Annotated in this window: 53 protein-coding genes and 2 pseudogenes (1 of these 55 cut by a window edge); 36 read left to right on the top strand and 19 right to left on the bottom strand. The window is 71.4% G+C overall.

Going from position 1 to position 56,566, the window contains the following annotated elements; genetic code table 11:
• The 3 genes and pseudogenes from ychF to ACWC2B_RS27030 all read left to right on the top strand — a co-directional run.
• On the top strand, positions 1–473 hold the 3' end of the coding sequence (ychF, locus tag ACWC2B_RS27040) for a redox-regulated ATPase YchF (protein ID WP_450720948.1). The gene continues 616 nt to the left of window position 1, outside the view; 473 of the gene's 1,089 nt are visible here — the last part of the coding sequence; its start codon lies beyond the left edge, outside the window; it ends in the stop codon at positions 471–473.
• A 327-nt stretch (positions 474–800) separates the two neighbouring features.
• Complete coding sequence (locus ACWC2B_RS27035) at positions 801–1,085, top strand: hypothetical protein (protein WP_450720946.1); 285 nt, start codon at positions 801–803, stop codon at positions 1,083–1,085.
• Positions 1,067–1,156: pseudogene (locus ACWC2B_RS27030) on the top strand (DNA-binding protein); the annotation flags it as partial. The gene ACWC2B_RS27035 and the pseudogene ACWC2B_RS27030, both read left to right, overlap by 19 nt.
• 149 nt (positions 1,157–1,305) lie before the next feature.
• Here the strand turns inward: ACWC2B_RS27030 and ACWC2B_RS27025 are convergent.
• From ACWC2B_RS27025 to ACWC2B_RS27000, 6 genes are all read right to left on the bottom strand, one after another.
• Entirely contained in the window at positions 1,306–2,694 is a 1,389-nt protein-coding gene (locus tag ACWC2B_RS27025; RefSeq protein WP_450720944.1) for a hypothetical protein, read from the bottom strand.
• Between the two features lie 117 nt (positions 2,695–2,811).
• A complete protein-coding gene (locus ACWC2B_RS27020) occupies positions 2,812–3,180 on the bottom strand; it encodes a hypothetical protein (protein WP_450720942.1) in 369 nt (122 codons plus the stop codon).
• Between the two features lie 285 nt (positions 3,181–3,465).
• Positions 3,466–3,630, bottom strand: a complete 165-nt coding sequence (locus tag ACWC2B_RS27015) for a hypothetical protein (protein ID WP_450720940.1) — start codon at positions 3,628–3,630, stop codon at positions 3,466–3,468.
• 88 nt (positions 3,631–3,718) lie between these two features.
• On the bottom strand, positions 3,719–4,405 hold the full coding sequence (locus ACWC2B_RS27010; protein WP_450720938.1) for a DUF488 family protein, N3 subclade: 687 nt from the start codon (positions 4,403–4,405) through the stop codon (positions 3,719–3,721).
• Between the two features lie 149 nt (positions 4,406–4,554).
• Positions 4,555–4,911: a hypothetical protein gene (locus ACWC2B_RS27005; protein ID WP_450720936.1), complete on the bottom strand. Its 357-nt coding sequence runs from the start codon at positions 4,909–4,911 to the stop codon at positions 4,555–4,557.
• A 40-nt stretch (positions 4,912–4,951) separates the two neighbouring features.
• Positions 4,952–5,818 (bottom strand): AbiJ-related protein, encoded by an 867-nt coding sequence (locus ACWC2B_RS27000; protein WP_450720934.1) that lies wholly within the window; start codon positions 5,816–5,818, stop codon positions 4,952–4,954.
• Between the two features lie 59 nt (positions 5,819–5,877).
• Between ACWC2B_RS27000 and ACWC2B_RS26995 the strand changes: the two genes are divergently transcribed.
• Entirely contained in the window at positions 5,878–6,105 is a 228-nt protein-coding gene (locus ACWC2B_RS26995; protein WP_450720932.1) for a hypothetical protein, read from the top strand.
• A gap of 21 nt (positions 6,106–6,126) precedes the next feature.
• On the opposite strand, the gene ACWC2B_RS26990 is transcribed toward ACWC2B_RS26995, so the two are convergent.
• Positions 6,127–6,534, bottom strand: coding sequence for a PIN domain-containing protein (locus ACWC2B_RS26990; protein ID WP_450720930.1), 408 nt, complete (start codon positions 6,532–6,534; stop codon positions 6,127–6,129).
• Positions 6,531–6,806, bottom strand: coding sequence for a hypothetical protein (locus ACWC2B_RS26985; protein ID WP_450720928.1), 276 nt, complete (start codon positions 6,804–6,806; stop codon positions 6,531–6,533). The genes ACWC2B_RS26990 and ACWC2B_RS26985 overlap by 4 nt, the downstream gene beginning before the upstream one ends.
• A gap of 449 nt (positions 6,807–7,255) precedes the next feature.
• Here ACWC2B_RS26985 and ACWC2B_RS26980 point away from each other — a divergent pair, with 449 nt between their 5' ends.
• The 8 genes and pseudogenes from ACWC2B_RS26980 (at position 7,256) to ACWC2B_RS26945 (ending at position 14,225) form a co-directional block, all read left to right on the top strand.
• Complete coding sequence (locus tag ACWC2B_RS26980; RefSeq protein WP_450720926.1) at positions 7,256–7,540, top strand: hypothetical protein; 285 nt, start codon at positions 7,256–7,258, stop codon at positions 7,538–7,540.
• The gene (locus ACWC2B_RS26975; RefSeq protein WP_450720924.1) at positions 7,522–7,935 is read left to right on the top strand and encodes a DNA-binding protein; all 414 of its coding nucleotides are present in this window, start codon (positions 7,522–7,524) and stop codon (positions 7,933–7,935) included. Before ACWC2B_RS26980 ends, ACWC2B_RS26975 begins: the two co-directional genes overlap by 19 nt.
• A gap of 6 nt (positions 7,936–7,941) precedes the next feature.
• On the top strand, positions 7,942–8,229 hold the full coding sequence (locus ACWC2B_RS26970; protein ID WP_450720922.1) for a DUF234 domain-containing protein: 288 nt from the start codon (positions 7,942–7,944) through the stop codon (positions 8,227–8,229).
• A gap of 522 nt (positions 8,230–8,751) precedes the next feature.
• Positions 8,752–9,663 (top strand): annotated as a pseudogene (locus ACWC2B_RS26965) (zinc-dependent alcohol dehydrogenase); the annotation flags it as partial.
• 120 nt (positions 9,664–9,783) lie between these two features.
• A complete protein-coding gene (locus ACWC2B_RS26960) occupies positions 9,784–10,182 on the top strand; it encodes a 6-pyruvoyl trahydropterin synthase family protein (protein ID WP_450720920.1) in 399 nt (132 codons plus the stop codon).
• Positions 10,183–10,184: 2 nt separating this feature from the next.
• On the top strand, positions 10,185–10,865 hold the full coding sequence (locus tag ACWC2B_RS26955; RefSeq protein WP_450720918.1) for a RibD family protein: 681 nt from the start codon (positions 10,185–10,187) through the stop codon (positions 10,863–10,865).
• 71 nt (positions 10,866–10,936) lie between these two features.
• Positions 10,937–11,293: a trypco2 family protein gene (locus ACWC2B_RS26950; RefSeq protein WP_450720916.1), complete on the top strand. Its 357-nt coding sequence runs from the start codon at positions 10,937–10,939 to the stop codon at positions 11,291–11,293.
• Positions 11,283–14,225, top strand: a complete 2,943-nt coding sequence (locus tag ACWC2B_RS26945) for a trypsin-like peptidase domain-containing protein (protein ID WP_450720914.1) — start codon at positions 11,283–11,285, stop codon at positions 14,223–14,225. The genes ACWC2B_RS26950 and ACWC2B_RS26945 overlap by 11 nt, the downstream gene beginning before the upstream one ends.
• Here the strand turns inward: ACWC2B_RS26945 and ACWC2B_RS26940 are convergent.
• The 6 genes from ACWC2B_RS26940 to sbnB all read right to left on the bottom strand — a co-directional run bounded on the left by ACWC2B_RS26940 (position 14,222) and on the right by sbnB (position 19,661).
• Positions 14,222–14,353, bottom strand: a complete 132-nt coding sequence (locus ACWC2B_RS26940) for a hypothetical protein (RefSeq protein ID WP_450720912.1) — start codon at positions 14,351–14,353, stop codon at positions 14,222–14,224. The genes ACWC2B_RS26945 and ACWC2B_RS26940 overlap by 4 nt on opposite strands.
• A complete protein-coding gene (locus ACWC2B_RS26935) occupies positions 14,334–15,002 on the bottom strand; it encodes a 4'-phosphopantetheinyl transferase family protein (protein WP_450720910.1) in 669 nt (222 codons plus the stop codon). The genes ACWC2B_RS26940 and ACWC2B_RS26935 overlap by 20 nt, the downstream gene beginning before the upstream one ends.
• On the bottom strand, positions 14,999–15,292 hold the full coding sequence (locus tag ACWC2B_RS26930) for an acyl carrier protein (protein ID WP_450720908.1): 294 nt from the start codon (positions 15,290–15,292) through the stop codon (positions 14,999–15,001). The genes ACWC2B_RS26935 and ACWC2B_RS26930 overlap by 4 nt, the downstream gene beginning before the upstream one ends.
• Positions 15,289–17,055 carry a fatty acyl-AMP ligase gene (locus ACWC2B_RS26925; RefSeq protein WP_450720906.1) on the bottom strand — a complete coding sequence of 589 codons (1,767 nt, stop codon included), beginning with the start codon at positions 17,053–17,055 and terminating at the stop codon, positions 15,289–15,291. The genes ACWC2B_RS26930 and ACWC2B_RS26925 overlap by 4 nt, the downstream gene beginning before the upstream one ends.
• 551 nt (positions 17,056–17,606) lie before the next feature.
• Complete coding sequence (sbnA, locus tag ACWC2B_RS26920; RefSeq protein ID WP_450720904.1) at positions 17,607–18,584, bottom strand: 2,3-diaminopropionate biosynthesis protein SbnA; 978 nt, start codon at positions 18,582–18,584, stop codon at positions 17,607–17,609.
• A gap of 15 nt (positions 18,585–18,599) precedes the next feature.
• Positions 18,600–19,661, bottom strand: a complete 1,062-nt coding sequence (sbnB, locus tag ACWC2B_RS26915; RefSeq protein ID WP_450720902.1) for a 2,3-diaminopropionate biosynthesis protein SbnB — start codon at positions 19,659–19,661, stop codon at positions 18,600–18,602.
• 300 nt (positions 19,662–19,961) lie between these two features.
• Between sbnB and ACWC2B_RS26910 the strand changes: the two genes are divergently transcribed.
• Genes ACWC2B_RS26910 through ACWC2B_RS26900 form a run of 3 tightly spaced genes read left to right on the top strand, consistent with a single transcriptional unit; the run spans position 19,962 to position 23,348 of the window.
• Positions 19,962–21,512: a tryptophan halogenase family protein gene (locus tag ACWC2B_RS26910; RefSeq protein WP_450720900.1), complete on the top strand. Its 1,551-nt coding sequence runs from the start codon at positions 19,962–19,964 to the stop codon at positions 21,510–21,512.
• 22 nt (positions 21,513–21,534) lie between these two features.
• The gene (locus ACWC2B_RS26905; RefSeq protein ID WP_450720898.1) at positions 21,535–22,827 is read left to right on the top strand and encodes a cation:proton antiporter; all 1,293 of its coding nucleotides are present in this window, start codon (positions 21,535–21,537) and stop codon (positions 22,825–22,827) included.
• Positions 22,824–23,348 (top strand): flavin reductase family protein, encoded by a 525-nt coding sequence (locus ACWC2B_RS26900; protein WP_450720896.1) that lies wholly within the window; start codon positions 22,824–22,826, stop codon positions 23,346–23,348. Before ACWC2B_RS26905 ends, ACWC2B_RS26900 begins: the two co-directional genes overlap by 4 nt.
• Positions 23,349–23,460: 112 nt before the next feature.
• Here the strand turns inward: ACWC2B_RS26900 and ACWC2B_RS26895 are convergent, their stop codons facing one another.
• The 3 genes from ACWC2B_RS26895 to ACWC2B_RS26885 all read right to left on the bottom strand — a co-directional run bounded on the left by ACWC2B_RS26895 (position 23,461) and on the right by ACWC2B_RS26885 (position 26,571).
• A complete protein-coding gene (locus ACWC2B_RS26895; protein ID WP_450720894.1) occupies positions 23,461–24,471 on the bottom strand; it encodes an ArsR/SmtB family transcription factor in 1,011 nt (336 codons plus the stop codon).
• A 235-nt stretch (positions 24,472–24,706) separates the two neighbouring features.
• Complete coding sequence (locus ACWC2B_RS26890) at positions 24,707–25,318, bottom strand: response regulator transcription factor (protein WP_450720892.1); 612 nt, start codon at positions 25,316–25,318, stop codon at positions 24,707–24,709.
• Positions 25,315–26,571: a sensor histidine kinase gene (locus ACWC2B_RS26885; RefSeq protein ID WP_450720890.1), complete on the bottom strand. Its 1,257-nt coding sequence runs from the start codon at positions 26,569–26,571 to the stop codon at positions 25,315–25,317. Before ACWC2B_RS26885 ends, ACWC2B_RS26890 begins: the two co-directional genes overlap by 4 nt.
• 456 nt (positions 26,572–27,027) lie before the next feature.
• On the opposite strand from ACWC2B_RS26885, the gene ACWC2B_RS26880 reads away from it, so the two are divergent.
• The 3 genes from ACWC2B_RS26880 (at position 27,028) to ACWC2B_RS26870 (ending at position 30,070) form a co-directional block, all read left to right on the top strand.
• Positions 27,028–27,966: an ArsR/SmtB family transcription factor gene (locus ACWC2B_RS26880; protein WP_450720888.1), complete on the top strand. Its 939-nt coding sequence runs from the start codon at positions 27,028–27,030 to the stop codon at positions 27,964–27,966.
• Between the two features lie 186 nt (positions 27,967–28,152).
• A complete protein-coding gene (locus ACWC2B_RS26875) occupies positions 28,153–28,947 on the top strand; it encodes an AfsR/SARP family transcriptional regulator (protein ID WP_450720886.1) in 795 nt (264 codons plus the stop codon).
• Positions 28,948–29,101: 154 nt separating this feature from the next.
• Positions 29,102–30,070, top strand: a complete 969-nt coding sequence (locus ACWC2B_RS26870) for a LysR substrate-binding domain-containing protein (RefSeq protein ID WP_450720884.1) — start codon at positions 29,102–29,104, stop codon at positions 30,068–30,070.
• Between the two features lie 32 nt (positions 30,071–30,102).
• On the opposite strand, the gene ACWC2B_RS26865 is transcribed toward ACWC2B_RS26870, so the two are convergent.
• Both ACWC2B_RS26865 and ACWC2B_RS26860 read right to left on the bottom strand, forming a co-directional pair.
• On the bottom strand, positions 30,103–32,022 hold the full coding sequence (locus ACWC2B_RS26865) for an ABC transporter permease (protein WP_450720882.1): 1,920 nt from the start codon (positions 32,020–32,022) through the stop codon (positions 30,103–30,105).
• A complete protein-coding gene (locus tag ACWC2B_RS26860; protein WP_450720880.1) occupies positions 32,022–32,879 on the bottom strand; it encodes an ABC transporter ATP-binding protein in 858 nt (285 codons plus the stop codon). Before ACWC2B_RS26860 ends, ACWC2B_RS26865 begins: the two co-directional genes overlap by 1 nt.
• Positions 32,880–33,369: 490 nt before the next feature.
• On the opposite strand from ACWC2B_RS26860, the gene ACWC2B_RS26855 reads away from it, so the two are divergent.
• The 18 genes from ACWC2B_RS26855 to ACWC2B_RS26770 form a co-directional block, all read left to right on the top strand.
• Complete coding sequence (locus ACWC2B_RS26855) at positions 33,370–33,630, top strand: acyl carrier protein (protein ID WP_450720878.1); 261 nt, start codon at positions 33,370–33,372, stop codon at positions 33,628–33,630.
• 38 nt (positions 33,631–33,668) lie between these two features.
• A complete protein-coding gene (locus ACWC2B_RS26850) occupies positions 33,669–34,907 on the top strand; it encodes a beta-ketoacyl-[acyl-carrier-protein] synthase family protein (RefSeq protein ID WP_450720876.1) in 1,239 nt (412 codons plus the stop codon).
• The gene (locus ACWC2B_RS26845) at positions 34,904–35,707 is read left to right on the top strand and encodes an alpha/beta fold hydrolase (protein ID WP_450720874.1); all 804 of its coding nucleotides are present in this window, start codon (positions 34,904–34,906) and stop codon (positions 35,705–35,707) included. The genes ACWC2B_RS26850 and ACWC2B_RS26845 overlap by 4 nt, the downstream gene beginning before the upstream one ends.
• Positions 35,704–36,669: a hypothetical protein gene (locus ACWC2B_RS26840; protein ID WP_450720872.1), complete on the top strand. Its 966-nt coding sequence runs from the start codon at positions 35,704–35,706 to the stop codon at positions 36,667–36,669. Before ACWC2B_RS26845 ends, ACWC2B_RS26840 begins: the two co-directional genes overlap by 4 nt.
• Positions 36,666–37,787 carry a beta-ketoacyl synthase N-terminal-like domain-containing protein gene (locus ACWC2B_RS26835; RefSeq protein ID WP_450720870.1) on the top strand — a complete coding sequence of 374 codons (1,122 nt, stop codon included), beginning with the start codon at positions 36,666–36,668 and terminating at the stop codon, positions 37,785–37,787. Before ACWC2B_RS26840 ends, ACWC2B_RS26835 begins: the two co-directional genes overlap by 4 nt.
• Before the next feature lie 13 nt (positions 37,788–37,800).
• Positions 37,801–38,211, top strand: coding sequence for a hypothetical protein (locus ACWC2B_RS26830; protein ID WP_450720868.1), 411 nt, complete (start codon positions 37,801–37,803; stop codon positions 38,209–38,211).
• Positions 38,208–38,705 carry a 3-hydroxyacyl-ACP dehydratase FabZ family protein gene (locus ACWC2B_RS26825; RefSeq protein ID WP_450720866.1) on the top strand — a complete coding sequence of 166 codons (498 nt, stop codon included), beginning with the start codon at positions 38,208–38,210 and terminating at the stop codon, positions 38,703–38,705. Before ACWC2B_RS26830 ends, ACWC2B_RS26825 begins: the two co-directional genes overlap by 4 nt.
• Positions 38,706–38,727: 22 nt before the next feature.
• Entirely contained in the window at positions 38,728–39,474 is a 747-nt protein-coding gene (gene fabG, locus ACWC2B_RS26820; RefSeq protein ID WP_450721049.1) for a 3-oxoacyl-[acyl-carrier-protein] reductase, read from the top strand.
• Complete coding sequence (locus tag ACWC2B_RS26815; RefSeq protein WP_450720864.1) at positions 39,475–40,185, top strand: DsbA family protein; 711 nt, start codon at positions 39,475–39,477, stop codon at positions 40,183–40,185.
• Positions 40,186–40,399: 214 nt separating this feature from the next.
• Complete coding sequence (locus tag ACWC2B_RS26810; protein ID WP_450720862.1) at positions 40,400–41,134, top strand: DUF4097 family beta strand repeat-containing protein; 735 nt, start codon at positions 40,400–40,402, stop codon at positions 41,132–41,134.
• Between the two features lie 154 nt (positions 41,135–41,288).
• Complete coding sequence (locus tag ACWC2B_RS26805) at positions 41,289–42,218, top strand: 3-oxoacyl-[acyl-carrier-protein] synthase III C-terminal domain-containing protein (protein ID WP_450720860.1); 930 nt, start codon at positions 41,289–41,291, stop codon at positions 42,216–42,218.
• Positions 42,219–42,285: 67 nt separating this feature from the next.
• A complete protein-coding gene (locus ACWC2B_RS26800) occupies positions 42,286–43,671 on the top strand; it encodes a preATP grasp domain-containing protein (protein WP_450720858.1) in 1,386 nt (461 codons plus the stop codon).
• Complete coding sequence (locus ACWC2B_RS26795; protein ID WP_450720856.1) at positions 43,668–45,002, top strand: type III PLP-dependent enzyme; 1,335 nt, start codon at positions 43,668–43,670, stop codon at positions 45,000–45,002. The genes ACWC2B_RS26800 and ACWC2B_RS26795 overlap by 4 nt, the downstream gene beginning before the upstream one ends.
• A gap of 38 nt (positions 45,003–45,040) precedes the next feature.
• On the top strand, positions 45,041–45,310 hold the full coding sequence (locus ACWC2B_RS26790) for an acyl carrier protein (RefSeq protein WP_450720854.1): 270 nt from the start codon (positions 45,041–45,043) through the stop codon (positions 45,308–45,310).
• A gap of 2 nt (positions 45,311–45,312) precedes the next feature.
• Positions 45,313–46,188 (top strand): hypothetical protein, encoded by an 876-nt coding sequence (locus ACWC2B_RS26785; RefSeq protein WP_450720852.1) that lies wholly within the window; start codon positions 45,313–45,315, stop codon positions 46,186–46,188.
• Entirely contained in the window at positions 46,185–46,883 is a 699-nt protein-coding gene (locus tag ACWC2B_RS26780; RefSeq protein ID WP_450720850.1) for a hypothetical protein, read from the top strand. The genes ACWC2B_RS26785 and ACWC2B_RS26780 overlap by 4 nt, the downstream gene beginning before the upstream one ends.
• The gene (locus tag ACWC2B_RS26775) at positions 46,880–48,070 is read left to right on the top strand and encodes an acyl-CoA dehydrogenase family protein (RefSeq protein ID WP_450720848.1); all 1,191 of its coding nucleotides are present in this window, start codon (positions 46,880–46,882) and stop codon (positions 48,068–48,070) included. Before ACWC2B_RS26780 ends, ACWC2B_RS26775 begins: the two co-directional genes overlap by 4 nt.
• A 247-nt stretch (positions 48,071–48,317) precedes the next feature.
• Positions 48,318–56,566, top strand: an 8,249-nt coding sequence (locus ACWC2B_RS26770; RefSeq protein WP_450720846.1) for an amino acid adenylation domain-containing protein, incomplete at its 3' end; no start/stop codon positions are given.

The following is a 56,566-nucleotide window of genomic DNA, read 5'->3' as shown; positions in this document are numbered from 1 at the left end:
TCTTCAACGTGGATGAGGACGAACTGGTCGACGAGGACTTCAAGAACGAGCAGCGCGCCCTGGTCGCCCCCGCGGAGGCGATCTTCCTCAACGCGAAGATCGAGTCCGAGCTGATCGAGCTGGACGACGACGAGGCCCTCGAACTCCTCCAGTCCATGGGCCAGGAAGAGCCGGGCCTGGCAACCCTGGGCCGAGTCGGCTTCGACACCCTGGGCCTCCAGACCTACCTGACGGCAGGCCCCAAGGAAACCCGCGCCTGGACCATCCCCAAGGGCGCCACGGCCCCCGAGGCGGCCGGAGTCATCCACACGGACTTCCAGAAGGGCTTCATCAAGGCGGAAGTCATCTCCTTCGACGACCTGATCGATGCGGGCTCAGTAGCGGAGGCGCGGTCGCGCGGGAAGGCGCGGATGGAGGGCAAGGAGTACGTCATGCAGGACGGGGATGTTGTGGAGTTCCGCTTCAATGTGTAGCGGGTGACATAACGCCACGTCGCTGATCTGGCAAACATGCAGGTCAGAGAGGGTCCGACTCTTCGGGGTCGGGCCCTTGGTTTTTTCCCGTGCTGGGATGGTGCTGGGATTGCTGACCCCTCGTCACCTGTCGTCATCCCTGGTCATCCGTACCGTGCTGGGATTGTGCTGGGATGGGACGGGAGCGCCCGTGCTGGGTTTCGGGCAGTGATCTCCCGATGCGACAGGCAGGCGGGTGGGGCTCCGTCTGCACGACTTCTTCACAGCTCCCGGGTCGTGCAGATTCGATCCGTGGCGCTTTTCCTACTCGTTTGACACGCTCGGGGCGTGGGTGAGACGACGTACGGCATCGGGGAAGGCCCGGCGACGCGGGTGAGCCTGTCGCTGCCGGAGGGGGCTGCGGAGGCGATCCGGGCGCGGGTGGGGAAGCCGGGGTTCTCCGCGTTCATCGCCGAGGCGGTCGAGCGTGAGCTGCGTGGGCAGGTCCTGGATGAGTACCTGGCGGACCGCGAGAGCCGTAAGGGGCCGGTCTCCGAGTCGGCTCGTCAGCGGGCGCGACAGGTCTTCGACCTGGTGTTCGCCGAGGAGGGCGAGTGGCCTGCCCCTGGCTGAGTCACGAGGGGACGCTTCTCCTGGGCAGTGAGGGACTCTCGAAGCTGCTCGCCGACGACGAGCAGGTGGTGGTGCGGCAAGCGGGTCCGGCTCGTGGCGGTGTGATTTCCCCTGGCCGGCATTCTGCCTTTCGGCGGTTGGTCAGTGAGTGGCGGTGGAGCTACCAGTATTCGGCGGATCGCCGGTTTCGGTAACCGGCGATCCGCCGCTATTTTGCGGCTCAGTAGGAGCGTGGCCCGTAGGGGCTCCAGTGGCCGAGGAAGGGCTTCAGGTCGTCGCCGCTGGGCTTCGGCGGTGTGGGCAGTTTCGGTGCTGAGGCCGATTTGGTGAGGTGTTGGAGGTGCGCGTCCGCGAACGCGAGCCACGCCTCGATCTCGGTCCGCTCCTGTCCGGGTGGCAGTGATGTGGCGTGGTCGCGTACTGCTGTGACGTATTTGGTCAGGTGGTTGGCCTGGTGCCAGGCGTCTGCCTGTTCTCCGAGGTGATTGACGCGATAAGCGTGGGCGTAGGCGGCGCGGGCTTCCTGCATGGCGGCTTCCCAGCGCTTTTGCTGTACCTCTCTGGCTTGCTGGTCTGCGAGGCGTTTGCGTTCCGCGGCTTCGCCGCGGAGGCCGACCTCTTGCACGATCTCGGCGAGTTGGTCTTCCAGCGGCCGGTCGGGGAGGTCGGTCCATTCGCTGGCGCGGTGCGGGCTGCCGCCACGGAGCATGAAACGCAGGCGGTTGGAGGGGGTGTAGTCGAAGCGGGCGATGCGCATCCATGAGTACTTCTTGGCGTCGGCGAGTTCCTTGGCGGTGGGGATGTGTTCGCTGCGGTCCTGTTCTTGAAGGACGAGGAATCCGACACTTTCGCCTTGGGCGGTGATGGTGAAGTGCGGTGGCGCCTTGCGGCGCCGATGGGGCGGGGGTGCGCCTTGTGTGGTGCCGAGTGCTGCCTTGTGGCCGTGTGCTTCGGTGGCGGTGATAAGGGTGTGGATGATGCGCAGGGCTCGGCCCTGGAGGGGCTTGGTCAGGCCCATGGGCTGCGGCTGCTTTTGGAGGCTTGCCACGACGGCATGGGGTTTGGTGAGTCTGGCCGGCACATGCAGCGGGGTGAGTTCCGCGAGGCGCCAGGCGGGGATGTCGACGAGCTTGATTTCGTAGCCGCGGTGCGTGCGGTATCCGTAGAGCTCTTGTGTGTGGGGGATCTTGCCGGACTTGCGGGCAGCGCTGACCCGTGATGCCCAATTCACTGCGTGCGGGCCGGATTCGATGGGCTTGATGAGACACCCATCGTTCGCGGCCAGTTCTTCGAGTAGCTGGTCCGCGTAGTTCGTACGGGCCTTCGGCACGGTTCTGGGACGTGGCGGTGCCGGCTTTCGGGCGGGACGTTCCGGTGGTCGAGTGCTCCGCTCCACGGGGTGGACGCCGCGTTCGGTGAGATACCGCCGCCCTTTCTCGGTGAGGTGGGCGCTCCAATGTCCGCGGCTTTTGCTGATCTTGATGAGCCCTCGGTTCTGCAGGGCCTGTCCGCTGGTCTTGTATGTGCTGTCTGGCCAGACTCCGTCGGGACACCCCTGGCCCACCCAGCCGAGCACTGCCTGCTGCCGCTCATTGAGGGCCTGGTGCATGTGGTCCCCCTGCGGTTCCTCGCTGTGCTGCCCCGGTGACAATGCCCGCCGCTTCCATATGAATTCCGGACGACCTGAGAGAGCCTTCGATCGGGTGAGACGTGGTGTATGGCGTGTTTACAGCGAGAACAGCTCTTCCTGGTAGTTCTCGATGGTGCCGCGCCGCGGATAGAAGAGGCCGAGCAGCATGAACGTTCTGGGTCGTTTGGCCAGGTTGCCGACGAAGCAGTGGACGACGTGGTCCGGTGCGAACATCCGGGTGAACCAGCGCTCCCGCAGCTTTTCCTCCACTCCCTGTTGCCCGTACTGGCGCAGGTATTTGCGGTAGGACTCGCCCGCCTCCCAGTCCCGGAGGGCCATGTCGTGACCGGTGCAGTCGGAGTCGTCGCAGCGGAAGCGGTAGCGAAACTCCAACGGCACCCACTCCAGCTGGCGCAAGTCCTGGTCGAGGAGATCCATCTGATCGGTCAGGGCGGCCTTGGACACAGGCCAGGGCTCGGCGGGCTCGAGGCGGAAATCGACGGTGTGCGCCGCTGGTCGGAAGAGGCCGAGCGACGTGCCGTGCTTCTCCTGGTCTCGTTTGATGGCGCAGAGCGATGGGGCGATCAGCGGGCGGAGGATCGAATAGCGTTCGCGCCATCCGTCGCTCGTGCCGATCCTGTCGATGACCTTGAGGGTGCCCGGGTTCGGGCGCAGGCTCTCGGGCCGGCGATCCTGGTGATGGCGGCGTACGTCGACCTCGATGATCGCGTACTTGGCGAACTGGCTCTCCTAGCTCAGGAGCCGGAAGGGCACCGGGAAGAGGCGGACATGCTCGGGAGTGCCGCGGTCGAGGCGTATGCCGGCGACGCAGCTGGTCTCGCGGTACTTCGTGGACAGTTCCGGATACGTCTTGACCGTGATCAGTATTCGTGCGCGCTCCCACGCTCCTGCCATACCCCACCCCCGGTCCGCCGCTTGTGGACCAGAATGGAAGTGAGGTAGCTGGCACGCGCAAGAGTGCCGTCGAGTAGAGGAGTTGAAGTCAGGCCAAGGGGCTGACAGGTAGTGACATGCGCTTGCGCAGGGTCTCCAGGACGACGTGCCGGTGGCAGCGCTGTTGGTCCTTCTCGAAGCACAGCACGGCGACCCGCTCCTGAGCTGCGTGTTCTGCGAGTTCATCAAGGTCGGCCTGGGCCGCGTCGGAGCTCAGCAGGCTGCGGAAGCGTGCGCGGCCCTCGCTGATGCGTCCTTCCCAGAAGGGCGCCCGGTTGTCCTTCGGGTTCCCCAGGGCGCGCAGGTGGGTGTAGGCGATGCCGGCCTCGTTGAGCGCGTGTGTGAGGCGGGTCTTGCTGAATCCGGGCTTGCGGCTGATGGGGGTCAGACGGACGTCGGCGACCGTGCTGATCTGGGCAGAGAGGAGGGAAGCGACGAAGGATTCGATGTCCCGCCCCTCGTATCCGGCGGACCACAGCCCGGGGTCTGCCGTCTGGGCTTGGCGGAACAGGTCGTCGAGGGAGACGTCGAGTGCGGTAGCGAGTGCACCAACGGTGAAGAAACCTGGCTGAATTGGTCCCCCGCCCTCCAGTCGCTTCAGAGTGGCGAGCTGAATGCCCGCCTCTTTCGCAAGGCGTTCCGGAGTCCAGGCGTGTTCCTCACGTAGGGCCTTGACGCGGGCAGCGAGCGTCCGATTCGGGGCGGATGAGGGAAGAGTTAAGGGGCGTTCGGCCATGGACCGGGATCCTAACTTCCGCCGGAATCTCACAGCTAGCTGTCCGCTCGGGCCTGCGCATGTCGTTCGCGTGAGCGGATACCGAAGGTTGAGGTGGCTTCAACCTGGCTGCTCGTGTCCGTGCGCGCTGAGGGTGTTGGCTGCGTAGATCAGCGACTCGGGAAGAGCAGTCGACCGAGGTCTTCGCGGAGCCGCTCTTTGAGTTCAGTGGGTTGGCTGGTGTGCTCATGGGCGATCCGGATGGTGTGGACGCCGCAGCGCGTCCAGTGCCGGTCGCGATCCTCGTCGTCGGCCTTGCGGGTTCGGCCGTAATGGTGTGGTCCGTCGACCTCGATGATGACGGCCCGGCCGTTTCCCAGAACGGTGAAGTCTGGGCTGCGCACGCCGGCATCCCGCAGTTTGGCGGAGGCCAGCGGCAGGATCGCGATGCCGCTTTGGGCGGAGCGCTCGCGTTGGAGGTCTTGGAGGACCTGGTAGACGGTGAGTTCGGCCCGACTTGCGAACACGAGGTCGTCCGCAGTCGGGTATCCCTGGTCGCTTCGCCTTTCACGGCGAGCCTGGTTGGTCGGACTGCTTCCTTGATACCGCCAAGTCCTGCGTGATCTCCGGGAGTGGGCGCAGCGCTGCTTCGACCACGAGGGACTGCACGTCCAAGCGCTCCAGCGGCTTGAGCACGGCTCTTAGCCTTTGCCAAATTGCCTCGGTGATGGCCGACGTGAACTCCGGTACGAGCGCGCGGTCCACGGTGAGGACGGCCTCGTAAGTGGCATCCGTCCAGTTGTCGTTGGGCATCGGATGGAAGTACCCACCGTCGCGGCGCAGGGTGAGTTTCGCCGAGCGGACAAGGTCCCGAGCCAACCCTTCGCCGTCGTCGTCGAGCAGATGGTGGGTCTGTCCGAGGACGAGATCGAGCTTGCTGGCGTCGTCGTCCCTGAGCGGCAATGGGATCGTCGGAGTGACGGCGCTCTCTGGGAACGGCGCATAGACGGGTCGCCCGGACATGAAGTCTCCGGGGCGTAGCGCCCAGCCATCCGCTGCCAGAAGCCGGTTGAGCTCATCGACGCGCCTGGCCGCCTCATCGGCGTCGGGGCGCACCTCGGGATGAACCAGCCGTGCGAGGAATGCCAGCAGCACATCGTCCGGGCCATCGAGGAGCCCAAACCGCGGGTCCTCGAAAACCCAATCGTCCTCCCAGTCGTAGTTGTTGAACCGGTGCTGGATGATGTCGGTGCGGGCGGTCGGGTGGCGCGAGTCGGTTGATGGCAGGGCGTCCAGGTCGTACAGGCTGCCCAGGAAGGCGACTTCGTCCAGGCGTCCCCACCAGCCGCCCTCCGCAGCGCGTAGCAAGTCGAAGACATCGCGCCGTGTCACCGCTGTGATCCTTGCTGGGTTGTCCTGGCCGGAGTGCGTCATGACAACAGCATGGCGTGCCAGCGGTGCGCCTGCCGAGCCTTCGTGGCGGTCGCGGGGCCGTGCCCCCGACGTCGGCGGTCGGCGACTGGACAGGAGCCGAAGGACTGCACCGCTCCTTCGATGAACTGCGCACCAGCTGGCGCCGCAACCCGCACCAGATGCGCGCGCTGTACGTGCTCATGTTCGTTGCGGTGCTTCCCGTGCCGTTTCTGCGCGACCGGATGGCCGCCCTCCGTCGTGACCTGCGCCGCAGGATTGAGAGCGGGTCATGGATGACCCGCAGGTGATCGCGCACACGCGCGACGCCCTCACACGTCCTTGATCTGTACGCGGTCGCCGCACAATTTCGACCAGTCGTCGCGGTCCGAGGTCAGTACCAGGACGGGCGCCGGGGAGCGGAGCGCCATCGCGGCGACGAGGGCGTCGATGGCGTACTTGTGGCCGTGCAGGCCACCGGCGTCGGCCAGCAACTGCACCGCGGTGAGGCTGTCCGCCTGGGTGACGTCCTGGACCTGAAGACGGGAGAGAAGCCAGCGCAGCCGGGCGGTGTCCGTCTTCCCGTAGACGGCCTCCACCACCGTCAGGGCTGACACGAGGACGGGCACGCCTACGCGCCGTGCGGCCTCGATCCGGGTGACCATCTGGCGGTCGTTACGCAGCAGCAGCGACAGTGCCTGGGCGTCCAGAACCAGGGACCTGGCCGCGGGATCCTTCATGCGGCGCTGTCGTTCGACGCGTACGGCGCCGGTGCGTCACCGAACAGTTCGTGCTGCGCGGCCTGGATCTCGGCTTCGCTCAGCGGTTCGTGCTCAGCTTCGTAGGCGGCCACGACCTCGGCGAGGCCGTCCATCGCGAGTTGATGCCGGACCGCCGCGGTCACGTACGCGGACACGCCGCGCTTGCCGGTGCGGGTCCGCAGGGCACCGAGGAGTTCCGAGGGCATCGAGACGGAGATGTTCTCCGTGCCGCCGGGGCGGGGTGACTTCATAGGCGCCAGTCTAGTACAGGAACTATTACATCGGGTGGGATGCTGCGCGGCCCGTATCCGGCGGCGTAGTCTCGGCGCCATTGGATCTTCTTGTACTTTGTCGCGGCTCCCGTGCTGGGATGGTGCTGGGATGCGCCTGCATTTCCGCAGGTCAGAGCCTCGTCGTGGAGTTCCGGTTCAACGTGTAGCCGCTGACCTGTCGCCGCGTCGCTGATCTGGCAGATACGCAGGTCAAGAGGGTCCGACTCTTCGGGGTCGGGCCCTTAGTCTTCTCCCGTGCTGGGATGGTGCTGGGATGGGAAGGGGATGCCCGCGCTGGGTTTCAGGCGCTGTGCCGCCCGGGGCGAAGGGATGGGGCGGATCCGTCTACACGCCCTTTTCGTGACTCTGGGGCTCCGTGAAGATCCCGGGCCGTGGCACTTTTCCTACTGGTTTGACACAATCGGGGTATGGCCGAGACGACGTACAGCATCGGGGAAGGGCCGGCGACGCGGGTGAGCCTGTCGCTGCCGGAGGGGACCGCGGAGGCGATCCGGGCGCGGGTGGGGAAGCGGGAGTTCTCCGCGTTCATCGCCGAGGCGGTCGAGCGTGAGCTGCGTGGGCAGGTTCTGGACGAGTATTTGGCGGATTACGAGAGCCGCAAGGGGCCGGTGTCCGAGCCGGCGCGGCAGCGGGCGCGGCAGGTCTTCGACGAGGTGTTCGCCGAGGAGGGCGAGTGGCCCGCCGCAAGCTGAGTCACGAGGGCACGCTGGTCCTCGACAGTGAGGGACTCTCGAAGCTGCTCGCTGACGACGAGCAGGTGGTGGCTCTGATAGCTGAGGCCCGCTCGCGCGGCATGGAGGTCGTGATCAGTGCGCTCACCATTATCGAGGCCGTGCACGCGCGCACGAATAAGTCCCGCCTGAATTGGGTGCTCTCCGGGCTGCGCGTAGTCGCAGTGGGCGACGAGGAGGCGAGGGCAGCCTCGAAGTTGCTGATGAATGCCGGTTTGCACGGGCACAAGTACGCGATCGATGCGGCTGTCGCCGAGGCGGCGCTGCGACAGCACCGCCCCGTGGTCATGCTGACTTCCGATATCGACGACATGGCCAAGCTCTGCGGCGACCGGGTCCGGCTCGTGGCGGTGTGATTTTCGTTGGGCCGCGCTATCCCGCGCATCGAGCGCGGCCGTGGTGACTTGGCGTTGGAACGCATTGAGCGGTCGTGGACCGTTTGGCGCGGTCGAGTGGGCAAGCCGCTGATCCGAGAGTCTCTGCAGCGTCAGATGCCTAACGACGAGTGGCCTGCGACCGAGGCCATCGGCGGTTGGTGGAACCGTGAGAACAGCCCCGAGATCGATTTCGTCGGGGCAGACCGCGAGCCGGTGGCCCGGCAGGTGCACTTTGTCGGGTCGGTCAAGCGGGCTGGAGACCCAGCCTTTTGACGTCACGAGTACGACGCCTTGGTGCGTGACATGTTGCCCGTGCCTGGCGCTGGCCCGGGTACTCCACTGGTTGCGGCCTCCCGCTACGGGGATGGCGGATGATATGCCTCTTTCCCTCAGCCGGGCCGCCTTCGGAGCCGTCGCCCAACATGCCCAGCCCGCCCCACGATCCGCGACTTCTGGGGCAGGCCGGACCTGGACGTGATCGTCTAGGATCGCGTGAACTCCCCACCCCTGGGGAGTAGCGGCGCCGAATCGGCGTGGGCAACGGCCGTGCGGGCCGGGGTTCTTGGGCCGGACGCCGTTGGGCGGTCCGTGGGCGGGCCACTATGGCAGAGGAACTCCCGCGCCAAGCCACATACGTGCCTTCTGGGTCACCTCACCCGGCCGGGGTGAGATCGTTACCTCCGCCTGCCCGCCTGCCCGCCTGCCCGCCTGCCCGCCAGCCCGCCAGCCCGCCAGCCCGCCAGCCCGCCAGCCCGCCAGCCCGCCAGCCCGCCAGCCCGCCAGCCCGCCAGCCCGCCAGCGCCCAGTGGTGATGGCGTTGTAGTTCGGGCGATCTACTCGGGTGTCAGTCGCGGGACCGAATCGCTGGTCTTTCGCGGGCGGGTTCCCGTCAGTCAGTACGCGGCCATGCGCGCGCCTTTTCAGGAGGGCGACTTTCCCGGGCCCGTCAAGTACGGGTATCTCAACGTCGGCCAGGTGGAGGCCGGGCCGTCGGAGTTGGTTGGGCGGACCGTGTTCAGTCTGTATCCGCATCAGACACGGTTCCGCGTGCCGGTCGGAGCGGTCACACCCGTGCCCGATGCCGTGCCGGCCGAGCGTGCCGTGCTGGCCGGGATCGTCGAGACCGCGCTCAACGCGCTCTGGGACGCGCCACCCCGGATCGGCGACCGGATCTCCGTCGTGGGGGCCGGCCTGGTCGGGTGCTGTGTCGCCGCGCTCGTCGCCCGGTTTCCCGGCGTGAGGGTGCAGCTCGTCGATGTCGACCCGGGGCGGCGAACAGTAGCCGCGGCGCTCGGTGTTCCTTTCGCCAGCCCCGTACAAGCATCAGGCGACCGTGACCTCGTCTTTCATGCCAGTGCCACCCAGGACGGGCTCCGGCGGTCCCTTGAGCTTCTCGCGCCCGAAGGGGCCGTCGTAGATCTGAGTTGGTACGGGGACCAGCAAGTCGCCCTGCCTCTGGGGGAGTTCTTCCATTCCCGGCGGCTTTCCCTGCGCAGCAGCCAGGTCGGCTCCGTCTCGCCCGCGCGGCGCGGGCGATACACCGCCGCCGACCGGCTCGGGCTCGCGCTCGACCTCCTGCGGGACCCGGTCTTCGACGTTCTGATCACCGGCGAGTCCTCTTTCGACGAACTGCCCCGTGTCATGGCCGACATCGCCAACGGCAGGCTGCCGGGGCTCTGTCAGCGCATCCGCTACAGCCCCACTTGACGAACTGCCCGGCGTCATCGCCGACATCGCCACCAGTCGGCTGCCCGGGCTCTGCCGGCGCATCCGCCACAGCCCCCGTTGAAGCCCGGACACCCCTCCCGACCGCCCTTAGGAGACGTCATGTTCAGTGTCACCGTTCGCGACCACCTCATGATCGCCCACAGTTTCCGCGGCGACGTCTTCGGCCCCGCGCAGAAGTTGCACGGAGCGACCTATCTGGTCGACGCGACCTTTCAGCGGCCCGAGTTGGACGGCGACAACCTCGTCATCGACATGGGCCTCGCGGCCGCGGGAGTACGCGAGATCGTCGGCTCGCTCTCCTATCGGAACCTCGACGACGAGCCCGACTTCGCCGGTACCAACACCACCACCGAGTTCCTCGCCAAGGTCATCGCCGATCGCCTCGCCGCCCGCATACGCGACGGCGCGCTGGGCCCCGGCGCCCTCGGCCTGACCGGACTCGGTGTGCGGCTCCACGAATCGCACATCGCTTGGGCCGACTATCACCGCTCCCTCTGACCATGGCCGTCCGTCCGTACGTACTGCTGTCCGCGGCCGTTTCCGTCGACGGCCGCCTCGACGACACCGCCGGCGATCGGCTCCTGCTCTCCAACAGGCGCGATCTGGACCGGGTTGATCGCGAGCGCGCCGACGCCGATGCCATCCTCGTCGGCGCCAACACCCTGCGCAGGGACAACTCCCGTCTGGTGATAGCGAGTTCGGTGCGGCGTGCTCGGCGTCTTGCTGTCGGGAAGTCCGAGCATCCGTTGAAGGTCACGGTCACCGGGACCGCCGATTTGAGTACGGATCTCGTGTTCTGGCGCTGCGGGGGCGAGAAGCTGGTTTTCACCGTGGACGGTGCGCTGGGCCGGGCCCGCCGTGCCCTGGGTGCGTTCGCCGGGGTCGTCAGCACCGGGCCCGTGCTCGACTGGGGTCGCCTTCTCGACGAACTCGGGCGGCGCGGGGTGGAGCGGCTGCTCGTCGAAGGGGGCGGGACCGTGCACACCCAGCTCCTCGCGTTGGACCTGGCCGACGAACTTCATCTCGTCCTCGCTCCCTTGCTCGTGGGGGAGGCCGGGGCGCCCGCGTTCCTGGGCCCGGCGCCGTATCCCGGTGGCTCCACCGCCCGTATGAAACTCCTCGAAGCGCGACCCATCGACGATGTCGTCCTGCTGCGATACGCCCCTAAGGTCCGGTCCTGAGGTGTTCCGGGCCTGAGATTGGCCGAAGTCCCTTGGTGGGACGTGCAGTTGACCCTCCCTAGGTATGCTCGGTGCGCAGAGGGGCCGGGCGGTTTCGGGCGAGGCGGGGGCTGAGGGTGGACGACGCGGTGGAGCTGGCGGACATGATCGCTCAGTTGCGGAGCGAGCTGAGCCGGGCCATGGCGGACGGGGACGGTGAAGGAATCCGGTTCCAGGCGGAGTCGCTCGAACTCGAACTCACCGTCGGGGTCGAACGGAGCCGGGAGCCGGGGGCCAAGGTGCGGTTCTGGGTGTTCGACGTCCAGCATTCCGCGCGCTCCGCGAACACGGCCACCCAGCGGATCAAGCTCACCCTCCAGCCGGTGCGCGCCGACACGCCCGAGCGTCCCGCGCTGATCTCGGGCGCCGAGCTGTTCGATGAGAGCTGAGCCCGCGGCCGACGGGCCCGGGCTCGACCCGCACCGGATCGCCGAGATCATCGTCGAGACCAGCAGCGGCAGAAGGCGCGGTTCCGGGTACCGGATCTTCGCCGGCACGATCCTCACCGCCGCCCACGTCATCGCCGACGCGAGCGTCACCGTCGTACGGTGTGACGCCGACCGGGACGGTGAATGGTCGGCCCCGGCCACCGTGACCTGGGCGGACGCGGACAGCGACCTTGCCGTGCTGAGCGTCGTACCACCGGCGGCGGCCCCCGCGGTCGTCGAGCCGGCCCGGTTCGGGCGCATCCCCGACGACCGGCACGGCGTGATCGACGTGCACGCCCTCGGCTTCCCGCTGTGGAAGCGCCGCAGCCGCTCCGACCGCACGTCCTTCCGCGAACTGCACCAGGCGGACGGGACCGTGGCCGCGCTCTCCAACCTGCGCACCGGCACCCTGGAGATGACCGTCGCACCGGCCGGGGCCGATCCCGACCCGGGTGCGTCGCCGTGGGCCGGCATGTCCGGTGCCGCGGTGTGGGCCGGCAGCCGCATCATCGGGGTGGTCGCCGAACACCACCGCTCGGAGGGCCCGGGCCGGCTCACCGCCGTCCGCCTGGACCACGCGCTGCACAGGCTCGGCCCGGCGGACCGTACGGAGCTCGTGCGGCTGCTCAGGCTGCCCGAACCCCTGCCGCTCGCCCTACCCGGGGAATCACACGGGGGCGTACGGGTCGTCGGCGTCCCCGTCGCGTACGGCATCGAGCTGTTCAAGAACCGGGCCGCCGAACGCGACGCGACAGCACGGCACTTGAGCGATCCCGCCATCCGCATGGTGACCATCACCGGGCCGCGAGGCATCGGCAAGAGCGCGCTCGCCGCGAAGGTCATGGACCTGCTCGACCGCGGCACCTGGCCCGGCACCGTCCAGGGCCCGCTCCCCTCCGGCCTGGTCAACCTCTCCACCCGCACGTCCGGGATCTCCCTGGAGCGCCTCTACTTCGACTGCGCCCGGCTGCTCGGCCCCGAGCGCTTGGCCGAGCTGCGCGAGGTGTGGGCCGCGGGCGGGACGGCGCAGGACCGGCTCGCCGAGCTGCGGGCGGCGATGGGCGAGCGCCTGATCGTCATCCTCATGGACAACCTGGACGACCTGCTCGACGACGACGGCAGCATCGTCGACGAGGAACTGGCGGTCATCCTCGACTGGCTCTTCCGCGCCCGCGCCACGCCGCGACTCCTGGTCACCAGCCAGGTACCGGTGCGCCTCGCGCCCGAACTGCGGCGCTTCGCCGCCCACATCGAACTCTCCGAGGGACTCGGCCCCGCCGAGGCGGCGGCGCTGCTGCGCGAACTCGACCGGGACGGCAGCCTCGGCATCGCGGGCCTGTCCGACGACGAACTGCTGCACGCCGCGGTCCATGTGCACGGCGTGCCGCGCGCGCTGGAACTGCTCGTCGGCGCACTCGCCGACGACACGGCGCTGCTGCCCAGCCTGCAGGAGGTCCTGAAGGACTTCACCCGGCGCCACGACGTCGTCGCCGACCTCGCCCAGGACCGCTACAAACGGCTCGACGAACGGGCGCACGCGGTCCTCGGTGTCCTCGCCGCGCTGCGTACGCCCGTGGAACAGGGGGCGCTCGAAGAGATCCTGGCCGGCCTTGACCAGGACCTGCCCACGGCCCCGGTCCTCACCTCCCTCGTCCGCATGCACCTGGTCTCCGTGGACCGGGTGCACCGCACCTTCGCCCTGCACCCGCTGGACGCGGAGATCGCCTACGGACGCATGCCACAGGACGGACCTCACAGGAGACAGGCAGTGGAGCGACAGATCGCATCCTGGTACGGGCGCCGGGCCCGGCCGCGCGGCACCTGGCGGACGCTGGAGGACATCGAGCCGCAGCGCCGCCGCTTCGACCACCTCGTACGCTCCGAGGACTACGACGATGCCGCGCGGGTGCTGTGCGAGATCAGCGAGTGGCTCGTCTGGCACGGCTCGGTCCTCGCCGCGGTCTCGATGCACCTCGCCGTCGAGGGACGCATCCGCGACGAGCGGGTACGTCTCGCCCATGCCGTCGCTTACGGTCATGCCCGGCTCAGCGCGGGCCCGATGGAGCAGGCGGCCCGGCTGTTCACCGAAGCGGCGGCCCTCGCCGAACGCCTCGGGGACCGGCCCGCGCTCCAGAACGCGCTGTTCGGCCTCGGCGACACCCACCGCCAGCTCGGCGACCAGGGCGCCACGATCGCACCCCTCACCCGCGCCGCCGAGCTGGCCCGCGAACTGGGCGACACCGAACGGGAAGCGCACGCGCTGCTCTCACTGAGCCTCGCGCACAGCTACCTGGGAGACGGCGAAGGCGCACTGACCGGAGCCACCCGCCTGACCGAACTGGCCGCGGCCGGCGGCGACTTGCTCACCATCGCCCGAGCGGGCAACGCCCGGACCATCGCACTCCTCACGCTGGGCCGCTGGCAGGAGACCGCCGACGCGGGCGCGGAGGCCGCCCGCGCCTACCGGGCCGCCGACAGCCAGGAGGCGATCGCGTACGCCCTCAACGCGCGAGGCCTCGCCCTCCTGGCCCTGGACGACCCGGCACAGGCGGCCTCGGCCCTGGAGGAGGCCCGCCACGAGGCCTCGCTGATGGAGAACCCCCGCGCGGAGGGCGTCTGCCTGCTCAACCTGGCATGGGCGTACTGGTGCGACGCCCGCTACGACCGGTCCGCCGCGACGGCGGACCGCGCCTCGGCCGCCCTGGACATCGCGGGTGCCGCCCAGGCCGAAGCGGCCAGGGCCCTGGCGCAGGCGGGCCGGGCGCTGCCCGGTGAGCCGGGGGAAGCGGCCGAAGCCCTGCGCCGCGCGGCGGCCGCGCTTGACGGAAACGTGGAGGTCGTCGCGCCGGGGTGGGTCATGGAGCGGGCCCGGCGGCTGGTGGGCGGAGTCTAGGCGCGCTTCTTCTTCGGTTTCGGCGCGTCGGCCTCCTGCGCCTCGGCGTACTTCAGGGCCTTGCCGTACTCGCTCGGCTCCAGGCTGCCGATCACCAGGCCCGCCTTCTCAAGGCGTTCCAGGCGCATGCAGTACGGATACCGCCGTCAGCAGCAGGTCCGTTGTCGCCAGCCAGCGGCCTTCCAGGCGGGTGGCTTCCGGGTGGTCGGGCAGGATCTCCGCCTGGAACGTGCCGCCGGCGGGGTGCAGGGTCACCCTGAAGTCGTGCGGGCTCCTCGGGCGGATGCCGCCCGCCCGGGCGCCCGGGGACCACGCCTTGAACGCCGCCTCCTTCGCGGAGAAGAGCAGGCGGCCCCAGCAGACCGTTCCGTCCAGTCCCGCGAGGGCGGCCTGTTCCTCCGGCCGGGCCACCAACCTCAGTACGCCCTCCCTCAGCGGGCGGTGCGGTTCGGCGTCTATGCCCAGGGCACGTACGGAGGTGCGCCGGGCCACCACCGCTGCCCGGTAGCCGCGGCAATGGGTCATGCTGCCGACGATCCCCGTCGGCCAGACCGGGGCGCCCGACTCGTCGGGCAGGAGAGCGGCCGGGGCCAGGCCCAATTCCTTCAGGGCCAGGCGGGCGCAGGCCCGCACCGTCGTGAACTCCCTGCGGCGGCCCGCCCCCGCCCTCGCGATCAGCGCCCGTTCCTGCGGGAAGAGGCCCTCCCCGTCCGGGGTGTCTCCGAAGTGCTCCGATGAGCCGGCGGCAGCCGAGCGCGGGAGCAGGCTCTCGATCAAGAGGCGGCCGCCGCGTCCCGCGCGGCCAGCGCCGCCACCACGTCCTGCGCCACCTCCGCCACGCTCGGCCGGTCGAGCAGCACCGATCTGTCGATGGCCACCCCGCAGCGTTCGCTCAGCTCTCCCGTGAGCCACGTGCTGGTCATCGAGTCGATTCCGTAGGCGCTGAGCGGTACCTCGCGGTCGATCAATTCGAGCTCCAACTCCAGTAATTCGCTGAGGAGTTGGGCCAGGTGATCGGCTACTTGGCGCTCGGTCGTCGTCACCGGTACGGCCCCTTGCTCGCTCATGCCGAGTGTCTCCTCTCTTCACGGACGGGTACGCCGGGTGCGCTCGACCACTGGGCCAGCAGCGGCAGGCGGCCCGCCCGTACGTCCTTCGCGCAGTCACGGCGGCGGGTCTTGCCGCTGGTCGTGCGGGGTACCTGATTGCGGGCCACCGCGAAGACACTCACCGGGGCGGGCAGGGCTCTGGCGACCGCGATGCCCGCGGCCCTTACCGCGCGGGCCAGCACCTCCGGGTCCCGCTCGGTCGTCTCGACCACCACCGCGACCCCCGGCGCCGCATCGTCCAGCGGCCACGCCGCGGCCCGCTGGTGCGTGAAGGCCTCGTGCGCGGCGCCGGCCACCGCCTCGATGTCCTGCGGGAAGTAGTTCTCACCGCCCACCACCAGGACGTCCTTCAGCCGCCCGGTGATGAACAGCTCGCCGTCGTCTAGGCAGCCCAGATCCCCCGTGCGTACGTACGTTTCGCCTGCCAGGCGCGCCCCGAACGCCTCCGCCGACTCCGCGTCGCGGCCCCAGTAGCCCTGGCAGTTCCCCGGCGAGGCCACCCAGATCTCGCCCACCGCGCCGGCGGGCAGCACCTGGCGCGTCGCCGGGTCGACGATGCGGAGCCGGACCCCGGGCAGGGGCGTGCCGCAGCCGACCAGTTCGACCGCGCTGTCGGGCGAGGCGGCCGGTATCGCCGTGCCCCGGGCCAGTGCGTCCCGGTCGTAACGGCGGACGGGGGAGTCGTACAGGGGGCGGCCGATCGTCACGCTCAGGGTGCATTCCGCCAGGCCGTACCCCGGCGAGAACACCTCCGTACGGAAGAAGGAGGGGCGGAAGGCGTCCGCGAATCTGCGCAGGGTGTCGGCCCGCACCGGCTCCGCCCCGTTCGCGGCCACCCGCCAGGTGGACAGGTCGACCCGGCGCCGCTCCTGCGCCGGGATCCGCCGCACGCACAGGTCGTACGCGAAGTCCGGCGCGGCGGCGAAGACGTCCTCCTCGGCCTCGATCGCGCGCAGCCACACCATCGGATCCCGCACGAACGTGGTCGGCTCCATCGTGACGGCCGCCGCCCCGGACACGAGCGGCAGGACCACGCCCGTGCACAGCCCCATGTCGTGGAAGAACGGCAGCCAACTCACCACCGTGGTACCGGAGTCGACCTCGCAGCGGTCCCGCAGCGCCACCTGGTTGGCCACTAGGTTGCCGTGCCCGACGATCACTCCCCGGGGGTCGCTCGTCGACCCCGAGGTGTACTGGAGGAGGGCGGTCGCCCGCGCGTCCAGCGCGGAAGGGGCGGGCGGTGCGTCGTCCCCGGTCGGCGACTGCGCGACGGGGATCCGGGCCGGCCCGTCCGCTTCCTCCCGCCGGGACTCCCGCGCCGCCGATACCAGCACGGCGACCGGGTCGCAGTCCCCGCGGATCACCGCGAGCCGGTCGGCGCGGTCGGTCTTCCGCGTGCCGGTGGGCAACGGCAGTACCGGAACCGCGATCCGACCGGCGTACAGGCAGGCCAGGAAGCCGACGGGGAAGTCGAGGCCGGGCAGCGCCGGGACGAGGACCCGGTCGCCGGGGGCGCCTGCCGTCCGCAGCGCGGCGGCCGTGGCACGGACCCGGCCCAGGAGTTCGGCCGCCGTCAATTGCCCGATGCGCTCGCCCCCCGCGCCGAGGGCGGTGAACACGGGCCGGTCCGCGTCCGGGCCCGAGGCGCGGAGCAGCAGGGCCTCCACGACGGTTGCTGGGTACGGAAGTCGGGGCGGGCTCGCATGAGTCAGAAGGTCCACGGTCTCGCTCCTCTCAGTTCACGCGGCTCGGGAGCACGTCCCTGCCGAGCCACTGCTGGAACGCGGGCAGGTTCGGCAGGACCACCGTCGAGCGGGCAAGGACCGCGAGGTGCTGGCCCATCCCCGGCCTCCGCATCAGCTCACTGATCGTGGCGGCGGATCGTCCCTGTCGCGGCGACCCCGTGACGATGGTTCCGGCTGCCGCTGACGGCGAGCTGACGGCCGGTCGGAGCTGGGGGAGGGGGAAGCCTGGGGGAGGGGGAAACGGGAGACGCCGGACCGGCGGGGGATGTCCGGTCCGGCGTCCGTATGTGGGACCCGGTGGCTGAGCGGTGGCTGTGTGCCGTCGGGTGGTAGGGCGGCGGTGCATCCGCCGCCGGGGTCGGTACCGCGTCTGGGGACCGTCGGCCCCGATCCCGGAGGCGGCCGGAATCGGGTGTCCGGTGGACGCGCAACGGCCCCGCCCCCTGCGGGGCAGGTGGGCATGGGCCGCCAACACCATCTGGGTGTATGGAATTTGACAGTGCGTCACGGTTGTTCCGGACCGTGCGTCAGGGCGCCCGGATCGAGTCGTAGTCCAGCGCGTGGGCCCCGTACAGGTCGCTCACCCAGTTGCTCTGGTAGATCGAATCGAGGTAGCGCTCGCCGAGGTCCGGGGAGATCGCCACCGCCGTGCCCGGCCCGCCGTCGCGGTGTTCGGCCAGCCAGGCGACCGCGCCCGAGATGACCGTGCCGGTGGAACCGCCGAACAGGAAACCGCCGGCGGCCAGTTGGTGGGCGATCCGGATCGTGTCGATCTCCGGTACGTGCACCACGTCGTCCACGAACGACGTGTCGAGCAGCTGTGGCCGTACGCCGGAGCCCAGGCCCGGGATCATCCGGGGCGCCGGTGGTCCGCCGAAGGTGACCGAGCCGACGGAGTCGACCGCTACCACGGTGACCGGACGGCCCGAGTCCTTGAAGTACCGGGCGCAGCCCATCAGCGTCCCGGTGGTGCCCGCGCCGACGAACAGGACGTCGAGATCCGGGAAGCGCTCGGCGATGGCCGGGGCCGTACTGCGGTAGTGCGCCTGCCAGTTGCACGGGTTGGCGTACTGGTTGAGCCACAGATGTCGGCTGTCCGACGCGCACAGCTTGCGTACGAAATCGAGCCTGGCGCCGAGGAAGCCGCCCTCGGGGTCGGGCTCGGTGATGGTGTGCACTCGGGCGCCCATCGCTTCCATCAACCGTCTGGTGTTCAGGTTGCAGCGGGTGTCCGTGACGCACAGGAACTGGTAGCTCCTGCTCGCCGCGATCATGCTCAGGGCGACGCCGAGGTTGCCCGACGAGGACTCGACGATGATCGAGTCCTGGGTGAGGCGTCCCTTGCGCTCGGCGTCGGCGATCATCGCCCGCGCCGCCTTCAGCTTGATCGACCCGGCGAAGTTGAAGCCTTCGCACTTCAGGTACAGCGGAGCGGCCAGGACGGACCGCAGGTCCACATAGAGATCCTCCGTGTGGAAGTCCTCCGGGACGGAGATCACCGGCACTTGGGCCCCCTCGCCTCAGGAACGGCCGCTGGTCGCGCCTGCGCGCCCATACCGGTCCACCTCGTGGAAGAAGCCGTCGATGACGTCGAGTTCGCCACGGCCGAGCACCTCGTCGTACACGAACTTGCCGACCGCGAGGTCGAGGACGCCGAGGCCGAACGGCGAGAACACCACCGGGCGGTCGGTGGGGATCTCCACCTTCCCGGCCATCACCTCGGCCAGCGTCCCGTCGATGAACTCCCTTGAACCGGTGAGCTGTTCGGTCAGATGGGGCGAGGTGTCGGCCTTGAGGCAGTGCTCGACGTCGTCGACCACGTTCGCCGAGGCCAGCAGGATCTCGGGGGCCAGGTCGCGCAGCGAGACGTTCAGGACCACCGGGTTGTGCGCGAACCAGGCGGGCTCGTGCACGTGCGGGGCCGCCGCGACGGTCGCGAAGACCACCAGGTCCGAGGAGCGGATCAGTTCCTCGGCGCTGCCGTGCACGGTGATCCGGCCGCTCTCGCCCGCACCTTCCAGGTAGGAGCTGAACCCGCCCGCGTACTCGGCGTTCAGGTCGTGCACGCCCACCTCGTCGAAGGTCCAGCCGGCCCCCGCGAGGTAGGTGTGGATGTGCCGGGCGATGAACCCCGTACCGATGAAGCCGACCCTGCGCGGGCGGTCGCGTCCGCGCGAGAGCCAGTCGGCGCCGAGCGCCGCGGAGGCCGCCGTGCGCGCGGCGCTGATGATCGAGCTCTCCAGGCACGCCAGCGGATAGCCCGTGTCGTGGTCGTTGAGGATCAGCACCGCGGAGGCACGGGGGATTCCCGCGGCCACGTTCTCCGGGAAACTGGAGATCCACTTCAGCCCGTCGACCCGGGTCCGACCGCCGATGGAGGCGGGCAGCGCGATGATCCGGGCGGTGGGGCGGTCCGGAAAGCGCAGGAAATACGACGGTGGGTTGACCGTGTCGCCCTCGCCGTGCACTCGGTATGCGGCCTCCACCAGATCAATGGTGTGCTGCTCATGGCCGGTCAGAATGCGGTGGACCTGCGATCCAGGGATCACGGCGAACGGCGGAACAAGTTCTTCCTTTGTCATCCAAATCTCCATTGCAGCGGACGGGCGGAGCGATTCCCACCCGGTAACCCCGCCCTTCATGCTCCTTGGCGGCGCTGACAGTGGGCTGACGCCCCCGTGGAAGCCCACAGAACCGGCCGAAACGGGCGCCAACTGTCCGGCCGGTCAGCCCCACCTGGGCTTTTCGGCCATCGCTTAAGGATCTGTGCGCCGATTTGACCGCCGCCTAGTGTCATTTCTCGGTGGCGCCACCCAACAAGTTTCAGACAATGGGCCGGAGCCGCTGGCGAAACTCGTGGAGCTACCGAACAGGAGTCACCAGTGCTCAACAAAGTCGTGATCGTGGGTGGCGGAACAGCCGGTTGGATGACGGCCTCGTACCTCAAGGCCGCGTTCGGGGACCGAATAAACGTGACCCTCGTGGAGTCCGGGACCGTCGGCGCGGTCGGCGTCGGCGAGGCCACCTTCAGCGACATCCGGCACTTCTTCGAGTTCCTCGGACTCAAGGAGAAGGACTGGATGCCGGCCTGCAACGCCACGTACAAGCTCGCCGTGCGGTTCGAGAACTGGCGGGAGAAGGGCCACTACTTCTACCACCCCTTCGAGCAGATGCGGTCGGTCAACGGCTTCCCGCTGACCGACTGGTGGCTCCAGCAGGGCCCGACGGACCGGTTCGACAAGGACTGCTTCGTCATGGCCTCGGTAATCGACGCCGGCCTCAGCCCGCGCCGCCTCGACGGCACCCTCATCGACCAGCCCTTCGACGAGGGCGCGGACGAGATGCAGGGCCTGACGATGTCCGAGCACCAGGGGAAGACCCAGTTCCCCTACGCCTACCAGTTCGAGGCCGCGCTGCTCGCCAAGTACCTCACGAAGTACTCGGTGGAACGTGGCGTCAAGCACGTCGTCGACGACGTGAAGCAGGTCAACCTCGACGACCGCGGCTGGATCAGCGGCGTCACCACCGCCGAGCACGGCGACATCAGCGGCGACCTGTACATCGACTGCACCGGATTCCGCGCGCTGCTCATCAACAAGGCGCTGGACGAGCCGTTCATCTCCTACGCGGACACGCTGCCCAACGACAGCGCGGTCGCCCTCCAGGTCCCGATGGACATGGAGAAGCGCGGCATCATGCCCTGCACCACCGCCACCGCCCAGGACGCCGGCTGGATCTGGACGATTCCGCTGATGGGCCGCGTCGGCACCGGCTACGTCTACGCCAAGGACTACCTCTCGCCCGAGGACGCCGAGCGCACCCTGCGCGAGTTCGTCGGGCCCGCGGCGGCCGACGTCAACGCGAACCACATCAAGATGCGGATCGGCCGCAGCCGCAATTCATGGGTCAACAACTGTGTGGCCGTGGGGCTTTCCAGTGGATTCGTCGAGCCGCTCGAATCCACCGGAATCTTCTTCATCCACCACGCCATCGAGCAGATCGCGAAGAACTTCCCGAACGAGGACTGGAACCCCAACCAGCGCGTTCTCTACAACCGTTCCATCGCCCATGTCATGGACGGAATCCGGGAATTCCTGGTCCTGCACTACGTCGCGGCCAAGCGGCAGGACACCCAGTACTGGCGCGACACCAAGACCCGGGCCATTCCCGACTCGCTCGCCGAGCGCCTGGAGATGTGGAAGACCCAGGTTCCCGACTCCGAGAGCATCTTCCCCTATTACCACGGGCTGCCCGCCTACTCGTACATGTGCGTTCTGCTCGGCATGGGCGGAATCGAGATGAAGCCGTCGCCCGCGCTCGCACTGTCCGACCCGGCGGCCGCGGAGCGGGAGTTCGCCGCCATCCGCGAGAAGACGCGGCGCCTGACCGAAACGCTGCCCAAGGCGTACGAATACTTCGCCCAGCACCACTGAGCGGGCGACGGGGGACCGCGAAATGGAAACGCTGAGGCTCCTCGGCGACGCGCCGCGCATCGCCCACGTCCTCGTGGCGCTCGCCGCCATCCTGCTCATCGCCCTGGCGGGCCGGGCCCTCGCCAGGACGCTGCGCCAGCCCGAGGTGATCGGGGAGATCGTGGTGGGGCTGCTCTCAGGGCCCGCCGTGATCGTCCTGTTCGGGCGGGGCACCCTGAACACCCTTCTGCCGGGCCCCGTGTTCGACGTGGTCAAGCTGGTCTCCCAGGCCGGTCTGGTCCTGTTCCTGGTCGGCCTCGCCCACAAGCTGGGGGCCGACGCCGGCGGGCCCCCGCGCCGCGGCACGCTGTGGGTCGCGGCCGGCGCGCTGATACCGCCGCTGCTGACCGGCCTGCTCCTGGCCGGTCTGGTGCTGCTCACCGACGACCACGCGGCCCGCGGCAGCGCCCCGTTGCCCGCCTTCGTCCTGATGGTCGCGGTGTCGATGTCGATCACAGCCGTGCCCGTCATGGCCCGGATCCTGGCGGACCGCGGAATGACGCGATCGGCCGCCGGGCAGACCGCGTTGGCTGCCGCCATCGTCATCGACGCGGTCGGCTGGCTGCTGCTCACCCTCGCCATCAGCCTCGGCAAGGGCAGCTCGGACGGACTGCTGCACGCGGGCCGCGCACTCGTCTTCGGGGTGCTGTGCGCGCTCGCCGTACGGTACGGACTGCGTACCCGAGGGGCCCGTATCGTACGGGTACGGCTGCCGCGCACCTCGGCGGTGGCCCTCGGCGCGGTGGCCCTCGTGGTCGCGATCGCCATGGAACACCTCGGCATGACGGCGATCCTCGGCGCGGCCCTGGTCGGCTTCGCGATCCCCGGGGGTGAACGCCGGCCCTGGGAACGCACGGTGGCCACCGTCTCGCGGGCGGGCGCCGTGCTGGCCCCCGCCTTCTTCGTGGTCACCGGGATCACCGTGCTGACCGGTTCGTACGCCGACACCTCCTGGCAGCTGATCGCCGCGGCCGTCGTGCTCGGCTGCGTCGGCAAGGGGCTCGGCGGCTATCTCGGAGCCCGCCAGGGCGGCCGCACACCACAGACGGCACGCAAGGTCGCCGCCCTGATGAACACCCGCGGCCTGACCGAACTCATCGCCCTGCAGGCCGGGCTGAGCTCGGGGATCCTGACCGGACCCCTGGTGCTTGCCCTGATCGTCATGGCACTCACGACGACGGCCATGACGGGGCCGCTCCTCAACCTCCTCGACCGGAGCGAGCGCCGTCTCACCACCGGGCCGCTCGCCCTAGCGACAGAAAGCAGTGTCCGATGACCGAACGCGCCATGAACGTAGAAGAGGTGGCCGACCCGGCGACGCCCGACCGCTTCCGCGCGATGATGAGCGGTTTCCCCACCGGCGTCGCCGTGGTCACCACCACCGGGCATGACGGGGCGCCGCGGGGCATGACCTGCTCGTCCGTGTGCAGCGTCACGCTCAAGCCGCCGACCCTCCTGGTCTGTCTGCGCGACGGCAGCCCCACTCTCGAAGCGATCCTGGAACGCGGCACCTTCGCGGTGAACCTGCTGCACGAAGAGGCCCAGGAGACGGCCGAGCTGTTCGCCTCCGGCAACCCGGAGCGGTTCCACATGGTGCAGTGGGAGCAGGAGGCCGACGCCGGCGGACCGCACCTGGTGCGGGACGCGCACACCGTGGCCGACTGCGATGTGACCGCCCTTCACCGCACCGGCGACCACTGCACCGTCTTCGGCGCGGCCCGTCTGATCACCCAACGGCACGGCCTGCCCCCGCTGTTGTACGGGCTGCGCCAGTTCCGCCCCTGGTCCCGGCTCTGACCCGCGGATCCGACCGTACGGCGCCAAAAGGTCCGGCCCCCCGAGCGGGAGGCCGGACCTTCCTGTGATCGCGCGCGTAATCGTCCTCGTGGGACCAGCAGTTGACGGGCCGTCAGGATGCGTGCTGGGCGACCTGCTGGGGGATGGCGTCCAGGGCGTGGCGCCACAGTTGCGCGGGCGTGGCCCGCTCGGGCACCCGGTCGCGGGCGGAACGGGTGGGCAGGCCGTCGAGCAGGGCGAGGCCGAGGGGGGTCACCGTGTGCAGCACCGTGTTGCGGATGCGGCGGGTGGTGATCAGGCCGGTCTGGCGCAGCACGGCGGTGTGCTGGCTGGCACCGGCCGCCGAGATGCCGAGCCGGTGCGCGAGCTGGCTGGTGGTGCAGGTGGCGCGCAGCACCCGCAGGGCGGCGGCCCGGGTCTGGCCGACGAGAGCGCCGAGCGACTGGGCGCTGTCGTCGGGCTCGTCCCACAGGCCGGCGGACCGCTGGACGTCCGGCGGCGCGGCGAACGCCAGCACCAGTTCGCCGCCCTCGCTCCGGCGGCCCGTGAGCTGGGCGGGCCGGTGGTGCAGGAACACCGAGGGGGTGAGCGTGAGGCCGCGCCGGTCGAGGTGGATGTCCTCGTCCGGGCCGCCGGGGATCTCCAGGACCTGCGAGCGCCAGGTGATCCGCGGGTGGAGGGTGGCGAGCAGCAGCCCTACGCCGCCCGCCATCACCACCCGGCCGCGCGCCTCGCACTCGGCCTCCAGATACGCCTCCAGGTGGTCCCAGTAGGGGGCGATGGCCGCTTGCCACACCTCCGAGAGTCCGGCCGCCTCGCGGTAGGCCGACAACTGGGCGGCCAGGGCGTCCTGTTGGACCAGGTCGCCGGTGATGCCCTCGGTGCCGTTGTGCTCGATCAGGCGCAGCAGCGCCTCGGGGTCGCTCACCTGGCTGACCCCGCCCGACCGTAACCTCGGCCAGGCGGGCAGCCGGGTGGCGACCTGTTTGCGCCAGCGCGCGTACGCCGGTGTGACGCCCCGGGCGAGCAGCCCGTACGCGAAGGCCGTCTCGATCAGGGGCCCGGCGGTGGTCGTCAGCCGGGTCTTGGCTATATCGGCAGCGGTGAAGTGGATGCGTTGCATAACTGCCCCCGTTGGTAAGCGCGTTCGCGAAAGGAACGGTCGGGCCGACAGCCGCTGGACGTCAGGGGGACGTCGTCGCCGGGCGGGGCCGGCCCCCAACGGGCCGGCTCCGGCGTCCGAGTCGTGACACATGCGGGTCGTACGGCCCGTGCCCTCATGCTTGTCGTGGACGCTGACGCGGAGCTGACAGCGCGGTGGCCGTCGCCCGGTGACGGGCCGGCGGGCGGCCAGCGGGTCACACGAGCCAGTCGGCGTCCCGGGCGATCTTGATGGCGTCCACCCGGTTGCGCGCCTTGAGCTTGGTGACCACGGTCGTCAGATAGTTGCGGACGGTACCGAGGGAGAGTCCGAGGCGGCGGGCCACCTCGGTCGGCTTGAGGCCCTCGGCGGTCAGCTGGAGCACCTCGGTCTCCCGCGCGGTCAGTGGGCTCTCGGTGCTGTTCCAGACGGAGAGCGCCAGCTGGGAGTCGATGACGCGCCGGCCCGCAGCCACATCGCGCACCGCGGCGGCCAGCTCCTGCGGGGGCGCGTCCTTGAGCAGATAGCCGGACACCTGGGCGGTCAGGGCCCGGCGCAGGGTGCCGGGACGGCCGAGGCTGGTGAGGATCAGGACCGCACACTCGGGAAGCCGCTCGCGCAGCCGTGCCGCCGCCGTGAGCCCGTCGGTGCCGGGCAGCCCGACGTCGATGACGGCGACGTCCGGCCGGTGTTCGAGGGCGGCCGCCACGATCCGGTCGCCGTGCTCCAGTTCGCAGACCACCTGGAAGTCGTCCTCCAGGTCGAGCAGCGCCACCAGCGCGCCCCGCACCATGTTCATGTCCTCGGCCAGCAGGATGCGGATCGTCACGACGGCAGTTCCTCTCTCGGGCCTCTCCGGTGTTCGGACGGTCGTGGCGGCGCCTCGCTCGGCGGGTGGGCGGGCGTGGGCGATGCGGCGAGGGCCCGGGCCGTCAGGCGGAAGGTGGGGCCCGGGCCGTTGACGGTGGTGAGCCGGCCGCCGAGCGGCCCGAGCCGGTCCCGCAGGTTGTCGAGACCGCTTCCGCCGTCCGGCGAGAAGTCGCGGTAGGAGGAGTGGACACCGTCGTTCTCCACGGAGAGCCGCACCCACCCCGCCTCCTCGGCCGCCTCGATCGTGCAGGTGTCGGCCCGCGAGTGCCGCAGCACATTGGTGACGGCCTCGCGCAGCACGGCCGCCAGCACGGCGTCCACCGCGGGATCGGTCACGCCGAGCCGCTGGTCGATCCGTACGCGGATGCCGGCCGCCCGCAACAGGGAGTCCGCCGCGCCCAGTTCCTGCTCCAGGGACATGCGGCGCATGCCGTGCGAGACGGCACGCATGTCGGCGAGCGACTGCCGGGCGATGGCGAGCACCTCCCCGACCTCGTCCAGCGCGCGCCGTGGCCGTGTCGGGATGAGCCGGTGGACCAGCTCGCTCTTGATCGTGATCGCCGAGAGGCTGTAGCCGAGCAGGTCGTGCAGGTCACGAGCGAAGCGCAGCCGCTCCTGGGTGACGGCGAGACCCGCGAGTCGGCCCCGGGTGCGGTGCAGCACCAGGATGAGCTCCGTCATGCGGGACAGGCCGTACACGACGAGCCCGGTGAGCAGCGTCGACTGGCCGAGGGACACCGTCTCGCGCACGGCGAGCCCGTCGAGGGCCGGCGGGATCAGCACCGAGAGTCCGACGGCGCCGTAGGCCGGCCACGCCCAGCGGGCGGGCAGGAGCAGCAGCAGCGAGCCGGCCAGGAACCCGGCCATGCCGGCCCAGCGGTGCTGGAACGACACGATCGGCACATAGGTGAGCAGGGCCTGCGCGGTCAGGGTGACGGCCCGCTGCCACGGGGGCGCGCGGCGGGCCCGGGGGCTCGAATGCCTCAGCTGGATGAGGAAGACCAGGCCCAGACAGCCCAGCGAGACGGCCAGCCGCGGCGGATCCGGCTGCGCGCCCTGGAGGTTGGTCACCATGACGCTCAGCTGGCCGAGCAGCACGACCGTGAGGATGAGCCGCGCGAGCCGGGGTGCGGGCAGATAACGCGTGTCGAGTGCGGCGGCCTCGGCGCCCGGCGCCTCCTGAAGCGGTTCCCTCTCCTCGTGACGTGGCATCTCCTCTGCCCGCTCAATCCCTTTCGATCTCGCCCGGTGCGCCACCGTAACCACTGCGTCGTCGACCGGAGTTTAAGCGCTTGCCCCGAACTGTGCGGTGCCACAAGGGAATTGGGTGTGCAGTGGTATGGCCGAGCCGCCGTCGACGGGCAGCTCGCGGTGCTGGTCCGGGGTATGAGTTCTTCACAGTCGCGCCGTGAGAAGCAGAGATCGCAAACGGCCCGGAACGCGCTTACTCTGACCAGAGCGGTCCGGGCGCGGCGCGAGCCCACCGGGCGGCCGAGGCCGGTCAGCCTTGCGTCAGCGGATGGCCGGAACCTGAGGTTTTCGGTGCGCGCGAGCAGGGCGGACGGCCGGACACGCCCCGTCCGGGCGCGACCACGGCCGGACACACCGGCGTTGGCCGGTTCCGAACCGGCCGGTCCAGCACGTCACGCGACAGACGGGGGCGACGCTGTGCAACGCATCCACTTCTCCGCGGCCGACCTGGCCGGCACCCGCCTCACGGCCGGCGCGGGTCCGCTGGTCGAGACGGCGTTCGCGGCCGGCCTGCTCGGCCGCGGCGTCCAGGCGCCCTATCTGAGCTGGCAGCGACAGCTGGCCAAACGGCTGCCGCTGCCACCGGTGAGTTCCCGCGGCGGGCGCGGCGCCGAGGCGAACGACCGGGCCGGTTACGCGCTGCGCTTCGGCGGGGCGCCCGACCTACCGCAACTGCCCTTCACCGCACGCCAGTTGCGCTGGCCGCCGGGTATCGACCTGTTCGATGTGTGGCGCGCCGCCGTCGCGCCGTACTGGGACAACATGCAGGCCTATCTGGAGGCCGAGTGCGAGGCGCGGGTGCGCACCGTGATGGCCGGCGGGGTCGAGCAGCTCATGGCCACCCTGCACCCCCGGATCACCTGGACCTCGCCTGTCCTGGAGATCCCCGACGGCCCCGACGAGGACGTGGTGCTCGGCGGTACGGGCCTGGTGGTCGCGCCCTCGGTGTTCCTCAACCACCGCCCGGCCCAGCTCATCCACTCGCCCGACGGCGGAGACCGGCGCACCCTGGTGGTGGCCGCGCCCCCGCAGCCGCACGAGGCCGCCGCGCTGTGGGCGGTACCCGAGGACACCGCCGAGGCGCTCGGGGCGCTGGTCGGCCAGACCCGGGCGGCCGCCCTGCGGGTGCTGCGCGGCGCCTGCACCACCTCGGAACTCGCGGACCGGCTCGGGATCTCGGCCGCGGGCGCGAGCCAGCACACCGCGGTGCTGCGCCGCACCGGCCTCATCACCAGCCGGCGCATCCGCAACTCGATGCTGCACACGCTCACCCCGCTCGGCCTCGCACTGCTGGAGGGGAGACCCGCGTTCGTGCCCGTGCGGGAGACGCGTACGAGGTCATTGAGTGTCCGGTGAACAATACGGACGAGCCCCGGGGCCGATCGCGCGGTAAACGCGGGACCGGGCCGCGGCGGCGACGGTCGAGGATCGAAGCCAAGCCATACTGATGGCGCTTCCTTTCCCACCGAGATGGTATTTCCCCCGGCGGAATCCTCCTGGGCATCATGTGCCGAGTCCGCGAGATGACATGGGGGTCCTGCTATGGAAATCAACGTTCTTGGTCCGCTTTACCTCGCGCACGGAAGCAAGCGGTACACGATGGCCTCGAAGCGGGCCGGGGTGGTGCTCACCATGCTTGCCCTCTCTCCGGGCATACCGGTCAGTTCCGACCGAATGGTCGACGAGCTGTGGGGTGAGCAGCCGATGGCCAACGCGCGCAACGCACTTCAAGCCAATGTGAGAAGGCTGCGCAAAATGTTGCAGTCGGTGACCGGCACCACCGACCCGCTGCGCACCGTCAGCAGCGGATATCTGCTCGACGTGCCGGTGGCGAGCGTGGACGCGCACCGTTTCCTCGAACTCGCCGACAACGGCGCCGCTCTGGTCGACAGCGACCCGCACCGGGCCATCGTCACGCTGGAGTCGGCGCTCGGGCTGTGGCGTGGGCCCGCGCTGCTCGACGCCCGCGACGGCATGCGCTGCCGGGTCCAGGCCGATCACCTCGAAGAGCGCCGCATCACCGCCTACGAGGACCTGACGGCGGCCAAGCTCTCGGTGGACGCGGCCCGGGTGCCGGTCTCGGAACTGCGGCAACTCGCCGTCGAGCACAGCGGGCGCGAGCGGCTGAGTGAACTGCTCATGCTCGCGCTCTACCGGGACGGCCGGCAGGCCGAGGCCCTGGAGATCTTCCACGGCGCGCGCCGCCGTCTCGCGGTGGATCTGGGGCTCGAACCCGGACGCGCGCTGCACCGGGCCTATGAGGCGATTCTCCGCCAGGACGAAACGCTCGGCGAGCCGCGCTGTGTGCTCGCGCATGCCCTTCCCGCGGCCGGCTGACCGATTTCGACTGCATTCCCCCGATGCCGTCCGGCGGCCCCCGTTCTCGCCGGGCATTGATGTGGACTGAACCTGTGCGTCCTGTTAGCGTGCGACGGGTCCGGGCCTTCTGCCGGATGGACGTCCGCGGGTATCGGTCGCGAACGGGGGATAAGTGAACGTCGAGTTACGTCATGCCAGGATCGTGATGGCCATCGACTGTGCCGGAAGCATATCCAAGGCAGCGGTGGAATTGAACCTTCCGCAATCGAGCCTCACCGCACAATTGCACCGTATTGAAAGAGCCGTGGGCGGCGAACTATTCGTGCGGAGCCGCTCGGGTGTAATCCCGACCTCGCGCGGGGAGCGGCTGCTGCCGCTGCTCGCCGACCTCGTGCACCGGGCCGACCTGGTGATCGCCGAGGCCGGCGCGTACTCCTCCGAGGTGTTCCGCTTCGGCAACGCCGAGTGGACCCCGCCGTCGCTGCGCACGGTGCTCCAGGAGGCGCTGCCCGTCGGCGAGGTGCGCAGCGAGACCCTCGCGCCGGCCGCCGCCGTGGCCGCCGTACGGGGCGGGGCCCTGAACGCGGCCCTGGTGCCCAGCATGGCGCTGATAGCCCCGGCCGACGTGCTGGAGCCGGCCCTGGCCAAGACGGTCATCGTGCGCGAGCCGGTCTGGCTCGCCGTGCCGCGCGGCCACCCGTTCGCCGACCGGACCGGGGTGAGCGTCGCCGACCTCGCCGGTCTCACCTGGGTGCGGTATGCGCGTGACCACTGGTTCCACCCCATCGAGAAGCACCTCTTCGCCAAGTTCGACCACACCGACCCCGAGGTGCTCCACTACGTGGACAGCCACCACGAGGCGATGAACTGGGTGCGGGACGCGGGCGCGGTGGCCCTGACCACGCCGACCGGGGCGACCAAGGAGGTCGCGCTGGTGCCGGTGAGCGGCACGGCGAGCACCGAGATGCTGCTCGTGTGGCGCAGCGACTCGCTGGCCCGCAGCACCCTGCGCAGCCTGGTGGACACCGTACGGCGCTACTACTGCGAATACGCCCGCACGATGGGCCGCTACTGGGCATGGATCGCCCAACACCCGGAGTCCTTCGCCGAGTTGAGACCCTTCCTGCCGGGCACCGCCTGACGGGTGCCCGGCTCCGGGCGCGGCTGCTCCGCTCACGGCATGGCCAGCACCTCGGCGGGCCGGGAGCGCAGGGCCACGCGGGTGGGCAGCACGGTGGCCAGGAGGGTCAGCACCCCGACCCCGGCCACGATCGCCAGATAGACCACGACCCCGCCCCCCGGCAGCCACGAGCCGTCGAGGGCGTGGCTGAAGGGCACCAGGGTCGCCAGTGCCACGAACGATCCGAGCACGATGCCCATCACCGCGACCAGCAGCGCCTCGACCGTCACCATGCGCAGGACCTGCCCCGATGTGGCGCCGACCAGGCGTTGCAGCGCGAACTCCCGCCGTCGTTCGGACGCGGCCACCACCAGGGTGTTGACCAGGGAGATCACCGCGTATCCGATGATGGTCCCGGCCAGCAGGTAGTTGATCCACGCGCTGGTGGCCTCGCCGCCGCCGCTGAGCTGGAGGTAGATCAGCGCGGTGGCCAGACCCGTGGCGAGGACCACCGGGGTCACCGCGCCGGCCGTGCGGATCCTGCGGGCACGGGCGTTGTCCGACGCCAACTCCCCGGCCAGGCCCGGCAGAAGGCGCAGCGGAAGCCGCAGCACGGCCAGCAGTACCCGGGTCGGGCCGGGGGCGATCAGTGCCACGCCGCCGGTCCACAGCATGGCGGCGGGGCCCGCGGTGCTGGAGGCCACCGAGCCGTCCATCACCGTGGCGGTGACGAACGCCAGGGCCGTGGCGAGGCCGAAGCAGAGCAGCGCGCACACCAGGCGGGGCGCGCTCAGCCAGCGGGTGGGCAGCGCGGACTCGCTGAGGGCCGCCGTCGGCGGGGCGAGCGCCGCCCGGCGCGAGGCGATGAACGCGGCGGCGACGGCCGCGCAGAACGCCGTTCCCGCGGCGGTGCCCAGCGGGATCCAGCCGGCCCGGTAGACGATCTGGGAGTCCACCACACCGGCCTTCACCAGCTGATGGAGCATCAACTCGCCCGCGGCGCGCCCCGGTAGCAGCGCGAGCAGGGTCGCGATGACGCCGACGATCAGCGTCTCACCCACCACCATGCGCCGGATCTGGCCGGGCAGCGCGCCGATCGCCCTCAGCAGGGCCATCTCCCGCATCCGCTGCTGGATGAGGACGGCGAGGGTGGAGCCCACCACGAAGACCGCGACCATGGCGGCGATCCCGCCGAAGACGGCGGACATCGAGATCAGCGGGGACGCGCCGCCCTCGGAGTCGGGGAACTCCACGGTGCCCCGGTCCTCACCGGTCACCGCGGTGGCGTCGAGACCCCGCAGCACGGGCGCGAGCCTCGCCCGCAACTCGCCGTCGGACACGCCGGGCTGGGCCAGGACGGTGATGGCGTCGACCTTGCCGGGGGTGCCGCGCAGCTGCTGGGCCCGCGCGTCCGTGAAGTACAGGGCGGCGCCGGTGCCGGACGAGGTACCCACCACGCCGCTCACCCGTACGGAGACGGGCGTGCCGGACACCGTCAGGCGCAGCCGGTCGCCCGGCCGTACGCCGAGCCGGCCGGCGAGGCGGGCGTCCACGGCCGCCTCGCCGGCCGCGCGCGGCTCGGTGCCCTCGGCGAGCGGGGCGCCGGCGAGCACCGCGGAGGACCAGCCGTGCCCGGTGAGGCCGTCGTCGGCGCTCGCACCCCGGTCGGGGGCGAGAGCCGGGAACGACACGTCGCCCAGCGCCTGCCGGACGCCGGGCACGGCGGCGATCCTGGAGGTGAGCGAGACGTCGAGACGGTCGTAGGCGAGGACCAGATCACCGTCGGTGGACTGGCCGCGGGCGACCACGACGGGCGCTGCGGCGTAGCGCTGGGGCGGCACGTCGGCGCGTACGCCGGTTTCCATGAGGCCGCCGCACGCGGCGAGGATCAGGGCGCCGAAGAACAGCGCGACGAAGGAGGCGAGGAAACCTCCCTTGCGGAACCGGAGGGTCTGCAGGGTCTGACGGAACATCACAGGGCTCCCTTGAAGGAGGAGCGGGTTCCGGGCAGGTCGCCCCAGGCGCCGAGGTGGGTCATGCGCTCGGCGATCGTGTCGGCCGAAGCGCCGTACAGCTCGCCGACCACCAGGCCGTCGGCGAGGAAGACCACGCGGTCCGCGTGGGAGGCGGCCACGGGGTCGTGGGTGACGACGATCGCGGTCTGTCCGCCGTCGCGTACCGCCGCCCGCAGCAGGTGCAGCACTTCGAGCGCGGTACGGGTGTCCAGGGCGCCGGTGGGTTCGTCGCCGAAGATGACGGCCGGATCGGTGATCAGGGCGCGGGCGATGGCCACGCGTTGCTGCTGACCTCCGGACAGCTCGCCCGGCCGGTGCTTCAGCCGGTCGGCGAGGCCCACCCGCTCCAGCGCGTGGGCGACCGCGCCGGGTGCGGGCCTGCGGCCGGCGAGGCGCAGCGGCAGGGTCACGTTGTCCTCGACGGTGAGGGCGGGCAGGAGGTTGAAGGCCTGGAAGATGAAGCCGATGCGTTCGCGGCGGAGCTTGGTCAGGGCGCGCTCGCTCAGCCCCGACAGGTCGAGCCCGTCGAGGCTGACCGCGCCCGACGTCGGCCGGTCGAGCCCGGCGGCGCACTGGAGCAGGGTCGTCTTGCCGGAGCCGGAGGGGCCCATCACCGCGGTGAAGGTCCCGCGGCGAAAGCGAACGGAGACTCCGTCGAGGGCGGTGGTGCGGGCGCGTTCCGTGCCGTAGGTGCGGCGGACGTCGCTCAGCACGACGACATCGTCCGGGCTGTGAGGGCCGTCCGGGCCCTGCCGGCCGTGCGGGTCCGTGCCGGGACCCGTGCGGGCTCCTGTTCCGGATCCTGTGCGGTTCATCAGATCGACTCCCTGGTCGGGTGCGTACGGCCGGTCGTCGGGGCTGCGGACGCTGTTCCGCAGGGACGCCCGTGGGGCGGCAACTCGGCGTTTGGGTACGGGAGTTGAGGCACTCCCTGGGCCTGTCGTGCGGCGATCACCGTCGCGTGCTCGACCACACTGACGCGGTCCTTCATGAACAGGTTGAGGGGTGCGGGGAAGATTCCACTTTCGGGTGAGGCGGGCGCCCACGATGGCGGCGTTCCGCCGGGGGGACCAGGTGTTTCAGTCTGCGCTGAACAACGCGGGTCAGCCGTCCGGCGGTGGGGATGCCTGGGTGCGCCGAGCCTGCCTTTCGCGCGGTTCCTCGCGCCCCCAACCCTCTTTCGGCCTCGGGATCCCCTGATGGAGAGGGGAGTCAGGGGGGCGTCAGGGAGGCGTCAGCGCGGGTGAGAAGACTGCTCCGCATCCACCCGGTACCCCAACCACCGCATCTCACATGGGAGGCGCAATGCCCAGCACGGTAGCCATCAGCGACGAACAGCGTGCTCAGATCCGGGAGATCGTCTGCGAGATCCTGGAGATCGAGCCCGCCGAGGTCACGGACACGAGCCTCTTCAAGGAGGACCACAACGCCGACTCGCTCGGGGCGATCGAGATCCTCTCGTCCCTTGAGCGCACCTTCCAGATAGAGATCGACCAGGCCGAGCTCGTGCGGATGGTGAACATGGACGGCGTCGTCGCCGTGGTCCGCGAGGGCCTGTCCCAGTAGGTCCGGCCCGCTCGGATGCCGACAGAGAGGAGACACCGGTGAGCGTTGAGCGCCGGCAGCCACACCGGGTCGTCGTGACGGGCCTGGGCACGGTCACCAGCATCGGCACCGGGCCGGCCGAATTCCTGGCCGGGCTCAGGACCGGTCGGAGCGGCGTCAAGCCGATCACCTCGTTCGACACGACCGGATACGCGCACGCCAACGGCTGCGAGATCGAGGGTTTCGACGCCGCGCGGTGGATCGAGCGCATCGATCCGGCTGAGCTCGGCCGGGCCAGCCAGTTCTGTGTCGCGGCGGCCCGGATGGCCGTCGGCGACGCGCACATGGAACTGGCCGCGCTGCGCGAGCGCCGCGTCCTGGTCTCCGTCGGCACCACCGACGGGGAGTCTCACGACCTCGACGTTCTGATGGAGCGTCAAGTATGGGACGGGCCGGATCAGTTGGATTCGGTCACCGCGCGGCGGTCCACCGCCGGGATGCTGTCCAGCAGCATCGTGCGGGAGCTGCAGCTGTCCGACGTGGAGGCGGTCACGATTCCGACCGCCTGCGCCGCGGGCAATTACGCCATCGGCTCCGGCTTCGACGCGATCCGCTCGGGCGAGGTGGACATCGCGCTGGCCGGCGGGGCGGACGCGGTGTGCCGCAAGACGTTCACCGGGTTCTACCGCCTGGGCACCATCGCACCCGAGGTGTGCCAGCCCTTCGACGTGGACCGCAAGGGCATCCTCACGGGCGAGGGGGCGGGCATCCTGTTCATGGAGAGCCTGGAGTCCGCCCTCGCGCGCGGCGCCCGCATCTACGCCGAGGTGCTCGGCTACGGCCTCAACTGCGACGCACACCACCCGGTCGCACCCGACCAGGACAGCCTCGCCGCCTGTATCGAACTCGCCCACCGCAACGCCGGAGTGAAGCCCGAGGACATCGACTTCATCTCGGCACACGGCACCGGAACCAAGGCCAACGACGTCACCGAGGCCGGAGCCATCCGGCAGGTGTTCGCCGAGCCGCCGCCCACCATCTCCATCAAGTCCATGCTGGGCCACACCATGGGCGCCGCCAGCGCGCTCGCCTCGGCGGCCTGTGCCCTGGCCATCACCGAGGGCTTCATCCCGCCGACCATCAATCACCACGAGACCGACCCCGAGTGTGCGCTCGACCCCGTACCCAACGAGGCACGCCCGGCCGATGTGCGCATCGTGCAGAACAACGCGCTGGCCTTCGCCGGGAACAACGCGGTGGTGATCCTCGGCAAGTACGAGGGACAGCCCGCCGCATGAGCCCGCTCACCGCGCGGCTGCGCAGGCCCGCCGCATCCGACGAGCCGCTCAAGGTCCTGCTGCTGCACGGCCTCGGCGGCAAGCCCTCGGTGTGGGACCCGTTCGCGGCCCGCGCGCATCCGCACCTCGAACTGTGGGACGCGGCCCTGCCCTGGCGGGCCATGAACGGCGGCGACGGCTGGGGCGCGCTGCCCGAGCCCGGCCGTTGTCTGCTCGACCTGGTGGACGACCGCTACGACGCGGTCGTGGCCCACTCCTACGCCGCCAACCTGGTCACCGAGGCCCTGGCGGCCGGGCGGCTCGCGCCCCGCCGCACCGTACTGATCAGCCCGTTCTACCGGCCGGATCCCCAGGACTTCGACTGGTCGGTGATCTCCTACTACCTCAACGACTTCCACCGCGTCTTCGAGGAGGCGCTCGCGGTCGGCGAGACCGCCCGGTTCGCGAAGGCGCACCGGGACTGGATGGCGCGCCGGCTGCGCGACCAGATCGGCCCGTACGGCTGGATGCGGTTCTTCGAGTCGTATCTGCGCACTCCCTTCCTCGACCTCGGAGCCGTCCGCACCCCCCTGCTCGTGCTGTCCGGCGAGCAGGACATCGCGGCCCGGGCCGAGGACGGGCGAGCGCTCGCCGCAGCCGTCCATGGCGCCCGGTTCGAACTCCTCGAAGGCTGCGGCCACTTCCCGATGGTGGAGGCGGCCGACCGCGTCACCCGCCTGGTGTGCGACTTCCTCGCCACCGGCCCCAGCCCGGCGCGGCACGTCGCCGCCGCCCCCGTTTCACTACTGGAGAAGCCATGAGCGTCAGCCCCGCCGCGACGGACGGCACCACCCGCGTGGAGATACGGCCCCGCTACGAAGGGTCCAACATCTGCACCTGGATCGGTTTCAAGCACGTCAACTACATGGTGGAAGAGGCCGTCTACGACCACCTGCGCCAGCGCGGGTACCCGGCAGGGCAGCTGTACGAGCGGTACGGGCTCGGCGTGGACATCACCGACATCGACACCAAGATCCTCACCGCGTTCCACATCGACGACGTGGCGACGGCCGCTGTGACCCCGGCCCCGGACAAGGGCGACGGGCTGCGGTTCGTCGTCGAGATGACGGTGCGGCGCGGCGAGGCGACCGAGAAGGCCGTCGTGTCCAAGGTCGCCGTGCAATTCCGCTTCGACCCGCGCGGCCACGAGGCCGAGCAGCCGCCCGCGGCCCTGGAAGCAGCGGTCGTGGACCGCCTCGGCGAGGGGGCCGAGCCCATCGCGCTGCGGCCGGGCGCCGACCCCCTGGAGCAGCTGACCGAGGGCCGCAACGCGTTCGGCTGGGCCTGGCGGATGCCGTACTTCTACTGCCACTTCACCGAGCGCGTACAGATGTCGGGCTACCTGCGGCAGATGGAGGAGGTCGTCGACCTCTTCCTCGCCGACCGGGGCGTCTCCATCAAGACCCTGCTCGACGAGCAGGACTGGATCCCGGTCGTCCCGCACTCGCGGATCACCGTCCTGGACGAGGCCCGCATGGAGGAGACGCTCTACACCGTCTTCACCGTCGAGAAGGTCTTCAAGCGCTTCACCTACACCGCCCGCATGGACACCTACGTCCTGCGCGACGGCGTCCTGGTGCCGACCACCACCGGCCGCATCACCCACGGCTGGGCCGTGATCGAGAACCGCCGCGACTGGAGTCTGGTCGACTTCGACGACCGGCTGCTCAACGCCCTCAACGGCAAGCCGGGGCAGACGACCGCCCGCGGGACCACCGCATGAGCGGCGCCGCCACCCTTGAGGACGCGGGCCCCGACACCCGGCCCGCGCCCTCGGGCGACCTCGTCTTCTCCGCCTGGTCCGCGGTCTCGCCCTACGGCACCGGCCGGGCCGCCTACCGCGCCGGGCTCGCCGCCGCCGAGAGCGCCCTGAGCGCGCTCGACGCGGACGAACACCCCGGGCCCTACCAACAGGGCGCCCTCGTACCGGACTTCAGCGCCGCGGGCGCCCTCGGCAAGAAGGGCACCCGCACCATGGACCGGCTCACCGCGCTCGCCGTCAGCGCGTACGGGCAGCTGCTCCAGGAGTGCGGCCCGGACGTGGTGGAGCGGCCCGAGCGACTCGCCCTGGTGCTCGGCACCGGCCACGGCAGCGTCCAGAGCATCATGGACTTCACCCGGGACTCGCTGACCGGCGAGCGCCCCTACCTCGTGGACCCGGCGCGTTTCCCCAACACGGTGATGAACCGGATGGCCGGCCAGAGCGCCATCTGGCACGGCATCAAGGGCCCCAACACCACCGTCGCGGGCGGCTGGCTGACCGGCCTGCTCGCCCTCGGCTACGCCGCCCGGCTCCACCGGGGCGGCCACTGCGACCGCGTCCTGTGCGGGGCTGCCGAGGAATACTCGGTGCAGCGGTCCTGGCTGGAGTGGCACGCCGCCGAGGGCGAGGCTCGTCCGCCGCTCGGTGAGGGCGGTGTGGTCTGGCTCCTGGAGCCGGCCGTGAGCGCGTCGGCCGCGGGCCGCACCCCGCTCGCCCGGCTGCTCGGCACCCGCTTCCGCGCCTATCACCGCCCCGACCAGGCGGCCGACGCCCTCACCGCGTGCGTACGCGCGGTCCTTGAGGACGCCGGGGCCGACGCCGCGAGCGTGCGCGCCGTCGCCCCGCTCGGCACCGACGGGGAGGAGGACGCCGTCCTGCGTGCTCTGCCCGCGGGCGCCGCACCCCGCTGGATCCGGTGCAGGCCACTGCTCGGTGACACCTCCGCGGCGGCGACCGCCTTCCAGACGGCGGCGGTCCTCGCGCTCGCCGAACAAGGAGGGCTGCCGCCCGGTGCGACGGCCCTGGTCACCGGGATCGACCGGGACGGCACCGTCGGCTGCGCCCTGCTGGGCGGATGAGGAGGACGCGACCATGATGCTCGAAGAGCCGCTCAGCATCCCCGAGTTGAGCCCCGGACGGCGCGGCGCCCTCGTCCCGCCGTCCGCCGAGAAGACCGTGCGCGGCAGTGTCACCGTCGCCGACGGTGCCCCCTTCCTACGGGGTCACGTCCCCGGCTTCCCGCTGGTGCCGGGCTTCGCCCTGGTGCAGTACGTGCACGACCTGGTGTCCGCCCACGGAGTCGGCTCGGGCCAGGGGTTCGTGCTCAAGAAGGCGCGCTTCCTGAGCCCGGTGCGACCGGGCGAGGAACTGGTCATCGAGGCGAGGATCGAACGCCGCGACGGTGGGGTGCGTGCCACCGCGTCGGTCAGCGCCGACGCCCGCCCCGCCGCCCGCATCGCCCTGGAATTCCCGTCGCAGTTGCCCGATCTGGAGGACGAGTGAACCCCGAATTCCGTATCACCTCCGTCATCCCGCACCGCTATCCGGCGCTGCTGGTGGACCGGGTCGGGGAGGTGGAACCGGGCCGGCGGCTGGTCGCGTACAAGGCGGTCAGCGTCGCCGAGCCCGCTTACCGGGGACTCGCCCAGGGGGCCGCGCAGCCGTACGCCTATCCGGCGAGCATGATGCTGGAGTCCTGGGCGCAGGCCGCGCTGCTGCTCGCCTGCTGGGAGCGGCCCAACCCGGACGCGCGGACCGGCCAGGTCACGCTCGGCGCCGGGGTGCGCGACGCGCGGGTCCTCGCGCCGGTCTACCCGGGCTCGGTCCTCGTCCACGAGGCCACCCTGCTGCGCGACCTCGGCGACACCGTCGTGGTGACCGGCACCAGCTCCGTGGACGGGCGCCGGGTCCTGGACGTCGGGCAGCTCACGTTCGCCCTGCGTCCGGCCGAGGAACTGGAGCCGGCCGCCGCAGAGGCCGTCCTCGCCAGGCCGTGAACACAACCCACGAGAGGTCATGATGTCCGCAGACAAACCCCGCGTCGCACTGGTCACCGGGGGCTCCAGGGGGATCGGCCGCAGCGTGGTCCGCCGGCTCGCCGCCGACGGCTTCGCGGTGGCCTTCTGCTACCGGTCGCGCGAGGAGGACGCCCGGGCCGTCGCCAAGGAGGCCGAGGCGGAGGGCGCCTCGGTGCTCGCCCGCCGCGTGGACGTGGCCGACGGGCCCCAGGCCCAGGAGTTCGTCCGCGAGACCGAGCGCACCCTCGGCCCGATCCACGCCGTGGTCTCCTCGGCCGGCATCGTCCGGGACAACCCGCTGATCATGCTGAACGACCAGGCGTGGCAGGACGTCCTGCGGACCAACCTGGACGGCACGTACCACATCTGCCGGGCGGCGGTCTTCGGCATGCTGAAGCGGCGGACGGGAACCGTGGTCACGATGTCCTCGGTGGCCGGGGTGTACGGCAACGCCACCCAGACCAACTACTCGGCGTCCAAGGCCGGGATCATCGGGTTCTCCAAGGCGCTGGCCAAGGAGGTCGCGCCGCGCGGCATCCGCGTCAACACGGTGGCCCCCGGGTTCATCGAGACCGACATGACGGCGGCGCTCGGCGAGGACAGCGGCGAGAAGCTCGCCGCAGGCATCCCGCTTGGCCGCTTCGGCCGCCCCGACGAGGTCGCCGACCTGGTGTCCTTCCTGGTGTCCGAGCGCGCCTCCTACATCACGGGACAGGTGTTCGGCGTCGACGGGGGCCTGGTGATCTGAGTGAAGGCCGACCGCACCCCGAAGTTCTACTTCTCCCTGCGCAGCCCCTACTCCTGGCTCGCCCATCGCGAACTGACGCGCGACCACCCCGACATCGCGGACGCTGTCGAGTGGCGGCCGTTCTTCGAACCGGACGAGGTCAGCACACGGATGCTGACGGAGGCCGGCGGCAGCTTCCCGTACACCGCCATGTCGCGGGCGAAGCACCTGTACGTGCTCCAGGACGTCGGGCGCATCGCCAAGTCCCTTGACATCAAGTTCAGTTGGCCGGTCGACCGGGATCCGGTGTGGGAGGTCCCGCACCTGGCCTACCTGGTCGCCGAGCGCGAGGGGCTCGGACGGCAGTACGTCGCCGCCGCCCACCGGGCCCGCTGGGAAGAGGGCCGCAACATCTGCGACCGCGCCGTCATCGGCGACATCGGTGCCGAACTCGGCCTGGACGCGGATGAGTTGGCGTGCGCCAGTGATGACCCGGCGCTGCGCGCGCAGGGCGTGCGCCTGCTCCTGGACGTGGACACGGACGGGGTGTTCGGCGTGCCCTTCTTCGTGCACGGCTTCAACCGCTACTGGGGCCTCGACCGGCTGCCCGCCTTCGTCGCCCATCTGCGCGACCGCGGGCTCCCCGCACCCGCCCTGCCCCAACCGGTGGGCGCGGCCGTCGGCCTCGGCTCCAGATCCGTCGACGACGGGCACGCGGGAGGCTGCGGATGACCGGATGTACGACCGTCGTACGGCGGTGAGTTCGGACGGGGGGCAGTCCTCAGGAGGCATCCGGGGGTCTGCCCCATGTTCGTGTCGTGACGCTCTGCGTTAGCGTCGTGACAACGCCAGGTCCCGAGTTCACGGGGCCAAAAGTTCCACCCATGCCTGTGCGGGCGGCGTGCCCGTGCGGGCCCGGCTGATTCTCCAGAACTGGGAGACATTCATGCGTCAGCAGCTACGCGCCCTGGGCATTCTCACCGCGATCGGCATCGCGGCCGGTGGACTGGCCGCGTGCGGCTCGCTCAACCAGAAGTCCTTCGAGGACGACAGCGCGCTCTCCGGCAAGATCACATCCGTACGCCTGGAAAACGGCTCGGGCGGGGTCACCGTGAACGGGACCGACGGCGGCAGCCCGTCCTTACACCGCAAGGTGCAGTACGACAACGGCGACAACAAGCCGTCAGGCCCCACCCACCGGATCGAGGACGGCGTCCTGATCCTCGGCGGCTGCTCGGGGTCCTGCTCGGTGAAGTACACCGTCCAGGTGCCCGCCGGGATCCCCGTCAGCGGCGTGGTCTCCTCGGGGGAGGTCAGCCTGCACAAGGTGGGCGCGGTCAACGTGTCCGCCGGCTCCGGCGACATCACCCTTGAGGACGTCAGCGGCGCGGTCAAGGTGAAGACCACCAACGGCGAGATCAGCGGCAAGGGCCTGGCGGGCGGCGGGATCGACACGAACACCGGATCGGGCGACATCCACCTCACGCCCAGCAAGCCGCAGAACGTCCAGATCACCGCCGGCAGCGGTGACGTCAGCCTCACCGTGCCACCCGCCAGCTACCGGGTCTCGGTCAAGACCGGCAACGGCGACAAGGACATCAAGGTGCCCAACGACCCCTCCGGCACCTACGAGATCGGCCTGAAGACCGGCAGCGGCGATGTGAGCGTCAAGAGCTCCTGAGAGCCTGTGTCCAACTCCTTCCTGTCCCAACCCCCCGGATCCACCGGCGGGTTGGGGCATCGGCATGTCCGCCCCGGTCAGCCCTGCGTCAGCCGGGCGTCAGCGGGCCCGGCAAGTCTTGAGTGGCTCCCATCACTCAAGGAGGGCCCGGCGCATGACCTCACTGGAAGCGGTGTCGAGTTACCTGCCGCCCACCATCTCCGTGGCTGAACTGCGCGACCCGCTGGGACTCGACGACCAGCAGGTACGCAGGTTCACCCGGCTCTACGGCCTCGACCGGATCTGCCAGGCGCCCGACCAGACCGAGGCCGACATGCTGCTCACGGCGGCCGGCAAACTGGACGAGCTGGCCGGCCAGGAGGACCGGGTGCGCTATGTCATCCGGGCCAAGGGGCTGCGGACCACGGCGCCCTACCCGGTCAGCCCCCTGCAACAGGTGCGCGAGGCCCTCGGCCTGCGCAACGCCACGGTCTTCTCGGTCGCCGACCACGGCTGCGCGACCGGACTGCTCGCCGTCGACACGGCGGGCACCCTGCTGGAGGCCGACGGCGACCCCGACGCGCTGGCCCTGGTGCTGGCCGGGGACAAGACGTTCACCCCGTTCTCGCAGTGGGTCGCCGACGTCTCCATCATGGGCGAGGGCATGACGGCCGTCCTCGTCGGCGCGAACGGCCCCCGGGACCGGGTGCTCGGCTACCACGCGCGCATCGTCGGCCGCGAGGACGGCATCATCGACCTGGACCCCGAGGGCGCCAGGGAAGCCAAGCGCATCTACCAGGACGTCATGTCCGACGTCATCCACTGCGCGCTCGACGACGCCGGTCTCACCATGGCCGACATCCACCTCGTCCTGCCGCACAACGTCAACCGCGTCTCGTGGACGGTCGCCGCCAAGGAACTGGGCATCGCCCCCGGGCGCATCTTCCTGGAGAACATCGCGAAGACGGGCCACTGCTTCTGCGCGGACCCCTTCGTCAACTACCAGTCCGCGCGCGAACTGGGCCTGCTGCGGCCCGGGGCCGCCTATCTGATGACCTCCGCGGGGCTCGGCCAGTCCTTCGCGGCCATGGTGCTGGAGCACTGAGAGCCACAGCACCGAGCCCCGCACGGCCGACGGCCGCGCGGGCTCCCGAGATCCGAGAGGACGGCACATGAGCGGCACGCTGCCCGGCTTCCGCGAGCGACTCGCGACGGCGCTGACCGGGGCGCCGGACACCCCTCTGGTGTTCCTCGGCAACTTCGAGGTGGAACAGCAGTGGGCGCACGGCGAACACACCCTGCCCCGCCTGTCGGCCTCGGCGGCCGACGCGGTCGTCAACCACATGGACGAGTTCGCGCTGCTGCTCGGAGACGAACGCGACCACGTCATCCTCAAGTCCCGCCCGGACGAGGCCTATCTGGCCTTCCTGGCCGGACTCGGCGTACGGCTCCCGCGCCTGCACGTGGCCGCGGGACAGGACCCCGGCCGCACCGTGACCGAGGACGCGCTGGAGGACCCCGCACTGCTCGTGGACCTGACCGCCCTCGCCGCCTCCGGCTGCCACATCACCGCACACGGCGTCTCGGTGCGCGAGGAACTGCTCGCCCGGGCCACCGGGCTGAGCGTCGCCGCCCCGGACGCGGCGACCTGCAAGGCGGTCAACAGCAAGGTCTACAGCAGGCGCGTCGCCGACGAGCTCGGACTGCGCCAGCCCCGAGGCTGGGCCTGCACCACCCTCACCGAACTCGCCGACGCCTTCGAGGCCGCCGCGCGCGACGAGGAGCGGCGGTACGTCGTGAAGGAGGCGTTCGGCGTCTCCGGCAAGGGCATCGCCGTCCTGGAGAGCCGGCGCAGAGGCGACCGCATCCTGTCGGTCGTCACCAGGCAGGCGCAGCGCGCCGGCCACGACCGGGTCGCCTTCGTGGTCGAGGAGTGGGTGGCCAAACAGGGCGATCTGAACTACCAGTTCACGGTCGCCCGCGACGGCGGCGTGTGCTTCGACTTCGTCAAGGAGCAGCTCACCGACAACGGGGTGCACAAGGGGCACCGGATGCCGGCCCGGCTGACCGACGCACAGCTCGACGTGGTGCGCGACACCGCCGAGCGCCTGGGCAAACGCCTCGCCGCCGACGGCTACTTCGGCGTGGTCGGTGTGGACGCCATGGTGGACCCGGCGGGGGAGCTCTACCCGGTCGTCGAGATCAACGCGCGCAACAACATGTCCACCTACCAAGTGCGCCTCCAGGAACGGTTCGTGGGCCCCGGGCAGATCGCGGTGGCCCGCCACTACCCGGTCAAGAGCACCGAGCCGCTGCCGTTCGAGCGGGCCGGGGCGCTCCTGGACGGGCTGCTCTTCGACCGCGGGCGCGCCACCGGCCTGCTCGTGAACAACTACGCCACGGTCAACGCGGGCTTCCCCACCGACGGGGGACGCCCCGCGGCGCCCGTCGCGGGACGCCTCTACGGACTGCTCGTGGCGGATTCGGACGACGGCATCGACGCCCTCGACACGGAGATAACCGCCCGGCTGGCGGCGGGAAGGGACACCGGCGCATGACTACCACGACCACGGCACACGACGTGCGGCAAGGCCCGGCCACCGTGCAGGGCATCCCCGTCACGGAACTCGCCCACACCTACGGCACCCCCCTGTTCGTGTACGACGGGGACGCCCTGGCGGGGCGTATGCGCCAGCTGCGCGAGGCGTTCGACGAGCGGCTGCAGATCTTCTACTCGCTCAAGGCCAACCCCAACATCGCGGTCTGCGCGCTGCTGCACGCGCACGGCGCCCGGGCCGAGGTCTCCTCGATGACGGAGCTGCTCACCGCACGCCGCGCGGGCGTCGCCCCCGAGGACATCCTCTTCCTCGGCCCGGGCAAGAGCCGCGTCGAACTGGCGGCCTGCCTCGACGAGGGCATCGCCGCGGTGGTGTGCGAGTCGCTCCAGGAGCTGGCGTGGATCGACGAGCTGGCCCGCGAACGCGCACTGCGCGCGCCGGTCGTGCTGCGGGTGAACCCCTCGTTCTCGGTGAAGGGCTCCGGCCTCACCATGGGCGGCAAGGCCCGCCAGTTCGGCATGGACGAGGCCCAACTCATGGCCGAGACCGGTCTGGTGGAGCGGTACGAGCACGTACGGATCCAGGGCGTCCAGGTCTACATGGGCACCCGGATCCTGACCGAGGCCACCGTCGTGCAGAACACCGAGCGCATCTTCGAGCTGGCCGAGCGGCTGTCCGCGGCCCTCGGCTTCGAGCTCGACCTCGTGGACATCGGCGGCGGCCTCGGGGTCGCCTACTTCGACGGCGAGCGCGATCTCGACCTGCCGGCTCTCGCCGCGGATCTCAACCCCGTGATCGCCCGGTTCGCCGACGCCCACCCGCGCACCCGCCTCGTCATGGAGCTCGGCCGCTATCTGACCGCCGAGTCCGGTACGTACGTGGTGCGCGTGCGGTATGTGAAGACCTCGCTCGGTGAGCGGTTCGCGGTCACCGACGGCGGCACCCACCACCACATGGCGGCCGTCGGCATCGGCTCGTTCGTCAAGCGGAACTTCCCGATGCGCCTGCTCAGCGGGGCTGTCGACGGGGCGGAGCCCGCGCCCGCCGAGGCGTGGAACGTGACCGGGCCGCTGTGCACCCCCAACGACACGCTGGCCAAGAAGGTCCAGCTGCCGCCGGTGCGGCCCGGCGACCTGCTCGGTGTGGAGCGCTCCGGCGCCTACGGGCCGACCGCGTCGCCCGTGCACTTCCTCAGCCACGGCTACCCGGCCGAGGTGCTCGTCGCCGACGGCCAGGCCCATCTGATCCGCGAGGCCGACCGGCCCGAGGACCTGCTGCGCAAGCAGCACCTGCCGGCCGCGGCGGCGTTCCGCCGGGCCGCCGCCCACTGACCAAGCCCTGCCCGCCCCCGATGAAAGGACCGCCGACCATGGCCGGACTGATTGCCACCGACCGCGACCGGATCGTCGCCGCGATCTCCGATGCGCTCACCGAGGTGCTCGACTACGACCTGCCCCAACTGGGCGAGGAATCACGGCTGTTCGACGAGCTGGGGCTCGACTCGACGGGCGTGTTCGAGATGCTGATGCGCCTGGAGGAGGCGCTGGACATCGAGTTCGACACGGACTCCCTGGAGATGGCGCACTTCACCAGCGTGCGCTCGCTCGCCGATTTCATCGCCACGGAAATGGGCTCCTGACGATGGCCGCACAGGCCACCGGGGTCCCGCCCGCGCGGCGGGCCCCGTCCCGGTTCCCGCTGCGGCTCGACCGGATCGTGCACCGGGAGTTCCCCACCGGGAACCTCCGGATCGACGACCCGTTCTCGCGCCGCCACTTCGCCGACCTGACCGCCCTGTACGGGGTCGAGCCCCGGCCCGAGGTGGCGGACGGGCCGCCCGGCAACAACTTCGCCGGCATGGCCGCCGACCTGCTCGCCGACCTCACGGACGAGCCCGCGGACATCGGCCTCGCCGTCGTCGCCCACACCACGCCCGACCTGGACTGCCGGCGGGCGGCGGTCACCTGTCTGTCCGAGGTCATCCCCGGCCGGCCCCTGGTGTTCACCGTCGCGGACTGCGGCTCGGCGGCCCCGTTCGTCGCCCTGGAGGTGGCGGCCTCGTACATCAAGCGCCACGGGCACCGCACCGCCGCCCTGTTCGTCCTCGACCAGGCGACGCTGCCGTACGAGACCGGGCGCTACCTCGCCGGGGACGCCGGGGCCGCGCTCCTTTTCACGCCCGAGGGCCGGGCCGGATCACTGACGGTGCGCCGGGTGTCGGGCGTGCCGGCCGAGGACGTGCCGGCCGCGGTGCGCGGCGCACTGGACGAGCTGGGCTGCGACCCGGAGGTCCCGGCGGTCCTCAGCCCCGGCCTGCGGGCCGCGCGCGACCTGCCGGGACACACCGGGCCCACGGTGTCGGCCCCGGACGGGTTCCCCGTCTCGGGCGTTCTCGGCGCACTGGCCTCGGAGGTCGGCTGGGCCGCCGTCGGTCACGAGGGCCGACGCGTCCTGGTGGACCACGACACGGACACGGCCGAGCTCAGCGTGTGTCTGCTCGACCGGGGAGCGCCATGACCACGCTCGTCCAGGACGCCGACGCCGTCGCGCTGCGCTGCCACGAGGCGGCCCGGCACGAGGGCCTCGCCCCCGCGCTCGCCGTGCTCGCCGACTCCGTGCTGCCGGGCCTGCTGCCGTGCGGGCCCGGCGGGCACGCCGTCGTCGCGGCGCACACCCACCACTCGGCGCACACGCTCTGGCTCGACGGCGCCCGCCGCCCGGTGGAGGCCGGGCGGGCGGTGGTGCGGGCCGAACTCGCCCTGCCCGGCGGTCCCGTGGTCCTGCTCGACACCGGACAGCGGGCCCCGGCCGACCGGGGCGGGCGCGTCGCGGCGGAACAGCGGGAGCTGTACGGCCTGGGTCTCGTATGGCTGCGCCTCGGGCTCGCCCAGGCGCTGCGCGCCGCCTGCGTCACGCGCTTGGCGGGTCGGCGCGTCGGCGACACCACCCTGCTCCAGCAGCAGTTGGTGAAGGGCGCGGTCGCCGACGTCCTGGCCGAACACCTGGAGATCCGGGCCGTGTTGGACGGAGCGCGGCCCGGGGCGCGCTCCGTCGGCATGCTCCAGCACCTGCACCGGCGGATCACCGCCGCCGACCGCGAACAGGTCCGGCTGCTCGGTGCGGCGGGCTATCTCACCGACAGCCCCGGCATGACCGCATACGCGTCGGAGCTGCTCGCCGAGGTCCACGCCGTGGCACAGGAGGCATCGTGACGCATCTGGACGACCGGCTCCTCGCGCTGCGCGGGCAGGTCCGCGAGTGGGGCGCCGATCTGCGTCCGCTCGCCCTGGAGATCGACCGCGACCCGGAGGCCATCCGCGGCCACTTCGCGCACCCCGCCGTGCGCTTCCTCGCCACGATGGGCATCCCCGAGGAGTACGGCCACGAGCCCGAGAAGATCGATGGGCACCGCTTCTACGGCGTGAGCGCCCTCGAACGGGTCGTTGTCATGGAGGAGTTGGCATGCGCCGACGTCGGGACCCTGGTCGCCTCGCCGGGCCCGCTGCTCGCCGGCGTCGCCGTCGGCCTGTGCGCCGACGAGGCGCAGAAGCGCTGGTTCTACGGGCGCATGCTGGAGCAGCCCCTGTGGACCTGCTTCGCCCTGACCGAACCGGAGGGCGGCTCGGACGCGGCGGCCCTGCGCACCGCACTGACCGCCACCGAGGACGGCGACGCCCTCCTCAGCGGTGAGAAGCGGTACGTGGGCAACGCCTGCCGCGCCCAGCTGGGCGTGGTGTTCGCGCGCGCCAGGCCCGGGCCGCTCGGTGTCCAGGCCGTCCTGGTGGACACCGCCGACCCGGGATTCAAGGCGGAGCCGCTCGACATGATCGGCCTGCGCGGCGCCATGATCAGCTCCATCGTCATGGACCGGGTGCAGGTCCCCGCGGACCGTTTCCTCGGCCGGCACCTCACCGCCACCCGGCGCGGGGTGTGGGCGTTCGTGCAGACCTTCAACGTGCTGCGGCCGGGCGTCGCCGCCATCGCGGTCGGCATCGCGCGCGCCGCCCTGGAGTACGTCGCCGACAACCGCGGCGCCCTGGGCGGTGCCGAGCGCGAGCGCTTCGAGGAGCTCACCCGGCGCGTGGACGCCACCCGCCACCTGGTGCACCACGCCGCGGCCGCCGTGGACGCGCGCGGCACCGACGGCCACCTGGCCTCGGCCGCCAAACTGCGCGCCGCCCGCCTCGCCGAGGACGTCACGCTGGCCGCGGCCGGCTTCTTCGGCCCCGGGGCCCGTCTCGCGCACCCCTTCCTGGACAAACTCGCGCGGGACGCCCGGGCGATGGAGTTCCTCGAAGGCACCGGCAACATGCAGCGGCTCAACCTCTTCCAGGGACTGCTCGGCGGCAAGGTCGACCGCGACCCCCGCCCCGCCGCGTCCCGAGCCACCGCCTCCTGATCCACCGCCTCCTGATCCACGCACCCCAGCCGTCGCATCCGCCATCGCATCCGAGCCACCGGGCGCCCCGCGCGTCAGGCCCCCGCAGGGGTCTGAGCTGCCGGGGCGCCCCGCGCGTCAGCGGTGAGTCAGGCCGTCGTCAGGCGGCCCGTCAAGGATGAACCCATCGTTTACGGCCTTCACCCGGCCCGGCCCCGCACCTCTGCCCCACCCCGCGTGCCGGCCCGACCTCTCCTGGGAGCCTGTGATGACTACGACTCATGGCACCGTGCTGCCGCTGACCGCGGGCCAGGTGGAGATCTGGCTCGACGCGCAGGGCGCCGGACGCGGCAACGCCTACAACTCCGCGGGCTATCTGGACCTGCGCGGCCCCCTGGACCGCCGCCGCTTCCGCGCGGCGCTGCGCCGCCTGTTCGACGAGGCCGAGTGCCTGCGGGCCCGGTTCACCGACGTCGAGGGCGAACCACGCCAGCACATCGAGCCGCTCTCCGAACTCCCGCTCACCGAGCGCGATCTGAGGGGCGCGGACGATCCCGCGCAATCCGCGCTCGCCTGGATGGGCGAGGACCTCGACGTGCCGTTCGGGCTCGACGACTTCCCGCTGATGCGCACCGCGCTGCTCACCCTCGACGACGAGCACTCCTACTTCTACCTCTGCGTCCACCACCTGCTGTGCGACGGCTTCAGCCAGACCGTCCTGTGGCGGCGCCTCGCGGAGCTGTACGAGGCGGGCCCGGACGGCGCCGTGCCCGGCGGGGAGCTGCCCCCGCTCAGCGTCCTGACCGACGCGGAGAGCGCCTACCGCGAGTCGAACGGCGCCCGGCGCGACGCCGCGTTCTGGCGGGGCCGCTTCCCCGAGCCGCCGGAGCTCGTCACCCTCTCCCGCCGCGCCGAGCCCTCGGGGCTGCCCACCGGCTTCCTGCGCATCTCGGCCCCGCTGTCCGCCGAAGCGGCCCGCGCGCTGCGCGACAGCGCGCGCCGCGCCGAGGTCACCCTGCCGACCGTGGCGGTCGCCGCCGTCGCCGTCCACACCCGGCGCGCGGCGGGCACCGACGAGGTGCTGCTGACCCTGGCGGCCTCCGCCCGGATGAGCGCACGCCAGCGGGCGGTGCCGGGCATGATGGCCAACTACCTGCCGCTGCGGGTGCCGGTGCGGCCCACCCTGACCAAGGGCGAGCTGCTGCGCGGGGCCTCCCGCGAACTCGCCCAGGTGCTCAAGCACCAGCGCCACCGGGTCAGCGCGATCCGCCGCGACATGGGGCTGCGCGCCGACGACCGCCGTCCGTTCGGCCCGTTCGTGAACCTCCTGCCGCAGCAGGCGTCCCTGCACCTGGGGCCCTGCACCGCCGAGGTGCGCAACCTGTCCACCGGACTCGTCGACGACCTGATGATCACGGTCGTGGAGACCGCGGGCGAGGGCATCGAGCTCCACCTCAACGCCAACCCCGACCGCTACACGTCCGCCGAGGCGGCCGACCAGCTGGCCCGACTCACCCGTCTCGTCGAGGAGTTCGCCGCCGCCGACGCGGACGAGCCGATCGGCGGCGTGGCCGCCAGGGACTCCGACGAGCAGGCCTGGCTGCGCACCGGCACGGGGCCCGAGCGCCCCGCCGACTTCAGCTGCGTCGTGGCCCGCGTCCGCGCGCAGGCCGCCCGCCGCCCCGACGCGGTCGCCGTCGAGCAGGACGGCGAGCGCCTCACGTACGGCACCCTCGTGGGCCGCGCCAGCGCCCTGTCACGGCGGCTTCCCGGCGCCGGCCTGGTCGGCGTACTCGCGGCGCCCGGCGCCGGGTTCGTGACCGCGGTCCTCGCCGTCATGGGCGCCGGGGCCGCCTACGTACCGCTGGATCCGCACGCCCCGGTCGCCCGCACCACCGCCCTGCTCGCGGACAACGGCATCGACTGGCTGATCGCCGACGAGGAGCACCGCGCCCTCGCCGAGGAAGCCGCCACCGCCGTCGGGCGGCCCGTGCGCCTGGTCACCCCCGACGGGTCCGAGGACCCGGCCGGGGCCCTGGCCCCACTCGTCGGCGACCCGCGGGACCTGGCGTACGTCATCTTCACCTCCGGCTCCACCGGCAAGCCCAAGGGCGCCATGGTGCAGCGGGCCGGCATGGTGAACCACCTCCTCGCCAAGATCGACGACCTGGGGCTCGGCGAACACGACACGCTCGTACAGAACGCGCCGGTGACCTTCGACATCTCCGTCTGGCAGATGCTCGCCCCGCTCGCCGTCGGCGGCCGGGTCCTGGCCGTCGACCGCTACACCGCCGCCGACCCCGACCTCCTGTTCGCGCTGACCGCGGCCGAGGGCGTGACCGTCCTCGAAGTCGTGCCGTCGCTGCTGCGCGCGGCCCTCGACGTCTGGGACTTCGACGGCACCGAGATCGCGCTGCCGGGCCTGCGCCACCTCATGGTCACCGGCGAGGCCCTGCCCGCCGACCTGTGCCGCCGCTGGCTCGCCCGCTACCCGCACATCCCGCTGGTCAACGCCTACGGCCCCACCGAGTGCTCCGACGACGTGACCCACGCGCTGATCCGGCGGGCCCCGGCCGAAGGCCGTGCCGTGCCGATCGGCGTCCCCGTCCGCAACACCCGCCTGTACGTGCTCGGCGACGACCTGCGCCCCGTGCCGCACGGCACCCCCGGCGAGCTGTACGTCGCCGGAGCCGGCGTCGGCCGCGGCTATCTGGGAGCCGCCGCCCGCACCGCGGCCACCTTCGTCGGCGACCCGTACGGCGAGCCCGGCACCCGCATGTACCGCACGGGCGACCGCGTCCGCTGGGACGAGGACGGGCAGCTGACGTTCCTGGAGCGCCGCGACGACCAGGTCAAGGTGCGCGGCCACCGCATCGAACTCGGCGAGATCGAGGCCGCGATGCGCAGCCACCCGGCGGTGGCCGACGCCGTGGTCAAGGTGACCGACGACGCCAACGGCGGCAAGCAGCTGGTGGGTTACTGCGTCGCACGCGACGGCGACACCCTTGACCTGGGCTCGGTCCGCGCGCTCCTGAAGGAGACCCTGCCCGCCTACATGGTGCCCCAGCACCTCCTCGTCCTGGACGCGCTGCCCCTGACCGCGCACGGCAAGGTGGACCGCAAGGCGCTCCCGCTGCCCCGGCCCGAGGGCGGCCCCGACCAGGCCGCGGCCACGACCGCCGAGCCGCGCTCGGAGGCGGAGGAGATCCTCTGCGCGGTGTTCGCCGAGATACTCGGGCTGCCCTCGGTCGGCCTGGACGACAACTTCTTCGCCCTCGGCGGCGACAGCATCAGCACCATCCTGGCGGTCAGCCGCGCCCGCAAGGCCGGCCTCTCGCTCACCCCCCTCCTGATCCGCAAGCACGGCACCCCGCGCGCGGTCGCCGCCCTCGCCACCCCCGACGCGCCCGCGCTCGCCACCGGCGACGACGGCACCGGAGACATCGAACTGGCCCCGATCGCCGCCCAGTTGAGGGAGGACCTCACCGTCCTCGACGAGCGCTCGCGCGAGTACAGCCAGTACGTGGTGCTCGCCACGCCCGAGGGGCTCGGCCTCGACGCGCTGCGCACCGCGGCGGCCGCCGTCATCGACCGGCACGCCGCGCTGCGGACCCGCCTGTCCGTGCCGGCCGCCGGCCTGTGGTCGCTGACCGCGCTCGCCCCCGGCGCGGTGGACGCCTCCGACGTGGTGCGCCGCGTCGACGTCTCCGCCGTCGCCGACGACCCGGCCGCGCTCGCCGCCGCCGTCCGCGAACAGACCGACCTCGCACGCGCGCGGCTCGCCCCCGAGGACGGCCTGGTGACCCAGCTGGTGCTGCTCGACGCGGGAGCGGGCAGGCAGGGCCGTCTGGTGTGGCTGACCCACCACCTGTGCGTGGACGGCGTCTCGTGGCGCATCCTCGTGCCCGATCTGGCCGCCGCCGTCGCGGGTAACGCCCCCGACCCGGTGCCCACCTCCTACCGTCAGTGGACCCACCTGCTCGGCGAACAGGCCCGCAGTGCCGCCCGGATCGATGAATTCCCGCTCTGGGCCGAGCAGTTGACCGGAGCCTCCGCCCCGGTCGGCACCGGCCCGCTCGACCCGGTGCGCGACACCTACGGCAGCGCGCACCGGCTCCGCCTCGAACTGCCCGCCGACACCACCACCGCGCTGCTCTCCGGCGCACCGGACGCCCACGACGGCGAGGTCAACGACCTGCTGCTGGCCGCACTCGCCATCGCGGTCGCCGACTTCCGGCGCCGCCACGGCGCCGCCACCCCGGCCGGAACCCTGGTCGAGCTGGAGGGCCACGGCCGCGAACAGTTCACCGACGACGTCGACCTGTCCCGTACGGTCGGCTGGTTCACCAGCGTCTACCCGGTCCTGCTCGGCCTCGGCGACGCCGTGGACCTCGACGACCTGTGGGCGGGGGGACCCGGTGCGGGCGCCGCCGTGCGCGAGGTGCGCCGGCTGCTGCGCCGCCTGCCCGACCACGGCCTCGGCTTCGGCCTGCTGCGCCACCTCAACCCGCAGACCATCCCCGCCCTCGCCCGCCACGGCACGCCCGCGATCGGCTTCAACTACCTCGGCCGGTTCCGTACCGACGCACCGGCCGGCGACTGGTCCCTGGTCACCGAGGACGGCGTCGTCGGCACCGGCACCCACCCCCTGATGCCGCTGCGGCACACCCTCGCGGTCACCCCCGTCACCGAGGACCGGGCGGACGGGCCGCACCTGGTCGCCGACTGGATCTGGGCGCCCGGAGTGTTCGCGGACGCCGACGCGCACGACATCGCGCACACCTGGTTCCGGGCGCTCGACGTCCTCGTACGCCAGGCGAGGAGCGCCGAGGCGCAGGCCGCCCCCGAGGTGCTGCCGCTGTCCCCGCTGCAGAAGGGCCTGCTCTTCCAGGCCGAACTCGACAAGCAGCACACCGACTCGTACCTGATGCAGGTCGTCCTCGACATCGAGGGGCGCTTCGACGCGGACACCTTCCGCCGCGCCGCCGACGTGTTGCTCACCCGGCACGCGGGCCTGCGCGTCTGCTTCCCGGCCGTGCCCGGGCAGGACGAGCACGTCCAGACCGTGGCGGCACGCGCCCGCACCCCGTGGACGGAGGCCGACCTCACGGCCCTGACCGACGAGACGGCGCGCGCCGCCGAGATCGAGCGGCTGACCGACGCCGACTGGGAGCGCGGCTTCGACCTGGCCACCGCCCCGCTGCTGCGGTTCACCGTGCTGCGGCTGCCCGGCGAGCGCGTGCGCCTGCTGTGGACGCTGCACCACCTCCTGGTCGACGGATGGTCGATGGGGGTCCTGGCCCGCGAGCTGTTCACCCTGTACGCGGCGGGCGCCGACCCGGCCGCGCTGCCGCCCGCGCCGCCCTACCGCGACTACTTCGACTGGCTCGCCGGACAGGACGCCCCGGCCGCGCGCGCCGCCTGGCGCACCGCGCTCGACGGGATCACCGAGCCCACCCGGCTGGGCACCGGCGACGGGGCCGACGCCTCGCGGCTCCCGGAGTGGGTGGCGCTTGAACTGCCCGAGGAACTCACCTCCCGGCTCACCGCGTTCGCCCGCGAGCACAGCGTCACCCTGAACACGGTCCTCCAGGCCTGCTGGGCGGTCGTGCTCGGCCGCCGCACCGGCCGCTCGGACGTCGTGTTCGGCGCCGTCAGCTCGGCCCGGCCGCCCGAACTCCCGGGCGTGGACGCCATGGTGGGCCTGTTCATGAACATGCTGCCGGTACGCGTCGTGCTCGACCCGGCACAGCCCTTCGCCGACCTGGTGCGCCAGGTGCAGGCCCAGCAGACGGACCTCCTGGAGCACCACCACCTCGGTCTGTCCGAGGTGCAGCGCGTGGCCGGGGTCGGCGACCTGATCGACACGGTGCTCAGCTTCCAGAATCAGCCGAGGGCCGACCTCACCGAGCTGAGCGCACTCGTGCCCCACCTGCGCCTGAGCAACGGCACCACCCGGCTCGCCGCCGAACGCGGCCTCGCCGTCCTGGTGTACCCGGGCCCCCGGCTCGGCCTGAGCGTCCAGTACCGTCCCGCCGCCTACGAGCGCGAGGCCGTCGAGGCGGCGCTCGACCAACTGGTCCAGGCCGTGAGCACCCTCCTGAGCGCCCCGGCGACCCCCCTGGGCGGGCTCGCACTGCACCAGGACGCCGAGTTCCGGCGCGTCGTGGGCCAGTGGGGCGGCCGGGCCTCCGAGAGCCCGCGCACGGTGATCCCCGACGTCTTCGAGGGACATGTGGCGCGCGACCCCGCGGCCGTGGCCGTCGTCGACGGTGACACCGAGCTCACGTACGCCGAACTGGACGCCAGGGCAAGCAAGTTGGCGCACGTCCTCATCGCGCGGGGCGCGGGCCCCGAGCGGATCGTGGCGCTCGCCCTGCCGGACCCGGTCGAGATGACGGTGGCCGTGTTCGCCGTCCTCAAGGCGGGCGCCGCCTATCTGCCGGTCGACCCCAAGTACCCGGCCGACCGCATCGCCTTCATGCTCACCGACAGCGCGCCCTCGCTCCTGGTCACCACCGAGGAGCTGGCCGGACGGCTGCCCGAACCCGACTGCGAGACGCTGCTCGTCGACCGGGCCGCGACCGCGGCCGAACTGGCCGCGGCGCCGGAGCGCGCGCCGGTGGACGCCGACCGCCGCGCCGCCCTCGCACCGCACCACCCCGCGTACGTGATCTACACCTCCGGCTCCACGGGCCGCCCCAAGGGCGTCATGGTGGACCACTCCGGCTTCGCCGCCATGGTGGCCAGCCTGATCAGCAAGTTCGGCGTCGGCACCGACAGCCGGGTGCTCAAGTTCGCCTCGTTCAGCTTCGACGCCTCCGTGTGGGAGCTGAGCCTGTCGCTCCTGGCCGGCGGCACCCTGGTCATCGCCGACGAGGAGTGCCGGGTGCCGGGCCGCCCGCTGGTGGACCTGATGAACCGCCACCGGGTCAACCTCGCCGGGCTGCCCCCGGTCGTGGTCGGCGCCCTGCCGGAGGGCAGCACCCTGCCCGACGACCTCACCCTGATCGTCGCGGGCGAGGCCTGCCCGCCCCACGTGATGGAGCGCTGGGCGCACCAGGTGCGGATGTTCAACGGCTACGGCCCGACCGAGGCCGTGCTCGCCTCCACCGTCAGCGACCCGCTGCACGGCGCGGGCCACCCGCCCATCGGACGCCCCACCGAGGCCCACCGCGTGTACGTCCTCGACGAGGCGCTGCGCCCGGTCCCGGCGGGGGTGACGGGAGAGCTCTACGTCGGCGGCAACCTCGCCCGCGGCTATCTGCACCGGCCCGGTCTCACCGCCCAGCGCTTCGTCGCCGATCCGTACGGCCCGGCGGGGGAGCGCATGTACCGCACCGGCGACCTCGCGATGTGGCTCGCGGACGGCCAGCTGCACTACACGGGGCGCGCCGACGACCAGGTGCAGCTGCGCGGCTTCCGCATCGAACTCGGCGAGGTCGAGGCCGAACTCGCCGCACAGCCCGAGGTACGCCAGGCCGCCGCCCTGGTGCGCGCCGACGAGGAGCGCGGCGACCGCCTGGTGGCCTATGTCGTCCAGGCCGCGCCGGACGCCGCCGACCCGGACCTGCTGCGCGAGCGGCTGGCCCGGACACTGCCCGAATACATGGTGCCCGCGGCCATCGTCTTCCTGGACGAACTGCCGCTCACCCCGCAGGGCAAGCTCGACCGGCGCGCTCTTCCGGACGCCGAGGAGGAGGCGCGCGCCCCGCGCGGACGGGGCCCGCGCACCCCCGTCGAGGAGATCCTCTGCGGCATCTTCGCCGATGTCCTCGGAAAGGACGCCGTCGGCATCGACGACGACTTCTTCGCCATCGGCGGCGACTCGCTGCTGGGCACCCGGGTGGTCAGCCGGATCCGTACGGCGCTCTCGGTGGAGCTGCCGATCCGCACCATGTTCGAGCAGCGCACGGTGGCCGGCGTCGCCGAGCGGCTCGGCAGCGACGAGGACGGCGTCAGGCCCGCCCTGCGCCGCACCGAGCGAGCCGACGGCGAGCAGCTGCCGGTCTCCTTCACCCAGACCCGGCTGTGGTTCCTGAACCGCCTCGACCCGGAGTCCGCCGCCGAGAACGTCTCCTTCGTCGCACGGCTCTCGGGCCCGCTCGACGTGGTGGCCCTCGACGGGGCCCTGGAGGACGTCGTCGCGCGGCACGAGAGCCTGCGGACGGTGTTCCCCGAGGTCGACGGCGAGCCCCGCCAGGTCGTCCTCGACGCCGGGGTGCGCGGCGCCCTGCGGGTGCGCGAGGTCGCACCCGGCCAGCTCGACGCCGCCTCACGCACCGAGGCGCGCCGCCCCTTCGACCTGACCTCGCAGATCCCGTTCCGCGCCTTCCTCTACCGCACCGAGCCCGGCGAGCACGTGCTCCAGCTCGTCGTGCACCACATCGCCTGGGACGGCTGGTCCGTCGCACCTCTGCTGCGTGATCTGTCGCGGGCGTATGGGGTGCGGTGTGGTGGTGGGTCGGGTGGTTGGGCTGGTTTGCCGGTTCAGTATGCGGATTTCGCTGTGTGGCA

The sequence above is a fragment of the Streptomyces sp. NPDC001415 genome (assembly GCF_053597395.1).
The sequence above is the reverse complement of the archived record's forward strand: the minus strand, read 5'-3'. Positions and strand labels throughout refer to the sequence as shown.

Coding starts and splice junctions, on each gene's coding strand:
- ACWC2B_RS26990 (WP_450720930.1), bottom strand. CDS start 6,534: ATGAAGGATCCCGCGGCCAGGTCCCTGGTTCTGGACGCCCAGGCACTG.
- ACWC2B_RS26960 (WP_450720920.1), top strand. CDS start 9,784: ATGTTCAGTGTCACCGTTCGCGACCACCTCATGATCGCCCACAGTTTC.
- ACWC2B_RS26980 (WP_450720926.1), top strand. CDS start 7,256: ATGGCCGAGACGACGTACAGCATCGGGGAAGGGCCGGCGACGCGGGTG.
- fabG (WP_450721049.1), top strand. CDS start 38,728: ATGTCCGCAGACAAACCCCGCGTCGCACTGGTCACCGGGGGCTCCAGG.
- ACWC2B_RS26840 (WP_450720872.1), top strand. CDS start 35,704: ATGAGCGTCAGCCCCGCCGCGACGGACGGCACCACCCGCGTGGAGATA.
- ACWC2B_RS26955 (WP_450720918.1), top strand. CDS start 10,185: ATGGCCGTCCGTCCGTACGTACTGCTGTCCGCGGCCGTTTCCGTCGAC.
- ACWC2B_RS26855 (WP_450720878.1), top strand. CDS start 33,370: ATGCCCAGCACGGTAGCCATCAGCGACGAACAGCGTGCTCAGATCCGG.
- ACWC2B_RS26945 (WP_450720914.1), top strand. CDS start 11,283: ATGAGAGCTGAGCCCGCGGCCGACGGGCCCGGGCTCGACCCGCACCGG.
- ACWC2B_RS26805 (WP_450720860.1), top strand. CDS start 41,289: ATGACCTCACTGGAAGCGGTGTCGAGTTACCTGCCGCCCACCATCTCC.
- ACWC2B_RS27000 (WP_450720934.1), bottom strand. CDS start 5,818: ATGACGCACTCCGGCCAGGACAACCCAGCAAGGATCACAGCGGTGACA.
- ACWC2B_RS26900 (WP_450720896.1), top strand. CDS start 22,824: ATGACCGAACGCGCCATGAACGTAGAAGAGGTGGCCGACCCGGCGACG.
- ACWC2B_RS26845 (WP_450720874.1), top strand. CDS start 34,904: ATGAGCCCGCTCACCGCGCGGCTGCGCAGGCCCGCCGCATCCGACGAG.
- ACWC2B_RS26940 (WP_450720912.1), bottom strand. CDS start 14,353: ATGCGCCTGGAACGCCTTGAGAAGGCGGGCCTGGTGATCGGCAGCCTG.
- sbnB (WP_450720902.1), bottom strand. CDS start 19,661: ATGACAAAGGAAGAACTTGTTCCGCCGTTCGCCGTGATCCCTGGATCG.
- ACWC2B_RS26895 (WP_450720894.1), bottom strand. CDS start 24,471: ATGCAACGCATCCACTTCACCGCTGCCGATATAGCCAAGACCCGGCTG.
- ACWC2B_RS27015 (WP_450720940.1), bottom strand. CDS start 3,630: ATGGCAGGAGCGTGGGAGCGCGCACGAATACTGATCACGGTCAAGACG.
- ACWC2B_RS26860 (WP_450720880.1), bottom strand. CDS start 32,879: ATGAACCGCACAGGATCCGGAACAGGAGCCCGCACGGGTCCCGGCACG.
- ACWC2B_RS27010 (WP_450720938.1), bottom strand. CDS start 4,405: ATGGCCGAACGCCCCTTAACTCTTCCCTCATCCGCCCCGAATCGGACG.
- ACWC2B_RS26985 (WP_450720928.1), bottom strand. CDS start 6,806: ATGAAGTCACCCCGCCCCGGCGGCACGGAGAACATCTCCGTCTCGATG.
- ACWC2B_RS26905 (WP_450720898.1), top strand. CDS start 21,535: ATGGAAACGCTGAGGCTCCTCGGCGACGCGCCGCGCATCGCCCACGTC.
- ACWC2B_RS26875 (WP_450720886.1), top strand. CDS start 28,153: ATGGAAATCAACGTTCTTGGTCCGCTTTACCTCGCGCACGGAAGCAAG.
- ACWC2B_RS26865 (WP_450720882.1), bottom strand. CDS start 32,022: ATGTTCCGTCAGACCCTGCAGACCCTCCGGTTCCGCAAGGGAGGTTTC.
- ACWC2B_RS26835 (WP_450720870.1), top strand. CDS start 36,666: ATGAGCGGCGCCGCCACCCTTGAGGACGCGGGCCCCGACACCCGGCCC.
- ACWC2B_RS26830 (WP_450720868.1), top strand. CDS start 37,801: ATGATGCTCGAAGAGCCGCTCAGCATCCCCGAGTTGAGCCCCGGACGG.
- ACWC2B_RS26790 (WP_450720854.1), top strand. CDS start 45,041: ATGGCCGGACTGATTGCCACCGACCGCGACCGGATCGTCGCCGCGATC.
- ACWC2B_RS26930 (WP_450720908.1), bottom strand. CDS start 15,292: ATGAGCGAGCAAGGGGCCGTACCGGTGACGACGACCGAGCGCCAAGTA.
- ACWC2B_RS27025 (WP_450720944.1), bottom strand. CDS start 2,694: ATGCACCAGGCCCTCAATGAGCGGCAGCAGGCAGTGCTCGGCTGGGTG.
- ACWC2B_RS26810 (WP_450720862.1), top strand. CDS start 40,400: ATGCGTCAGCAGCTACGCGCCCTGGGCATTCTCACCGCGATCGGCATC.
- ACWC2B_RS26885 (WP_450720890.1), bottom strand. CDS start 26,571: ATGCCACGTCACGAGGAGAGGGAACCGCTTCAGGAGGCGCCGGGCGCC.
- ACWC2B_RS26780 (WP_450720850.1), top strand. CDS start 46,185: ATGACCACGCTCGTCCAGGACGCCGACGCCGTCGCGCTGCGCTGCCAC.
- ACWC2B_RS26800 (WP_450720858.1), top strand. CDS start 42,286: ATGAGCGGCACGCTGCCCGGCTTCCGCGAGCGACTCGCGACGGCGCTG.
- ACWC2B_RS26795 (WP_450720856.1), top strand. CDS start 43,668: ATGACTACCACGACCACGGCACACGACGTGCGGCAAGGCCCGGCCACC.
- ACWC2B_RS26785 (WP_450720852.1), top strand. CDS start 45,313: ATGGCCGCACAGGCCACCGGGGTCCCGCCCGCGCGGCGGGCCCCGTCC.